We start from the raw sequence: 57,671 nt of genomic DNA on the forward strand, positions 1-57,671 counted from the left end.
CCGGTACACCCTGCTCACGCATTGCGGATTCATGCTCTTCGGAAAGTCCCTTCCCCTTCCTCACCTTCTCCATGATGTTGAAGGCAAGAGAAGGTTCGAGCCCCTGATACATCAGGTAGACCATAATGTCGTCCCGGCAGCCGATGACGTTCTTGAGGTCGCATGTGCCGCTTCTGATGAGGTCCTGGGCGTTGCCGAGCCATACGTCGGTCCCGTGTGACAGGCCTGAGATCTGTACGAGCTCACTGAATGTCGAAGGCCGAGTATCCTCAAGCATCTGCCGCACGAATCCTGTACCGAACTCCGGTACGCCGAGCGTGCCTGTCCGGCATACGATATCCTCTTCAGTGACGCCGAGCACTTCCGGTGAATTGAAGAGCGACATCGTCTCCTGATCATCCACGGGCACCGTCTTCGGATCGATGCCCGAAAGGTCCTGCAGCATGCGGATCATCGTCGGATCATCGTGTCCGAGTATGTCCAGCTTGAGCAGGTTATCGTGGATGGAATGGAAGTCGAAGTGCGTCGTCTTCCATTCCGATTCTATATCATCCGCAGGGTACTGGATCGGCGTGAAATCGAAGATGTCCATATAGTCCGGAACGACGATGATGCCCCCCGGGTGCTGTCCGGTCGTCCGCTTGACCCCGCTGCATCCGAGGACGAGCCGGTCGATCTCCGCGCCCCGCCGATGGAGGCCATTGTCGTTCAGGAAGCCTTTGACGTAGCCGAAGGCCGTCTTCTCTGCGACGGTGCCGATCGTTCCCGCACGGAAGACCTTGTCTTCACCGAAGAGTTCCTTCGTATAGTTGTGCGCGACCGGCTGGTAGTCACCGCTGAAGTTCAAGTCGATATCCGGCACCTTGTCGCCCTTGAATCCGAGGAAGGTTTCGAATGGAATGTCCTGCCCCTCCTTGATGAGGGCCGAACCGCATGTGCCGCAATCCTTATCGGGCAGGTCATAGCCCGAGCTCACACTGCCGTCCATGAAGAATTCACTCGTCCGGCATTCGGGACACACGTAGTGCGGCGGCAGCGGATTGACTTCTGTGATTTCGGTCATCGTCGCGACGAAGCTCGAACCGACGGACCCCCGTGAACCGACGAGATAGCCGTCATTAAGGGACTTCTTGACGAGCTTCTGACTGATCAGGTAGATGACTGCAAAACCGTTGCCGATGATGCTGTCGAGCTCCTTTTCAAGCCGCTCGACCACAATTTCGGGAAGGTCATCCCCGTAAAGGCTACGGGCATTGCTGTAGCTGAGTTCCCTGATTTCATCATTCGCCCCTTCAATGTTCGGGGTATAGAGCTTGTCCTGGATCGGGACGACCTCTTCTATACTGTCTGCAATGCCGTTCGGTGCGTCTATGACGACTTCCTTCCTGACATCCGCGTCCAAGAAGGCGAACCCTTCCAGCATTTCATCCGTCGTCCTGAAATGCGCATCCGGCAGACGTCCGCGTGAAAGAGGATTCCCCGGATTGCTCTTCACAAGGATGTCCCGGCAGAGCTTGTCCGATTCATCCAGATAGTGCACGTTGCCTGTGGCGACGACCGGCTTGTTCAGCTCGTCACCGAGTGTGATGATGTTTGTGATGATCTCCTCCAGGGTCTTTTCATCGCGTACAATTTCACGATCGAGCAGCCGGCTGTAGAGCGCTTTAGGGAAGATTTCAAGATAGTCGTAGAAGCCCGCGACCTTCTTCGCCTGGTCATATGACTTCTGCATCATGGTCGTGAACACTTCACCGGAATCGCACGCACTGCCGATCAGTATGCCGGACCGGTATTTTTCAAGCACCTGCTTCCTGATCCGCGGTGTCTTATAGAAGTGGTCGGTCAGTGAGGCGGAGACGATCTTGAACAGGTTCTTCAGCCCCTCCTGGTTCTGTACGAGCAGAGTGACATGCGTCGGCATGGCCCGCTTGTAGGAATCGGAGTCGGCAAGCTTTTCGTTGATGTGGCTGTGGTTGTCTATGCCGAGCTTCCTGATCTGCGACAGCATCTTGATGAAGATATAGGCCGTCGCCTCCGCATCATAGATGGCCCGGTGGTGCTGGGTCAGCTCCACATTATATTTCTTCGCGAGTATGTTCAGTCCGTGCTTTTTGAAATCCTTGTTGATTGCACGGGACAGTTCGAGCGTATCGATGACGCCGTTGGTGTAGGAACCGAGGCCTTCCTTGCTGTAGGCCGCTTCTATGAAGCCCATGTCGAAGCTCGCGTTGTGGGCGACGAATATCGCATCGCCGACCCACTCCTTGAAATCTGTGATGACTTCTGAAATCGGTGGTGCATCCACCAGCATATCATCCGTGATGCCCGTAATCTCCTTGATGGTTTCCGTCAGCGGCTCATTCGGGTTGCTGAAGCGCTCGAAACGGTCGATGATTTCGCCATCCTTCACCTTTACGCCGGCGAGTTCGATGATCTTGTCATATTTAGAGGACAGGCCTGTAGTCTCCACGTCGAAGACCACATACTCATGGGCATCGAGTACGATATCCTGGGGCTTGTAGGCGATCGGCGCACCATCATCGACAAGCAGCCCTTCCATGCCATAGATCATCTTGATGCCGTTCGCCTGTGCAGCGTAGTAGGCATCCGGATAGGCCTGTACATTGCTGTGGTCGGTGACCGCAATGGCCTTGTGGCCATAGTCGGCCGCCCGTTTGACATATTCCCCGATATTCCTGAGGCCATCCATCTGGCTCATTTCCGAATGCAGGTGGAGCTCCACACGCTTCTCTTCACTACGATCCGTCTTCTCAGGCTTATGGATGACATTAAGGTTGCGGATCATGAGCACCATATCCCTTGAAAATTCATCGTATTCCACGTTGCCTTCGATGACCACCCAGTCGTTCTTCGACAGGGCATCGAAGACGGCATCGTCATTCTTGCCATGCCGCGAGAACATCTTCGCGGCGATCGAATCGGTGTAGTCGGTGATCTTCAGCTGGAGTATCTTGCGTCCGGTCCGGAGTTCCCTGACTTCAGAATCGAAGATGACCCCTTCAACCTTGACGTTGAACTCTTCCTCCACAACCGTTTCAAGCGGGCGGATATCATTCATGTTCATGGATTTGCCGATCTGCTTGACGACCGTTTCCTGCTGTTGCTTCATCTCCGCTTCATTATCCTTCTGCTGTTCGATGAAGCCCTGTACGAGTTCCGTCTTCTCTTCTTTCAGGCGTGCCTCAAGCTTCGTCCGGCGATCGGTATCGAGCGCCTTGTCGGCATGGAATTCCACTGCACTGATCGGCATGCCGTACGTGGTGTAGGCATCGGTGAGGTTGCCGTTGATATGCTTGTTGAAATGTGCCACTTCAATTTCATTCTGTACTGAAAACGCCAAAACGCCGCCCTTGAACTGCTTGTCACAGTTGAGCAGCTGGAAGCGGATGTTCTCATTGACATTGATGTTGATGAGGGCATACTCCAGATAGTCGATGACATCCTTATCCGTGTAATGGTCTGCAGAAATGACCAACTTCGTATCTGCGATATTCGAAAAGGCATCCTCGATGCTTTTTTCCATCATGCTCCTTAAGGAGGCAGGTATCATCTGTTCGAAATGCAGGTGGAACTCCCACAGTCTTCTATCATCATCGGACACGACCTTCTTCAATGTCCCCGTGGCCAGATAGTCTTCATTTCCCCTGATGCCTGCCTGTTCGAGCAGGATGTTGAACTGGTCCTTTCCCTTCACTTGCAACACTCCTATAAAAGCGCGTAAATCCAGGATTTACGCGCCCAACTTCTTTTAATAGTTCACTTCCAGATACTGCTTCACGTCATCGATGGACAGTTCCATGGATTCTTCACTGTCCCTTGCCTTCACTTCCACTTTCCCCTCTTTGGCGGCGCGGCCGACAACGATCCTGTACGGCAGGCCGATCAGGTCGGAGTCTGCGAATTTCACACCTGCGCGCTCTTTCCTGTCATCGTACAGCACACGATAGTGCTTTCCAAGATCTTCATAGAGGGTCTCTGCGATTTCCGCTGCTTGCTTGTCCTTAGGGTTGGCGGTGATGATATGCACATCGAACGGCGTGACGGCCTTCGGCCAGATGATGCCCCGGTCGTCATGATGGCTTTCGATGATGGCGGACAGGGTGCGGGAAATGCCGACGCCATAGCAGCCCATGAGTACAGGCACGCTTCTGCCATTCTCATCGAGTACATTCAGGTTCATCGCTTCGGAATACTTGGTGCCCAGTTTAAATACCTGGCCGACTTCGATGCCCCTCATGAACTTGACCGGACCGCTGCCGTCCTGTGCCATTTCACCTTCGGTGATGAAACGGAAATCTCCGAACGCTTCAACTTCGAAATCCCGACCATGATTGACATTGATGAAATGATATCCGCTCTCGTTCGCCCCTGTCGGATAGTCCTGCATATTCCTGACCTGGTGGTCCAGGTATACCGGCAGGTCCGTCCCCACCGGTCCAAGGCTCCCTGGCGAAGCACTCAGCAGGTTCTCGATCTCTTCATCGGTGGCAAAGTCAATGTCATCGGTTCCGAAGTGGGACTTGAGCTTCACATCATTCAGCTCATGGTCTCCACGGAGCAGGATCATCACGTAGTCATTATCGACACGCATGATCATCGTCTTCGTCGTCTCCTCCAAGGTGATGTCGAGGAATTCTGCAAGGGAGCTGCATGTGGAGACAGCTGGTGTCGCCACCTTCTCGACTTCCCTGTCGCTGTTCAATTCCTCAACTTCCGGTATCGGACATCCCGCCTTCTCGATGTTTGCTGCATAGTTGCTGCCATCGGTGTAGGCGATCGTATCTTCGCCGATGTCCGCAAGCGCCATGAATTCATGGGTATGGCTGCCGCCGATTGCTCCGGAATCCGCTTCGACTGCACGGTAATTCAATCCAACGCGGCTGAAGATGTTCGAATAGGCCTTGTACATATCATGATATGTTTCATCCAGTGACGCTTCGTTGCTGTGGAAGGAGTAGGCATCCTTCATGATGAATTCACGTCCGCGCAAAAGTCCATACCGTGGACGGAGTTCATCCCGGAATTTCGTCTGGATCTGGAACAGGGTCAACGGGAGCTTCTTGTAGCTCTTCAATTCGTCGCGCAATAGCGCCGTCACGATTTCCTCATGTGTCGGACCGAGGGCGAAATCGCGCTCGTGGCGGTCCTTCATGCGCATCAGTTCACTGCCGTACGCCTCCCAGCGGCCGGACTCCTGCCATAGTTCCTTCGGATGCAGCACAGGCATATGGATCTCCACACCGTCGATGTCGTTCATCTCTTCCCTGACGATCTGTTCGATGTTGTTCAGAACGAGCTTGGTGATCGGCAGATAGGTATATATGCCACTTGCCATCTGCTTGATCATCCCCGATTTCAGCATCAGGCGGTGGCTCAGGCTGTCAGCATCCTGCGGCGTTTCACGCATTGTTGGTATAAACATTCTGGATTGTCTCATTCATTTCACTCCTAAAGGAAAAATGTCTTTATGTCGTTCCATGTTACAAGGATCATGACCATCAGCAGGAACAGCACACCAACCAGCTGGATGTTCAGTTCCACCTTCTTGTTCAAAGGTTTCCTGAAGATGCCTTCATAGAGGACGAACAGGATGCGTCCCCCGTCAAGTGCCGGAATCGGCAGCAGGTTCATGATGCCAAGGTTGACGCTCAGTATGGCGGTGAAGTTTATCAGTGTGATCAGCCCCTGGGCCGCCACCTCCTCCGTCACCTTGTATATGCCGACCGGTCCGTTCAGCATATCAAAGGAGAATGTCCCCTCAAATATGCTCAAAAACATATTGACCACCAGATCAAAAATCATGGTGCTCATCTGGACGGTCTGCTCTGCACCCCACAGTATCGGGGAGAACATACCGCGCTCCATCTCGGCTCCGATGCCGATGATGAGCCTTTCCGACGTTTCACCATCCGGGAGCTCCGTAGTTTCGACGACCGGCGTCATCTCCACTGTCCGAGATTCACCGTCATTGGCCACTTCAATATCGAGCGGCTGTTCACCCTGCTCCTGGATGATGGCAGACATATCATTCCAGTCATCCACGGTTTCACCATTGATGGTTTCGAGGCGATCCCCTTCCTGGAGACCCGCTTCCTCAGCAGGTGTATCCTCTGCAACAAAACCGACGACCGCTTCATCCGTGGGTTTCCCCTGCACATAGAACAGCACCGTGAAGAGGACGAATGCCAGGACGAAGTTCATCAGCGGTCCCGCAGCAAGCGTCATGAACCGGTGTCCGACCGACTTAGACTCGAAACGCGACTCCTTTGGCGCGATGCGCTCCAATTGCGAATTCTCGACGAAGTAGGCTTCGTGCGCCAGGTTATAGGTGACCTCCTCTCCATCATGGAGACGGGTCGCGCGGATGTACATCTCTTTCGTGATATCGGATTCGATCACTTCCACTTCCTCTATCTGGGTGAAGTTGTGCTTGTCATCGAGGATGATATGCGTGATGTCATCCTTTTCATCCACCTTGAGCTGTACACGCATGCCGGCATTCAATGGATTGACTTCCATCTCTTCGGAAGCCATCCGCACATAGCCGCCGACGGGCAACAGCCGTACGGTATAGAGCGTATCATTATATTTATGTGAAAATATCTTCGGTCCCATGCCGATGGCAAATTCGGGACACATGATACCGGCCCGTTTGGCAAAGATCAGGTGTCCGAGTTCGTGAACCGTCACCAGCACACCAAAGACAACAATAAAAGCTAAAATGCCGGTCATTTCATCACCTCATATCAGACTTGTAGAGCCGGTCGTAGTAGAGAATCGTATCGAGATCCGGGTTCTGAACTGCCTCATGGCCATACATGCGCGACTCCACAATCTCCTCGATTTCCAAAAAGGATATTTCCCCCTCAAGGAAACGGTTCACTGCGTATTCGTTCGCGGCATTCATGACAGCTGGCATCGTGCCGCCTGTACGAAGGGCATCATATGCGAGTGCAAGCATCCGGAACCGCTCAAGATCCATCGGTTTGAAATTGAGCTGGCTGAGGGCATCGAGGTCCATGGGATTATCCATCGGCAGCCTTTTCGGATGGCTGAATGCAAACTGGATGGCCGTCTTCATATCAGGCGTCCCCATCTGTGCCATGATGCTGTTGTCGACGAACTCGACCATGGAATGGATCGTACTCTCCCGGTGCAGGATTGTGGAAATCTGATCCACTTCCGCATCAAAGAGCCATTTGGCCTCGATGACTTCAAGTCCCTTGTTCATCATTGTCGCGGAATCGATCGTAATCTTGCGGCCCATCGACCAGTTGGGATGGTCGAGTGCGTGCTCGAGTGTCACATCCCGGAGTCCCTCCCTCGAGAGGTCCCTGAATGATCCCCCGCTTGCAGTCAGGATGATGCGCTTCATTTCACGCAGGTCCTCACCCCTCAGGCACTGGAATATTGCAGAATGCTCCGAATCGACGGGAATGATCGAGACGCCCTTCTCCCTGGCCCTCTCCATTACGATTTCGCCTGCGGCAACAAGCGTCTCCTTGTTTGCAAGTGCAATGTCCTTGCCCGCGTCGATTGCAGCCAGGGTCGGACCAAGGCCGACGCTGCCCATTACAGCTGTGAGCAGGATATCCGCGTCATCGGCTGCAACCGCCATGAGTCCCTCCCGGCCACATATGAACTCGATATCGGGATACCTGCCTTTCAACTCTAGGCGGTCCGAGTCCTTCATCACGCTCACAAGCTTCGGCCTGAATGATTCAAGGATCTTCTCAAGACCCTCTATATTCCTGCCGATCGAGATGCTGCCGAGTTCGAACTGCTCAGGGTTGTTCCCTATGACTGTCAGCGCCTGTGTCCCGATGGAGCCTGTTGCACCAAGTATGGAAATTTTTTTCATATGATTCACCTGTATTCTGGATTAAGTTATGATCGGTAAAATGTTCATCAGGGGCAGGACGAAGATGAAGCTGTCGAAACGGTCCAGCACACCGCCATGACCCGGCAGCAGACGCCCTGAATCCTTGACGTCAAAATGGCGCTTCAATGCGGATTCCACAAGGTCCCCGAGCTGTCCGAACATACTCAGTATCATTGTAAGCAGCAGGAACAGGAGGACATGTACGCCTTCAATCCAGCCCATCAGATAGAACAGGAGAGCCAGCAGGACGCTGCAGAATATGCCTCCAAGAAAGCCTTCCAGCGTCTTGTTTGGGCTGATCTGGGGCCATAGCTTCCTTCTCCCCAGTGCACGGCCGAAAAGATAGGCGCCTGTGTCGGTGACCCAGACGATCAGCAGACCGTACAGTATGTAGATGATCCCCTCTTCCCGCGTTTCGTAGAAATACATGAAGCCGATGCCGACATACGCCACTGCAAGTACGCAGAATCCCATATCCACGAAGGAGAACCTATTCTTGCTGATGACGGTGAAACTCAGCATGAGCAGTGCCATGACGATGATCAGGTCGACCTGGAACATCGATATATAGGGCATATAGGATTCCTGTGGCATCATGACGATGAAGAGCGCCACCATTGAGAGCATCCCCGGAATCGAGAAAATGTGGATACGGTTCATCTTGAGTATTTCATACAGTGCTGTATAGGCCAGAAGGAAGACTGTAATCAGCAGGGGCCATGAGCCCAAAACGACAATGGGTACAAATATTGATAAGGCGATGATCGCTGTTATCGTCCGCGTCTTCATGTCATTCCTCCTCTTTGTTAAGTCCCCCGAACCTTCTCTCACGTTTCCTGTACTGTGAAATCATCTGATCGAGTTCTTCTGTTGTAAATTCAGGCCATAGCGTCTCAGTGAAAAAAAGCTCACTGTATGATGACTGCCACAGCAGGAAATTGCTCAGCCTGTATTCACCGCTTGTGCGGATCAGCATTTCGGGATCGGGGATTGTGCATGTCATGAGATGGTGGTCCACCATCTCAGCCGTAATATCTTCCGGGGCGAGATTGCCGTCTTCAACATCGTGTGCCATCTTCCTAAATGCCTGGATGAGCTCATCCCGCCCGCCATAGTTGAGGGCGAAGATGAGGTTGAGTCCCGTATTGAGGGAAGTCTTGTCGACCGCCTGCTGTACGGCTTTTCTCGTATGTATCGGCAGGGCGTCCAAATTGCCTATGGTGGTTACCTTGACGTTCTTCTCTATGAGTTCCGGCAGAAACGTTCCGAGGAAATCCCCCGGCAGTTTCATCAGATAGTTCACTTCGCTTTTCGGCCGCGACCAGTTCTCCGTGGAAAAAGCATATAGAGTCAGATACTTGATGCCGAGATCTGAAGCATGCCTTGTGATGCGCTTTACATTCTGCATGCCTTCATAATGACCGTTTACCCGTGGTTTATTTTTCTGTTTGGCGTACCTGCCATTGCCATCCATGATGATGGCGATATGTTCAGGCAGCTCTTTTTCGGAACCGGTTCTCTTTTGCTTCTTCCAACCAAACATAACAATCCTCCTGAAGCATTATAATTATTAGTATACATTGATAATATCGTGTCCTCAATCACTTTATTCTACCATATAACAGAGAGAACATAAAAAAACAGGCAGGAAAATCCTGCCCTGGAATGATGATTCAGACTTCCATGATGTCGGTTTCTTTTTCGTCACACATCTTGTCGATCTGATCGATGTAGTCATTCGTCAGCTGCTGTACATCTTCTGTATAGCTTCTGAGGTCATCTTCAGTCAGTTCGCCATCTTTTTCAAGACGCTTCAATTCGTCGTTCGCATCACGTCTGATGTTGCGGACGGCAACTTTGGCATTCTCGCCTTCCTTGCGCGCATCCTTGACGAATTCCTTGCGGCGTTCCTCCGTCAGCTGTGGGACGGTGATGCGGATCATCGTGCCGTCGCTTGTAGGATTTACACCAAGATCGGCCTGCTGGATGGCCTTCAGGACATCATCGACCGAACCTTTGTCGTATGGTGTCACTGTGAGCATCCGTGCTTCAGGCACAGAGATGCCTGCGAGCTGATTGACGGGGGTCGGCGCACCGTAATAGTCCACCGTCACACGGTCGAGCATGTTGGAGTTTGCACGGCCTGTACGGATTGTAGCAAGTTCCCTGCTCAAGCTTTCCAGTGACTTCTGCATTTTTGACTTGGCATCTTTTAAGACTGATTCACTCATTTTCTTTCTCTCCCATTACTTTTTGATTTCTGTACCAATCGTTTCGCCTGATACAGCACGTTTTATATTGCCGTCTTCTGTAATCGAAAATACCACAAGCGGTATGTCATTGTCCATACAAAAGGATGAAGCGGTCGCATCCATGACCTGCAGGTTCTCCTGCAGCATTTCCATATAGGTGAGTGTATCGTACTTGTGTGCATTGCCGTCGAGTTTCGGATCGGCGGAATAGACACCATCCACGTTGTTCTTGCCCATCAGGATCACATCGGCCTCCACTTCTGCTGCACGGAGTGCCGCAGTCGTATCAGTGGAGAAGTACGGATTTCCTATACCTGCTGCGAAGATGACGATGCGGCCCTTTTCAAGATGCCTGATTGCACGTCTTCTTATATAGGGTTCAGCCACCTGCTTCATTTCTATTGAAGTGAGCACCCGGGTCTCACAGTCCATCTGCTCCAGGCTGTCCTGCAGTGCCAGGGAATTCATGACGGTGGCGAGCATGCCCATGTAATCGGCTGTGCCACGGTCCATACCGAGGTCGCTGCCGACCTTCCCGCGCCAGATGTTTCCGCCGCCGACGATGACGGCAATCTCCACACCAAGATCCTTGGCTTCTTTCACCTGTTTGGCGATATTCTTGATCACGACCGGGTTGATGCCGAAGCCATCTTCACCGGCCAAGGCCTCACCACTCAATTTCAGTACGATACGTTTGTATTTGGAAGTCTCAGGCATATGTCTCCATCCTTACATAATTTAATATTCAATCCAAAAAGCATATGGGCCACCCATGTGGCACATGATGACAAGAAGAATAAATTTTCTCATCTGAAAAAAAGACACCGAAGTGTCTTTTTATTATTTATTCACTTGACCCATCACTTCATCAGCAAAGTTTTCCTGTCTCTTTTCAAGACCTTCGCCCACTTCGAAGCGGATGAAAGTTTTCAGGGCGCCGCCTTTGGATTTCAGGAACTGTTCAACAGTCTGATCGGAATCCTTGACGAATGGCTGGTCGACGATGCAGATTTCTTCAAGATACTTGCGCATTCTGCCTTCCACCATCTTGTCGACGATCTTCTCAGGCTTGCCTTCGTTCAGCGCCTGCTGCTTGAGGACTTCCCTTTCATGCTCGAGTTCATCCTGGGATACTTCATCTTTGGAGACATATTTAGGGTTCAGGGCTGCTGCGTGCATCGCAACATCTTTCGCTGCTGCATCGTCAGTGGAACCTTCAACAAGTGTCAGCACACCGATGCGGCCGCCCATGTGGAGGTATTCGCCGAATGCATCATTGTCCGTCTTCTCAGCGAGTGCGAATCTTCTGAGGGTGAGTTTCTCCCCGATTTTAGCCACTGCTTCATTCATGACGTCTTCGACTTTCTTGCCGTTCATTTCTGAAGCATTGAGTGCTTCGATGTCGGCTGGTTTAGTATCAAGGATATGCTCCGCGATATCTTTGACGAGTTTTTGGAATTCTTCGTTGCGTGCAACAAAGTCCGTTTCGGAGTTGATTTCGACGATGACGCCGTCATTGCCTTTGGAAGCGACGTGCACGATGCCTTCAGCAGCGATGCGGTCCGCTTTCTTGGCAGCTTTGGAGATGCCTTTTTCACGGAGATAGTCTGCCGCTTTGTCGATGTCACCATCAGTTTCCTGGAGTGCCTTCTTGCAGTCCATCATTCCAGCACCAGTTTTTTCACGTAGTTCTTTAACCAATTTTGCAGAAATAGCCATTTTCCATCCTCCTGGAATCATATTTTATACAGACCGGGAACACTCCCCGGTCTTTTAAAAAAGGTGATAAGAATAAGGAACTTATCACCGTTGATTAATGCTTTATTTGCTTTCGCCCGCTTCGACAGTCTCCTCTTCGGAGCCTTCTTCCATGTCGATGTTCTGCTCAGCAGCGATCTCCTGGTCGGATACGCCCTGCTGGCCTTCCAGTACTGCATCAGCCATTTTGCTTGTCATCAGTCTGACTGCACGGATGGCGTCATCGTTTGCAGGAATGACATAGTCGATCTCGTCCGGATCACAGTTTGTATCGACCATCGCAACGATTGGAATGTTGAGTTTCTTCGCTTCCATGATCGCGTTGCGCTCTTTTCTAGGGTCGACGATGAAGAGTGCCTTCGGCATTTCCTTCATCTCACGGATACCGCCGAGGAATTTGTTCAGACGTGTGTACTCTTTACGGAGTTCCATGACTTCCTTCTTAGGAAGTACATCGAAGATGCCGTCTGCTTCCATTTTCTCGATTTCAGAGATGCGTTTGATACGCTTTGAAATTGTTTTGTAGTTCGTCAGGATACCACCGAGCCATCTCTGGTTGACATAAAGTTGACCAGCGCGCTCCGCTTCTTCCTTGATTGCGTCCTGTGCCTGCTTCTTAGTACCGACAAAAAGGACTTTTCCGCCTTCTTCAGAGATGCTTTTTACGAAGTCGTAAGCCTCTCCTACTTTTTTGACTGTCTTCTGCAGATCGATGATGTAGATGCCGTTTCTTTCCGTGAAGATGTATCTCTTCATTTTCGGATTCCAACGGCGTGTCTGGTGACCGAAGTGTACACCAGCTTCAAGCAGTTGCTTCATAGTAATTACTGCCATGATATTTCCTCCTTTGGTTTTTCCTCCAGTACAGCTTTGGAAACGACCGTAAGGCACCTGTCTCCAATTCACCATACTGTGTGTGATGGGCTATTTTCAGCCTTGAATAATATAACATATTCCAACCATTAAATCAAACCCCTGATTCGTTCCAATCAGCTTTCTTTTCTAAGTTCAGGCAGGAAGTCCTCTTTTTTGACCTTGATGAAGGTGCCTTTCATGCCGAGGGAACGCGATTCGATGACGCCCGCACTCTCCAGCTTGCGCAGTGCGTTGACGATGACGGAGCGTGTAATGCCCACGCGGTCAGCAACTTTGGAGGCGACCAGGAGGCCTTCATCCGCATCCAGCTCGTCGAAGATGTGCTCGATCGCTTCACGCTCGGAATAGGAGAGGGAACGGATTGCCATGGCGATGCTCGCCTTGTCACGTGCCTTCTGCTCTATTTCCTCCTGCTTTTCACGGAGAATCTCCATTCCTACGACAGTACCGGCATACTCTGCCAACACAAGGTCATCTTCTTCGAACTGTTTGGATATGCGGCCAAGCACGAGTGTGCCGAGGCGCTCTCCGCCGCCGAAGATCGGCAGGATGCATGTTTCGGAATCCTGGAAGGAATCTTCCGTAGGGAAGACTGTCAGTTCATCTTCGAACTCGATGTTCTCCTGGGTTTCATTAATCTTCATGATCTTTTCGACATATTCCTCAGGGAACCTTCTCGCTTCGAGCATTTCAACGATGCGGTCGTTCTCGATCTTCTGGTTGATGCCGTAGCCCAGCAGTTTTCCTTTCCGTGAAACGATGAAGACGTTGCACTCGAGCACGCCGCTCACCTTTTCCGATACTTCCTTGAAATCGACTTTCACACCTTGATGACTCTGGATCAGCTTGTTGATATCTCTTGTTTTCTGTAGTAGGTTGCTCATGGTAATTCTCCTTTTAGGTTATAAGATAAATGCACTTAGATTCTTGTCGGACTTGATGTTGTTCAGCTTCGATTCCACGTACTGCCGGGTGATCTCCACATGCGTCCCCTGCATGCCGCTCGCTTCGAACAGCAACTCCTCAAGCAGGGTCTCGAGGATCGTGTGGAGGCGCCTTGCACCGATGTCATCCGTATCACTGTTCACTTCAAAGGCGATTTCTGCTATCTCCGTGATGGCTTCCTCAGTAAAGGAAATGGTCACTTCCTCCGTCTTCAGAAGCGCTTCATACTGTTTGAGCAGTGAACTCTGCGGCTCGGACAATATTTTGACGAAGTCCTCAGCCTTGAGCTTGTCGAGTTCGACACGGATCGGGAAACGCCCTTGGAGTTCCGGGATCAGATCGCTCGGTTTGGCGACATGGAAGGCACCGGCACCGATGAAGAGGATATGCTCGGTATCTATCGGACCGTACTTGGTCTGTACCGTACTGCCTTCGACGATCGGCAGGATGTCCCTCTGGACACCTTCCCGGGAAACGTCCCCGGTATTCTGCCCGCCTTTGGCGATCTTGTCCATCTCGTCGATGAAGATGATGCCCATCGTCTCGGCAAGCGATATCGCTTCGTCGTTGACATTGTCGGTATCGACGATCTTCTCGGCCTCTTCACGCTTCAGATATTCCCTTGCCTTCCTGACCGGCATGGTGCGCTTGTGCTTCTTCTTCGGCATGAACTGCTTGAGCATATCCTGCATGCCGCCCTCATCCATGCCTGGCATCATCATGCCCATCGGATTCTGCTCCTGTTCGACTTCGATGGTGACCTCTTCATCCTCCAGCATGCCGGAGGAGAGCTTTTCCCGAAGGTTCATGCGCTTCGCCCTTACTTCGGGCGTCACTTCCTCATACTCCTCCTCTGACTGCTGGTTCATGAACATCTCGAAAGGATTGGAGTTCGTCTGCCTGCGCTTCTCACCTGGTGCAAGAAGACCTACAAGGCGTTCTTCCGCAAGCTTCCGCGCATCCTCCTCGACCATCTTCATCTTCTCTTCCTTGACCATGCGGACGCTTGCTTCCACCAGATCACGCACCATGCTTTCGACATCCCTGCCGACATATCCGACTTCAGTGAACTTCGTCGCCTCCACTTTCGAAAACGGTGCGCCTGTAAGCTTTGCCATCCTTCTGGCGATTTCCGTCTTGCCGACTCCAGTCGGTCCGATCATCAGTATATTCTTGGGCACAACTTCGTCCTTCAATGAAGACTCGAGCTGCATGCGGCGGTAGCGGTTGCGCATTGCAATCGCCACTTTCCGCTTGGCTTCCTGCTGGCCGATGATGTCATCATCGAGTTTGGCAGTGATCTCCCTGGGAGTAAGATTTTGTCTCAATTCAAACGCTCCTTTTATTCAATCGTTTCTACAATTATATGGTCATTCGTGAAGACGCAGATTTCACTCGCGATCAGCAGGCTGTCCCGCGCTATCGTCGGGGCATCCAGATTGTCGCCGTGAAGCTTCATCGCGCGGCCGGCGCTCAGTGCAAAATTGCCACCGCTGCCGATAGCGAGGATGCCGTCATCCGGTTCTATAACCTCGCCCGTGCCGCTGACCAGAAGCAGCGTCTCCTTATCCATGACGATCAGCATGGCCTCAAGCTGTCTGAGGATCTTGTCGCCCCGCCATTCCTTGGCGAGCTCGACAGCCGCCCGTGTAAGATTGCCGTTATAGGCATACAGGTTCGCTTCGAATTTTTCAAACAGTGTGAATGCATCTGCAACGCTGCCGGCAAACCCTGCAACGACCTTGTCGTCGAAAAGGCGTCTGACCTTGCGTGCGGAATGCTTCATCACCACCTGGTTGCCGAGCGTCACCTGGCCGTCTCCGGCCATTGCCATCTTGTCCTTATGCCGTATGGCAAATATCGTTGTCCCTTTTATTGCCATGATTTCACCTCTTCTGATTAGCTGGATGATGCGCGAGATAGGTCTTTCTGAGCTGTTCCTTCGACACATGCGTATACTTCTGGGTCGTCGACAGCGATTCATGGCCGAGCAGTTCCTGCACCGCCCTGAGGTCAGCACCATTGTTCAGCATATGTGTCGCAAAGCTGTGCCTGATCTTGTGCGGATGGAGGTGGAGGTCGCTTGCGCTCCTTTTGACCATCATATCGATGACATACCGGAGGCCTCTGTCGGTCAGGGGACCGTTCCTCTGGTTGATCCATAATGCCCCATTCGCCTCAATTGCCTGATCGTGCTTTTCGATGTAGGCCTTCAGGGCTTCGGAAGCATGGGTGCCAAAAGGCAGCACCCTTTCCTTGTTGCCCTTTCCGCGCACCTTGAGCAGCCCGTGGTCGAAGTCGATATGCGACAATGTGAGGCCGAGCAGTTCAGAGGCCCGCATGCCGGTCGCATAGAGCAGTTCCAGTATGGCCCTATCCCGTTCGTACATTTTAGAATCCTGATCCAGGGAGTCGAAAAGCCCGCGTATTTCATTCTCGTACAGGAAGCCCGGCAAGGGCTTATCCCGTTTCGGGTTCGGCAGGTTCGTAAAGGGGTTCGAATTGCGGATCCCTTTGTCGATCAGGTAGTTGTAGAAGCTTCTGAGCGCCGATATTTTTCTGGACACTGTGGATTTCTTCAATTGTTTCTGATAAAGCATGTTGAGATAGTTCCTGGCATCCATGTACTTGAACGTTTCAATGTCCAGCCCCTCCTGGGTGAGGAACCTGAGAAACTCATTGATATCCCGCTTATAGTTGCTGACCGTGTGGGAGGAAAGGTTGCGCTGATATATGAGCTGTTCCATGAAATTCCCCAGATGATCCATTCCACCATCTCCTTTATCAGAATCTTATCACAATTCCAAAAAATTCATCAACCAATACCTTCGTTCCGGCACTCCGACAGCCGATTCAGTATCCAATAATATATAATAACCTATTTGACTGTAATTTACACAAAATAAATCGAATGTTTTCAATATTTTGTTCTTTCTCCAACAAAAATACCCATATCAGGATATGGGTACCTGTACTACTCGGCTTTTTCTTCATAATCACAGTTTGTACATTTCACTTTGGCCGTCTTGCCCTTTTTGGTTTCCACAAGATAGTGGTCACATTTCGGACAGTTCCTGCCGATCGGACGATCCCAGGAAATGAAGTCGCATTCCGGATAGCGGTCGCATCCGTAGAATATCCGGTTCTTTTTGGATTTCCTCTCGACGACATCACCTTCACTGCACTTCGGACATTTCACGCCGATGGTTTTGACGATCGCCTTCGTATTGCGGCAGTCCGGGAAGTTCGAGCAGGCCATGAACTTTCCATAGCGCCCCATCTTGTAGACCATCGGGGAGCCGCATTTCTCGCAGTCCTCGCCTGCCGGTTCATCCTTGATTTCAATCTTTTCCATCTCTTCGTCGGCACGCTCCACCTGAGGCTCGAAATCCTTGTAGAAATCATCTATGACCGCAACCCATGATGCTTCGCCTTCGGCGATATCATCCAGGTTCTTCTCCATGGACCGTGTGAATTCCACCTCTATGATATCGGGGAAGTATTGTGTCACCGACTGGTTGACGATTTCCCCGAGTTCGGTGGGGATGAAACGTTTCTGGTCGATTTTGACATAATTTCTCTTCTGGATCGTGTCCAATGTTGGTGCATAAGTGGATGGACGGCCGATCCCCTGTTCCTCCAGGGTCTTGACGAGCCTTGCTTCCGTATACCGCGGCGGCGGCTGGGTGAAGTGCTGGTTCGGATCGATCTTGTCGGACTTGACCGTCTCGCCTTCGGCAATTTCCGGCAGACGGTTGTTCAGGTCTTCTTCCCCGTCATCACTGCCTTCGATATAAATCTGCATGAAGCCTTTGAACTTGATCGTCTGGCCATTGCTCCTGAAGATGACGCCGTTATTCGACAGTTCCATACGGACAGTGTCCAGAATGGCCGGAGCCATCATGCTGGCGATGAAGCGATCCCAGATCAGCTTGTACAACCTGTACTGGTCGCGGGAGAGGTACTGCTTCATGTTGGCCGGCGTCCGGTTCGCACTTGTCGGCCGGACTGCCTCGTGGGCATCCTGGCTGCCTTCCGCCTTTTTCGCGGAAGGCTTTGCTCCAACGAATTTATTGCCGTATTCTCCTTCTATATAGTCGACCGCTTCCTGCTGGGCAACGGGTGAAATCCTGGTGGAATCCGTCCTCATATAGGTGATCAGACCTACTGTTCCGGCCTTCTTGATGTCTATTCCTTCATAGAGCTGCTGAGCGACCATCATCGTCTTGCGCGCCTTGAAGTTCAGCTTTCTTGCCGCTTCCTGCTGGAGGGAGGAAGTCGTGAACGGTTTCGACGGATAGCGTTTCTTTTCCTTCTTCTCCACCGAGTCCACATTGAACTGGTCGCCTTCAAGCTGTGACAGCACATGATCTACATCCTCTTTTGTCTTCAGCTTGATCTTTTCGTTGGCGAGCCGGTTGAACTTCCCTTCAAAGTTGTTTTTACCGTATTTGAAAAGACCTGTAATCGTCCAGTATTCTTCAGGCTTGAATTCCCTGATTTCATTTTCACGGTCGATGACCATCTTCAGTGCTACAGATTGGACACGTCCTGCCGACAGCCCCTTCTTAACCTTCTTCCACAGCACAGGTGAAATGTTGTAGCCGACGAGCCGGTCGAGTATACGGCGTGCCTGCTGCGCATCCACGAGCTTCTGATTGATCGAGCCCGGATGCTTGAAGCTCTCCTTCACCGCATCTTTCGTAATTTCGTTGAATACCACCCTGTAGTATTCCTTGTCATCTCCTAGTGCATGGCTCAAATGCCATGCGATAGCTTCGCCTTCGCGGTCCGGGTCACTTGCCAAGAATATCTTTTTCGCTTTTTTGGCTTCTTTCTTCAAATCCTTGAGAAGAGGCCCCTTGCCGCGAATGGTGATGTATTTGGGTTCATAATTGTTTTCAGTGTCTATCCCCGTTTGACTGCGAGGCAAATCGCGTACGTGACCCATCGATGCAACGACTTTGTATCGTTTGCCGAGGTATTTTTCTATCGTCTTAGCTTTCGCAGGCGATTCTACAATAACCAGATTATCTGCCACAGGCCGATTGCCTCCTTCGTTTGTGTTTTCAAATCCAAATAATACAGTGAAGTAAAATTGTTTGTCAACTATAATAGATTTTAAATTTTCTTTTATCCATGAAAATGGACTTCAGAAATCTTCCATTATATCCTCTCCCGAGAGCACCATCTTTGCCCCCTCCCGGAGCCTTCCGTTCGTCCCCTTCGACTGGGGCGCATGGATGTTTCCAGGGATGCAGTAGGTGTGCCTGTTCTCATTGAGGGCCATATCCAGTGTGATCAGGCTGCCGCTCTTTGCTTCCGCCTCGGTGACGAGGACACCCATGGACATTCCTGCGATGATCCTGTTGCGGGCGACGAAGCGCCATTTGGCTATCTGCACATCCGGCGGGTACTCGCTGATCACAAGGCCATCGCGCTCCATCCTGTTCCGGGTGTCACGGGTGCTGCGCGGATAATGGATGTCATGCCCGAATGCGAGCACGCCAACCGTGTCGAGGCCATGTGCCATTGCCGTATTGTGCGCCATATCATCCGCACCGTAGGCCAGCCCAGAGACGACCGCCAGCCCATGGATCTCCGGTATGATGTTCTGAAGCACGATCCGCGTGTAGGCAGTCGCCTTCCTGCTGCCCACGATGCCGAGCATCCGCTTTTCAAGCAGGCTGATGTTCCCACGATAGTAGAGGACGAGCGGCGGATCATAGATCTGCTTCAATAGGGCCGGATATTCTGCATCCTCCATGGTGATGTACCCGATCCCCTTGGATTCGAGCATTCCCATCACCCTCCCTCTATCCATTCTTTCGGCCCGGGAAACCTTTTCCCGGAGTCCGCCGGCGGCTCCCATCTTCCCGCCACCGGCCAGTACCTTGTATTCGTGCGGTGTCACCCCTGCAAAACTCAACCGTAATAGATCCATCCGATCCCTCCTGTTCCATAATGATAATTATAGAAGAAATCGGCCGGGATACGGTTTACCATTCGATTAAATATAATGGAATAAAATGCAAAAAAACACGGAATCCCGTGTGGGATTCCGTGTTTTCCAATCGGTTCCATGAACCATGTGACATTTATTTTACAGTGAGGCACTTCTCGTAGAGACCATCTTCTTTTTTGATGCGGGAAATGAGTGTCTCCCCGATTTCAGATGGTGTGTCTGCAGTTTCAATGCCGCATGCGTTCATCGTCTTGATCTTTTCGTCTGCAGTACCCTTGCCGCCGGAAATGATGGCACCTGCGTGTCCCATGCGTTTTCCTGGAGGCGCAGTTACACCGCCGATGAAGCCGACAACAGGCTTGGTCATATTGTCTCTGACCCATTCTGCCGCTTCTTCTTCAGCCGTACCACCGATTTCACCGATCATGACAACCGCTTCTGTTTCAGGATCTTCATTGAATGCTTTCAGCGCATCGATGAAGTCCGTACCGTTTACAGGGTCGCCGCCGATTCCGACAGCTGTCGTCTGGCCGATGCCTGCTTCAGTCAGCTGATGTACCGCTTCATACGTCAGTGTGCCTGAACGGCTGACTACGCCGACGTGGCCTTTTTTATGAATGTAGCCCGGCATGATGCCGATCTTGCATTCATCTGCAGTAATGACACCCGGACAGTTCGGGCCGACAAGGCGTGTCTTCTTGCCTTCCAGATAGCGCTTCACCTTGACCATATCAAGTACAGGGATATGCTCGGTGATGCAGATGGCAAGATCCAGTTCTGCATCTGCACATTCCACGATCGCATCTGCAGCAAATGGTGCAGGCACGTAGATGACGGAGACGGATGCTCCGGTTTCCTTCTTCGCTTCTTCGACCGTATTGAACACAGGCACGCCTTCGACTTCCTGGCCGCCTTTGCCTGGTGTCACACCAGCCACGATCTGAGTACCATATTCGAGCATCTGTTTAGTATGGAACAGTGCCGTTGATCCAGTAATACCTTGAACTAGGACTTTAGTATCCTTATCAATAAATACACCCACAGTAGATTCCTCCGTTATTATTTATTTTCGTTGACCGCTTCGATGATCTTCTGGGCACCTTCAGCCATCGTGCTGGCTGGGATGATGTCGAAATCGGATTCCGCCAGGATTTCCTTGCCCCTGTCGACATTCGTACCCTCAAGACGCACAACGAGCGGGATTTCGAGACCGACATTCTTCACGGCTTCTACGACACCTTCAGCAATGACATCACACTTCATGATACCGCCGAAAATGTTGACGAAAATGCCTTCAACACCCTCATCTCCGAGGATGATCTTGAATGCTTCGGTTACCTTTTCGGTCGTCGCGCCGCCCCCTACATCGAGGAAGTTCGCCGGTCTGCCGCCGAAGTGGTTGATCGTATCCATTGTTGCCATCGCGAGTCCTGCACCATTGACCATGCAGCCGATGTTTCCGTCGAGCGCAACATATGAAAGATCGTATTTGGATGCCTGGATTTCCTTAGGATCTTCTTCATCCAGGTCACGGAGTTCCACAATATCCTTGTTTCTGAACAGCGCGTTTGCATCGAAGTTGACCTTCGCATCGAGTGCCAGCACACCGCCCTCGCCTGTAGTGACAAGCGGGTTGATTTCTACAATGGAACAATCCTTTTCTGTGAACACATTGTATAGGGAAAGCATGAGTTTGGCTGCTTTGCCTACGGATTCCTTCGGGATGTTGATGTTGAACGCCAGTCTTCTCGCCTGGTACGGCATGAGACCGACTACAGGGTCGATGACTTCCTTGAAGATCTTCTCAGGCGTTTCTGCAGCAACTTCCTCGATTTCCGTACCGCCTTCTTCAGAACCCATCAATACCACGCGGTCCGTCGCACGGTCGATGACGAAGCCGATGTAGTATTCATTCTGGATGTCGCAGCCTTCTTCGATCAGAAGACGCTTGACTTCCTTGCCTTCCGGGCCGGTCTGATGTGTGACGAGGACTTTGCCGAGGAGCTCCTTGGCGTATTCCCTCACTTCATCAATTGACTTGGCGATCTTGACGCCGCCCGCCTTGCCGCGGCCGCCCGCGTGGATCTGTGCTTTTACGACATATACATCAGAGTCGAGTGTCTTTGCTGCTTCCACTGCTTCCTCAGGTGTATAGGCCACACTTCCGTTGGGCACAGCTACGCCCATGGAGCGAAAGATTTCTTTCCCTTGATACTCATGGATATTCATGTTCATCCTCCTAAGCTTTTTTAAACCTTACCATTCAATTATAGAAAAGGTATTCATCAAAGTAAACTGCATAAACTAAATTCATCGCGTCAGAATCATGTTTTTCACCGGTTCGAACGTCTGCCGGTGGATTTCACAAGGACCGAGGGCGTCGAGTGCTTTGAGGTGGTCCTTTGTACCATACCCCTTATGGGAGGCAAAATCATAGCCCGGGTACTTTTTATCATATGCCTCCATGCGCATGTCCCGCTCCGTCTTGGCGATGACGCTTGCAGCGGCAATGGAGACGGAGTGCGCATCCCCCTTGATGATCGATGTTTCGGGGATGCCCGCATCGATCCTCATCGCGTCCACAAGGAGGTGTCCGGGCTTTTCACCGAGGTCCGCCACTGCGCGCTCCATGGCAAGCCTGCTCGCCTGGTATATATTGAGCGCATCTATCTCTTCGACACTTGCAAGGCCGATGCCGTAATCCGCCTCCTGCATGATGATTTCACGGAAGGCCATCCGTTTTTTGAGTGAAAGCTTTTTGGAATCATCAAGCCCCGGGAGGATGAACCCTTCAGGCAGGATGACTGCAGCAGCAACCACTTCCCCTGCAATCGGGCCGCGTCCGGCCTCATCCACACCGGCGATGACCTGTGCGGTCTGCCGCACTTCGTTTTCGTACTGGCTCATGGCTTCGAATTTCTCCCTGAGTGCCGCCTCCTTCCCAAGACGGCGCCTGTGCTTCTCGAACAGTTTCACGACTCCTTTGCGGCCGTCTGCAGCATGCGGGGAGGCAGAAAGGGCATCGAGGTCGGACAAGGCGGAGAGCTCCGCTTCTATTTCCCGCACTGTCTTCATGATTCTTCAGCCATATCGAAGGTGTATCTGCCGATCTTGCCGTTGCGGATATCATATATCAGCCGGTTGGTCACCGCTTCATAGTTGATTTCGTTGCCCCCGGCCTTGAGGCCCCTGGATCTGCCGATGGCATCGAACACCTCCACGATGCCGTCCTCCGGTGACACATCTATATTATAGAACCGGTTGAAACGCTCCAGGTCATGCGCCATGAGGAACTCCATGCCGTAGATGGCGACTTCATCCAGTGGGACGACAGTATCCTTGATGGCCCCGGTCAGCGCCAGCTTCCTGCCTGTCGTCTCATCCTCGAACTTCGGCCATAGTATGCCGGGCGTATCGAGCAGTTCCATGCGCTCGCCGGCCTTGATCCACTGCTGCTGCTTCGTCACACCGGGCGTGTTCCCCGTCTTGGCCCCCTTCTTCCTGGCGATGTTGTTGATCACCGTCGATTTACCGACATTCGGTATGCCGATGATCATGGCGCGGATGGCACGCCTGCCGATGCCCTTCTTCTCCATCCGTTCAAAGATCTCCGCCGTAGCCTTCACTGCGAGCGGTTCGATCTTCTTGATGATCTGATTGTGCCTGCCGTCGAGTGCCACGGGATACTTGCCTTCACTCTTGAACTTTGATACCCATGCTTCCGTCGCTTTCGGATCGGCCATGTCGACCTTGTTCAGCACGACGACCCGCGGTTTGTGCCGGGTGATTTCATCCATCATCGGATTGTGGCTCGAATGTGGTATGCGTGCATCGAGTATCTCGATGACCACGTCCACCTTCTTCAGATTCTCCTCGACTTCCCTTCTTGCTTTTGCCATATGTCCTGGAAACCAGTTGATGCTCATTGTACAGCGCTCCTATTCATTTATAAGTCTTGCCTGTTTGGGTTCATTATTTTATTACCTTATTATATAATACAATCAATCTTTAATAAAATGTCAGGGGGGTGGGAAAATGATTTCGATTATCATTCCTGTACTCAACGAGTCAGAGAACATCGCAGGCCTTGGAGCTGAGATCCATTCGGTCATGACTGTTCTTGATCGGGAATATGAAGTCATATTCATCGATGACGGATCGACGGACGGCACGCTCGATGAACTGAAACAAATCGCCGGAAGCACAGTCAGATACATCTCATTCTCCAGGAATTTCGGGAAGGAGGCTGCCATCATCGCAGGCCTCGAAAATGTGCATGGCGATGCTGTAATCATCATGGACGGGGACATGCAGCACCCGCCATCCATGATTTCAGAGATGATAGAACAGTTCGAGGCCGGCTTCGACCAGGTGGTCGCAAAGAGGAACCGTGCGGGGGAACCCCTTTCACGCCGCCTCCCTTCCACCCTCTTCTACCGGCTGATGAACTTCACGAGCACGGTCCGGCTTGTTGATGGGGAGGGCGACTTCAGGCTGATTTCGAGGAAGGTGGTCGACGCCATACTGCTCCTCAGCGAGAACAACAGATTTTCAAAAGGCATCTTCGAATGGGTGGGCTTCAATAAGACAGTGATCGAATTCGATCACATCGACCGCGGTTCCGGCCGCTCGACATTCAATCCCCTAAAACTTCTGGACTACGCCATCGATGGCATCAGCGCGTTCAACCACCGCCCGCTCAGGATTTGCTTCTACCTGGGCCTGGCTGTATTCGTGGTGTCCATAGCCTATATACTGTACATGTTCGTGAGCATCCTCATCAATGGTGTAGAGGTTCCGGGATATTTCACCATCATCGCAAGCCTGCTGCTGCTCGGCAGCATCCAACTGTTCTCGCTCGGGATGATCGGTGAATATGTCGGGCGCATCTATGTTGAGACGAAGAACCGGCCGAAGTATATCGTCAGGGAATCATCGGAGTCCGAAACGGAGCAGGGAGGCCAGCATGAGACAAAGCAGTACAACAAGTGAATTCATGCGGTTCGTGGCCGTGGGCCTGTTGAACACGGCAAACTACTACGCAGCCTACACCCTGCTTTTCCTGCTCGGGTTTCCCTACATCGCCGCACATGTGTCGGGATTCATCATCGCATTCGTCATCTCCTACTTCCTGAACTGTTATGTGGTCTACCGCGTGCGGCCGACGCTTTCCAAATTCCTGAAATTCCCCCTGACCCAAGTGATCAACATGGGGATGCAGACGCTGCTGCTGTATATTCTTGTGGACCGTCTGGACTGGAATGAACTGACCGCACCGCTGCCTGTACTGGTCATCACGGTACCGATCACGTACGGGATCACCAGGTGGGTGCTGAAGGACAAGGAGGGATGACATGATCGATAAACTGAAATCCAAAATATATGCGGCCCGCTACCTGATGCTCATCATCTTCCTGTCGGTCCTCTCCCACTTCTATGTATTGTGGCGCTTCATCATGCCGGATGAGCGCCGGGAAAAGGTATTCATGACCGGGGCCAACGACGGGCTGGAGCAGATGCTGCCGATGCAGCTCTACCTGTACGAGCAGTTCAGGGAGGGCACATGGTTCTATGATATGGACTTCGGTCTCGGCGGCGACTTCTATACGGATCTCGCATACTACTATTCGACGAACATCATCTACTATATCAATATCCTGTTCGTCAGGGCCGGGGAGCTTCTTGTAGGGCTGGACCCATCCACCATCGGGTTCTGGGCACAGAATGCATTCTTCATCTCGATCCTGAAATCCTTCCTCATCATCTACTTTACATACCGTTTCCTTTGCAGCATCGGAGTCAGGCCGATTCCGGCGATACTCGGCGGATTCATCTTCGCGGCTTCACCGACCTATTTCCGATTTACGGTGTTCTGGTCGTTCTTCAGCGATGTATTCATCTGGCTTCCGCTTACACTGTGGGCGATGGAACTGCTGATGCGGAAAGGGAAGCCCGGCCTCTTCATATTCGCCGTCGCGGCGACGCTGATCAACAACTTCTATTTCGCCTACTACCAGCTGATCATCGCACTCGTCTATCTCGGAATCCGCCTCCTTTTCAACCGCAGGGGCGATCTTCCCCGCGTGGAGACACTGAAACTCGCCATCCCTTCGGCGGTGCTCGGGGCCGGCATTTCAGCCGCCGCCTTCTTCCATGCTGTACGTGGATTCCTGAACAACGATGCCAGGGAATACGAAGTCGAGGTGCCGCTGTTTGAGGAGCTCGGCTGGCAGGACAACATATTCTATGAAAATTATCTCGTGATCATCCTGTTCCTCGCCATCCAGGCACTCTTTACTAGACAATTGTATGGGCGCTATTTCTACAGGCTGTTCGCGGGGCTCACCATCGTCTTCATGCTGTTCACATTATCGCCCTACATCGATACGTTCTTCAACGGCTTCCAGCAGCCGCAGAAGCGCTGGCACTATATGCTCGTCTTCTTCCATGCCGCACTCATCGCCCAGTACCTGTCGCACTTCCGTGAAATCGGCATCAGGCAGTACCTGTTGAGTCTGATACCGGTGTATGCGATTATGGTCGCCTCTATTCATCTCAAGGAAGAAATGGTCGTCTGGGTGCCACTGATACCTGTCATTCACGTGGCGGGACTCGTGCTGCTGCTCGCAAAATCGAAACGTCGGCAGGCCGCTTTCATATATGCGGCACTGATCGTCATATTCACGATGATGGTCAGCGCCTCCCATACGAACACGCAGATCTATCATGACGGCATCACCGACCGCAACCACCTGTTCTACATCAGCAGCAACCACTACGAGAGCGACCGTCAGGCATACAACATCAATGAGATCCAGTCGCTCAAGGCACCTGAACAGAAGATCGACTATAAAGTCAGGGAGCAGGACAATACACCCATGTACATGGGCTTCAGCGGGACGAGCATCTATTCGAGCATCATCGACGGCAGTATCATAGACTTCTACTACAATCAGCTGAAGGTGAACATCCGGTACGAGTCGATCAGCAGGTATTCGACCTTCCAGTCGAGGAGCAACCTGTTCTCCCTCTTCAATGTCGACTATATGATGCGGCGGGACGAGACATACGGCATCCCTTCGAAATTCAGCCCGATACTGTCTGACGGCACCTATACGGTATATGAAAATGAAGCGCCGCTCCCCTTCATCAGGTATGCTTCCGAAATATACCATCCTGACGACCTCGTGCATCCCCTGCATCGTGAACGGGCGATGCTCCAGGGGGTAGTGACCGGGTCGGCAGCTCCGACTGCATCCCTTGACCCGCCCAAAAACCGGCTGGACGAAGTGGATATTGAAACCGAAGGCGCAGTCTTCTCCGACGGCATCCTCGAAGTCGGGGAGGACGGCGGCGGATTGAACTTCAATTTTGATGCCATCACCGGCATGACTGAAGATGCTGATGCATACATCGAAATGCACGTCGAGCTGATTGAACCCGAAAAGCGCTTCACCATCAATGTGGACGGCTATCCGAATGAACGGCTGTTCGCTTCGAGCAAATACCGGACATATGCAGATGACCTGCTGTACCGCGTCGAGCTGCAGGATGATGTACCCGTCACCCTGCCCGAAGGCCGCTATGCAGTCGATGTACAGGGCGTCTACATCGAGGATTACAGCGTATTGGAGCAGGAAAGCATGCGTCAGGGCCCGGAATATACTTTTGAAGAACATGCGAATTCATATGTGGTGGAACTTGCTGAACCGAGGGACGGCATCGCCTCTGTGCCGTTCTTATATCGTGACGGCATGAATGTCTCGGGGGACGCATCAGGCGAACTCGAGTCCTTCCGCGCGAACTATCTGATGACCGGCTTCGAGACCGGGGAAGAGGACCGCATCTTCACCTTCACCTACACCCCGCCATACTACTGGCTGACTCTCGCCATCAGCCTGCTTTCTATCCTGGCAAGCCTATTCTATCTGTATTTCTTTGGCGCAGGAAGCCGCCTCATCCAAAAGGGAAATGGACAAAAAAACGCCTGACAGTCAGACTGTCAGGCGTTCTTGTGGTTCTATCGGATTTCTCTGATACGTGCAGCTTTACCGCGCAGATTACGCAGGTAGTAGAGTTTCGCACGACGTACACGACCACGGCGTGTCACTTCGATCTTCTCGATTTTCGGGGAGTGTACAGGGAATGTACGCTCAACACCTACACCGTAAGAGATCTTACGTACTGTAAACGTTTCGGAAATGCCGCCTCCGCGACGCTTGATTACTACACCTTCGAAGACCTGGATACGCTCGCGTGAGCCTTCGACGATACGTACGTGTACACGTACTGTATCCCCGGCCTTGAATTCCGGCAGATCAGTTTTAAGCTGTTCTTTTGTCAGCTCGTTGATTAGTTGTTGTGACATATTATCTTCTCCTTCTTCCAATTATCTTGCCCATCATAGCAGCGGATGATTGTGTATATGTGTCCTTGACACTCGTATAATATTACCATAATACTACCATGCTTTCAACGGTAAAATGAAAGCTTATGCATCGTCTTCCAAAAGGTCGGGCCGCCTTTCGCGGGTCCGCTTCAGGCTTTCCTCCCGGCGCCACTCCTCAATCAGCTTATGATTGCCATTGAGCAGCACTTCAGGCACTTCCATGCCCCGGTACTCGCGGGGTCTTGTATAATGCGGGTGTTCCAGCAGCCCCGTGCTGAAGGAGTCCTCCTGGTGGCTTTCCTCCCGGCTGAGCACACCAGGGATCAGCCTCACGATCGCATCGGTCATCGTCATGCTTGCCAGCTCGCCGCCGGTAAGCACATAGTCCCCGATCGAAACTTCATCCGTCACAAGCGTCCGGATGCGTTCATCATAACCCTCATAGTGGCCGCAGATGAATACGATGTCATCCTCCCGGCTCAGCTCCTCGGCCATCTTCTGGTCGAACCGGCGGCCCTGAGGGCACATCAGGATGACACGGGGCTTTTCGAGATCCATCGCCTCCATGGCATTGAAGACCGGCTCCGGTTTAAGCACCATTCCGGCCCCCCCACCATAAGGGTAGTCATCCACCTTATTATGCTTGTTTCCGGAATAGTCCCGGAAATTCACGGTATGGTAGTCGACGATGCCCTTCTCCTTCGCACGGCCGAGGATGGAGGTCGCAAGTACACCTTCATACATCTCTGGGAACAGTGTCAAATAATGGATGTTCATTCAAGCAGCCCCTCCATCGGATGGATGATGATATGCCCCTGCTCAAGATCGACATCCTTCACGACATCCTCTATATAGGGAATCATGTACTGCTTTTCACCTTTGACCACCCAGACGTCATTGGCACCCGTCTCGAATATATCTTCGACTGTGCCGATCACCTCAAGGCTGTCCTCAAGCTTCACCTCAAGACCGATGATCTCCCGGTAATGGTACTCCCCTTCTTCCAGGGGAATCTCCACTGCGTCCACTTCCTGGATGACTTCAGCACCTTTCAGATGCTCCACTTCATTGATGCTGCCGATCCCCTTGAACTTCAGCATGTGGAAGTTCTTATGGGTGCGGTAGCCTTCTATCGTATATTCAGTCCCGTCCACCTCCACAGTGCTTCCGGGTGAAAACCTTGATTCTGCGAAATCGGAATCGCTCAAAACTTTGACTTCCCCGCGGACACCGTGGAAATTGACGAGACGGCCGATACTGATCTTCATTATATGCCTCCTTACGATAATGGAATGATACAAAAAAAGGCACACCGCCCGGTGTGCCTAATCGATATCAACAAACACTTTCTTTGAACTGCCGTGGTTCGCATTCGACATGATTGTGCGCACCGCCTTGATCATGCGGCCACGCTTGCCGATTACACGGCCGACATCGTCCTCATGGACCCTGATCTTGTAGGAGACGTTGTACTTTGTCTCCTCCACTTCGATCTCAAGCGCCTCGGGATGTTCAAGCATCGGTTCAAGAATTGTTTGAAGCAGTTGTTTCATCGGGGATTATTTCCCGTGCTTTGCATTATGATAACGTTCCATAACACCTTTTTGGCTGAGGATGTTGCGTACTGTGTCACTTGGTTTTGCACCATTCTGCAACCACTCAAGCGCTTTGTCCTCATCCAGTGTCACGTTGTCATCAGTTTTGGATATCGGGTTGTATGAACCGATCTGTTCGATGATGCGGCCGTCCCTTGGGCTGCGGGAATCCGCAACGACGATACGGTAGTAAGGTTTCTTATTTGAACCCATGCGTGTCAATCTGAGTTTAACTGCCATGTTATATTTGCTCCTTCCAATTTCTCAATTTCACTTTTACTACTATAACAGAAAGGAAAAACCCTGTAAAGACCTTTTCCTTTACAGAGTTTCGATTCTAGAAAGGCAGACCCATATTTCCGAATGGATGCTTCTTCTTGCCCTTCTGGCTGGTCATCTGTTTCATCATCTTCTTCATCTCGTTGAACTGCTTGAGCAGACGGTTGACTTCCTGCAGACTCCGTCCTGACCCTCTCGCAATCCTCTTTTTGCGGCTTGCATTGATGACGGATGGATTTTCGCGTTCCTGCATCGTCATGGAGCGGATGATCGCCTGGACGTGGTCGATTTCCTTCCCGCTCATCTGCATCTTGTCGAGCCCCTTGATCTTGTTGGCGCCCGGCATCATCTTCAGCAGCTCATCGAGCGGGCCAAGATCCTTGACCTGGTCCATCTGGGCCAGGAAGTCATCTAATGTGAAGCTCTGGTCCTTGATCTTCTTCTCAAGTTCCTTCTGGTCGGTCTCGTCCACATTCGCCTGGGCCTTCTCTATGATGGAGAGGACATCGCCCATACCGAGTATGCGCTGCGCCATGCGGTCCGGGTGGAAGGCCTCAAGACCATCCATCTTCTCCGACATGCCGACGAATTTGATCGGCTTCTCGGTGACGGAGCGGATGGACAGTGCGGCACCACCGCGCGTGTCGCCATCGAGCTTCGTCAGTGTGACCCCTGTAATGTCGAGCAGGTCATTGAATGATTCTGCAACATTGACGGCGTCCTGCCCGGTCATCGCATCGACGACGAGCATGATTTCATCCGGATCCGCTATCCCCTTGATATCCTTCAGTTCATTCATGAGGTTCTCATCGATGTGCAGGCGGCCCGCCGTATCGATGATGACCGTATCCAGGTGCTCCGCCTTGGCATGTTCCATCGCCTCGGTGACGATCTGCTGCGGCTTGACCTGATCCCCAAGTGAGAACACCGGTACATCGATCTGTTTACCGACTGTCTCCAGCTGGTCGATTGCTGCCGGACGATATATATCGCCTGCAACCAGCATCGGCTTCTTGTTGAAATTCTTGCGCAGATGCAGGGCGAGTTTCCCTGCTGTCGTCGTTTTACCTGCACCCTGCAGACCGACCATCATGATGACGGTCGGCGGCTTGTTCGCCAGGTTGATCTTCTGGTTCTCGCCGCCCATCAGTTCGGTCAGCTCTTCCTTGACGATCTTGATGACCTGCTGGCCCGGCGTGAGCGACTGCATGACGTCCGACCCCAATGCCTGATCCTTCACCTGGTTGACGAACTGCTTGACGACCTTGAAGTTGACGTCTGCTTCGAGCAGTGCGAGACGGACTTCGCGCATCATCACCTTCACATCGGATTCTGTGACCTTACCCTTGCTCTTTATGCGGTCCATTGTCGCTTGGAGGCGTTCTCCCAAACCTTCAAAAGCCATAATCTTCTCCTCCTAATCGAGCGCTTCAAGCTCATCTAAAATTATTGTGATTTCTTCATCTTCATAATGGCCGAGCTTCTCCCTCAGACGTTTCATCAGGGATTGCCGCGACACGAAATTCCTGTACATTCCGAGATTCTCCTCATAATGCTCGAGGAGATCCTTCGACCGCTTTAAATTATCATAAACCGCCTGCCTTGTCACTTCAAGTTCTTCGGCGATCTCACTGAAGGCGAAATCCTCCAGATAGTAGAGTTCTATATACTTGCGCTGCTTGTCTGTCAGGAGCGTATGATAGAAGTCATAGAGATAGTTCATGCGCATCGTGCGCTCAAGACCCTCAATCACTCCTGTCACCCTCCCCATTCGTGTCCGCTTCCTCCTCGGCTTCGGAGACCATGTCGGCAAAGAGTCCGTAGACATAGTTCTCGGCACTGAATTCCTGCAGGTCATCGAGCTGCTCGCCCAGTCCGACGAACTTCACCGGGATGCCCAGTTCATTCTTTATCGCAAGGACGATCCCGCCCTTGGCCGTACCGTCGAGCTTGGTCAGGATGATGCCTGAAACATCCGTGACCTCCTTGAATGCCTTTGCTTGGCTCAGTGCGTTCTGTCCGGTCGTCGCATCGAGTACGAGCAGGGATTCATGCGGCGCACTTGGAACGACTTTCTGGATGACCTTCTTGATCTTCGACAGTTCATTCATCAGGTTGCCCTTGTTCTGGAGACGTCCGGCAGTGTCGCAGATCAGTACATCTGCGTTGCGCTTCTTCGCTGCATTGACGGCATCGAACATCACTGCAGCAGGGTCGCTTCCCTCAGCCTGGCGTATGACGTCGACACCGACGCGGTCGCCCCATATCTGCAGCTGGTTGATCGCCCCTGCACGGAATGTATCTCCGGCGGCCAGCATGACACTTTTGCCTTCCTGCCTGTACTTGTGGGCAAGCTTGCCGATGCTCGTCGTCTTACCGACTCCGTTGACACCGACGACAAGGATGACGGTGAGCTCATCTTCCTGCATGTTCACCGTTTCAGGCAGGTCGTCGTTGCGCTCATAGATTTCGACCATCTTTTCGACGATCGTCTCCCTGAGGTCGGCCGTTTCCGTAATGTTCTTGACACGGGCCTCGTGGCGGAGCTCATCAGTGAGCTCCATGACCGTATTGAAGCCGACGTCCGCCGAAATCAGCACTTCCTCCAAGGCTTCGAAGAAATCTTCATCGACTGTACGGTAGCGCGCCATCAGTTCATTGATTTCGTTCTGGAACTTCTCCCGGCTCTTTTCGAGTCCGGCCTTGAATTTATAGCCGATCTGCTCCTGTTCCCACTCCTCGAACTCCTCTATACTGATCAGGCCGTCATCGAGGGCCTCACTCTGGGACTCGAGGGATTCCTGTTCTTCAGTCTGCGGCTGGTCGGTTTTCGGCTGGAATTTATCTTTCAGTCGTTTTAAAAAGCTCACACTGTCTCTTCCTCTCTGATATTATCTTCATATTCCTTGAGATCCACGCTGATCAGCTGGCTTACGCCGCGTTCCTGCATCGTCACGCCAAACAGCCGGTCGCTCTCCTCCATCGTACCCTTGCGGTGGGTGATGACGATGAATTGTGTGTCCGTCGCCAGCTGCTTCAGGTACCGGGCATAGCGGATGACATTCGCTTCATCAAGTGCCGCCTCCACTTCATCCAGTATGATGAATGGACTCGCACGTACCTTGAGCAGGCTGAAGAGCAGGCTGATCGCTGTCAGGGCCCGCTCCCCCCCAGACAGGAGGGAGAGGGTGGACAGCTTCTTGCCGGGCGGCTGTGCATAGATTTCGACGCCTGCCCCAAGATGGTCGCCGGGTTCGGTCAGCCTGAGTTCCGCCTGCCCGCCGCCGAACATCGTCTTGAACACTTCACCGAATTGCGCATTGATCTGTTCGAATGATGACTGGAAACGGATGGCCACCGCTTCGTCCATCTCCTCGATGACTTCGAGGAGCGTGCCCCTGGCCTCGAGCAGGTCGCTCTCCTGGGACTTCAGGAACTGGTAGCGTTCATTGACACGGTCGAATTCCTCTATGGCCCCGAGGTTTACCGGGCCGAGCTCTTCGATGCTCTTCCGGTTCAGGGATATCTTCATCCGCTTCTGGTCGATGTTTGAAAAGTCCTGATATTCCTCTTTGGCCCTGTCATACGTCGTTTTATACGTTTCCGACAGATAGCCGATCTTCTGCTCGATCTGTACATCCAGCTTTTCCTTCCTGCCGGTATGCTGGCGCAGTCCTTCCTGCAGTGCATCCAGCTGCTCGAGTTGGTCAGCCTTCGTCTCCTGCAGCATATTATACTCCTTTTTCATCTCATGCTGAAGTGTCGCCGCCTCCTCAGTTGCTTCATGGAGCTGCGTGACGCGGGCTGAAAGTGCATCCTTTTCCATTTCCAGTGCATCCACATCGATGCTGCCGAGATCCTGCACAATCAGCTGCTGCTGGTTTGTGATGTCCGCCACCACATCCTCGGCCTCCTGAAGTTCCGCCGACAGGCGTTCCATCTCGTCTTCAGCATGGGAAAGGCGCTCCTTGACCGTCGCATATTCCCTTTCCATGGCGCGGCTTTCATCCGTCAGCTGGTTGAGGGTCTCCTTCTTGTCCTTTTCGGATGCGCTCATTCTGCGTATGCGTGCATCGAGGGATTCGAGAGTCTCCTCCGCCTTTCTGATGCGTGCCGCATAATCCGCTTCGCCTGTAGAAACATCCTGGCTCTCGAGCTCCGTCTCCAGCAGTGAGATGTTCTCCTGCCTCGCCTCAAGCTGATAGTCGAGGCGTCTCCGTTCATCCTCCGCCGCGTCAAGCTGCTGTGACAATTCCCTGCCGGCGGATTCGAGCTTTTCGGATTCCGCCATCTGGTCTGAGAGCTGTTCGCCGAGCACCTTGACGGAGTTTTCAATTTCAGCCGTCCGTTTGCGGTAGCTTTCAAGCTTCTGCTTCGTTTCAGCGTGTTCGCGCTGGCTTTCGATGATGGAGCTTTTGGCATTCTTGGAGCCACCGGACATGGCGCCACCGGGCATGATCGTCTCACCATCCAGTGTGACAATGCGCAGCTTATGGCGGATTTCCCTGGCCAGCACCGCCGCTTCATCGATCGTCGCCGTGACAAGCGTGGTGCCGAGCAGATGGGAGACGATGTTGTCTATATCCGCTTCATATCCGACGACTTCCGACATCACTTCCGCCTCGATCGTTGAACGGCTGATGATTTCCCGGATATCGGAATGGATGTGCCGCGGCCGGATGACATCAGCAGGCAGGAAGGTCGCGAACCCTGCCTTGGCCTCCTTCAGGCGTCCTATGGCGCGCTTGGCGCTGTCTTCATCCTGCATGACGATGTTCTGCGACTGTGCGCCGAGCGCCGTATCCAGCGCCTTGACATACCGGTTTTCTGCAGACAGCAGTTCACCGACGGCGCCGATGATGCCATCCGCCTCCCTGCGGTTCTTCAGGATGAAGCGGGCGCCCGGGTAGTAGCCGCGGTATTCATTCTGCATCGCAGTCAGCATCTCGAGCTTCGAGGACTGCTGTTCTATATACCGCCTCGCAGTATCGAGGTTCTCCTTCTCCTTATCGTACTGCGCTTCAAGCGCTTCCAGGCGTGCCCTGGCTTCCTTGTAGGCTGCCCGTGCCGAAGAGAGCTCCCCTTCAATCTTGGCGTGCTTCTCCTGGAGCTGCTTCGAGGCTTCCGCTTCCTCTGCCTGGACCTTCTTCAGGGATTGGAGGCGGTCCGATTTCTGACGGACACTCTCATCGAGCCGTTCCTTCTCGCTCTCGGCACGGCGATGTTCGTTCTCGAGCGTCGTCTTCTCGACCATCAGGTCATAATAGTGGTCCTTCAGCTGCTCTATCTCTTCACTCTGGTCCTCGACCAGTTCACTGCGTTCCTTCTCGGCCTCCTTCAGAGCCTGTCCAAGGCGTTCTGCCGTGCGTTTCAGCTCGGAGCGGTGCGTTTCCGCTTCCGCCTGTCTGGTGCGTACGCCATCGCGGCGCTGCTCTGCAGACGCCAGGCGCTGTGTGAGGTCCGCGTTCGCCTGGCCCCTGTTATTCTTGCGTTCATTATACAGGGCGATGCGACCGTTGGTCTGTTCCAGTTTTTTGGATACTTCCACAAGTTCCCGGTTCAATTCCCGGTTCCTGCGGTCGTGGGCATCCCTCTTTTCCGCCACATCGTTCATGCGGGATTCCGTCTCTGATAACTTACGGCGATCATTTTCAATATGCGCCTCCGTTTCCAACAGCGCCTTCTCCTCGGCTGCAAGCAGACGCATCAATGCATTCAGGTCGTAGACCGTCACTTCGATGTCGCTCTGGCGCATCTCCTCTTTCAGTGCAAGGTATTCCTTGGCGTTGGCACTTTCCCTCTCGAGTCTGCCGACCCTGGATTCGAGTTCATGGATGATGTCGTGGACGCGGCTGAGGTTTGCCGCCGTGTCTTCGAGACGCTTCTCCGATTCCTTCTTGCGCAGCTTGTACTTCATCACCCCTGCTGCCTCTTCGATGAGCCCGCGCCGCTGTTCGGGCTTCGCCTTCAGCACTTCATCCACTTCCCCCTGGGAAATGATGTTGTAGGCGTTCCGGCCGAGGCCGGAATCGAGGAAGAGTTCATTGATCTCCTTGAGCCGGCTCTTCTCATCATTGATGTAGTATTCACTATCACCGTTTCGATAGAGCTTCCGTGTGATATGCACTTCATCCGCTTCAATCTGGAGTGTCTTCGAACGGTTGTCGAGCACCAGTTTGACGAACGCAAAGTTCATCGGTTTCCTGCCCGATGTACCGTTGAATATGACATCCTCCATCTTGACCCCGCGGATGGAGCGCGCGGACTGTTCGCCGAGCACCCAGCGTATCGCATCGGTGATGTTGCTTTTCCCGCTGCCGTTCGGTCCCACCACGGCGGTGACCCCGGCGTCGAATTTAATGTTCACCTTATCCGCAAATGATTTGAAACCATGTGCTTCTATTGCCTTCAAATATACCATCAGCGCTTCTCCCTATTCTCCATTTCGCTCAGTGCATCCTCTGCCGCCTTCTGCTCCGATTCCTTCTTGGATCGGCCGGTGCCCCTGCCGATCATTTCGCCATCGGCAAAGACGCCCGTGACGAATGTCTTGTCATGGCTTGGTCCCGTGGCTTCGAGCAGCTGATATTCCACGCTCTTCCGCTCGGTCTTGTGCATCTTCTCCTGGAGCCCCGTCTTGTAGTCGATGACCGCATTATAGTCACTGTCCCGCACTTCCGGGAACACATGACGTTCAAGGAACTCCCGTGCTGCGTCCGTGCCCTGATCGAGGTAGAGTGCCCCGAGGAAGGCCTCAAATGTGTCGGAGACGATCGACGGCCGCTCCCTGCCGCCCGTCTTCTCTTCGCCCCTGCCAAGCAGGATCAGCGGCTGCATTTCAAGTTTTGACGCGAATACTACAAGTGAGGGTTCACATACTATATTTGCCCTGAGCTTGGTCAAGTCGCCTTCCGGCAGGCTCTGGAAGCGATTGTATATATAATCTGAAACCATCAATTCTAGTACAGCATCCCCGAGGAACTCCAGCCGTTCGTTGTTGTATATCTTGTCCATCTGAAGATCATTTATATACGAACTGTGCATGAAGGCCTGGACATACAGCCCCTCGTCGTTGATTGCTATCCCTGTCCTTTGGGTGAACGACTGGAACGCCCCGCGGAATTTCTCGAGCCCGCGCTGTGCATGCCTGTCTTTTCTGATCCGTTGTTCAATTTCTTTGAATGTCATCCTTTCCGCCTCCCATTCCATTTATTTTATATGATTCCGGTCATGAATAAAAGTTTTGACACAAAAATAAAATCCACTCCGAAAAGTGGATTTTATCATTACTTCGCTTCCAGTTTGTCGATGTAGTCCAGAGCGTCGCCGACAGTGTTGATCTTCTCGGCTTCCTCATCAGGAATCTCCATTTCGAACTCATCTTCAAGTTCCATGACAAGCTCAGCGATATCTAAGGAGTCAGCACCAAGGTCATCCTTGAAAGATGCTTCTCTCGTCACTTTTTCTTCATCGATTCCAAGTTTGTCCACGATGATGTCTTTTACTTTGTCAAAGTTATTTGCCATTATTCTTCACCTCCCTCCAATGGTACCATAGGGTCTAGCCCATGTACATACCACCATTTACATGAATCGTCTGGCCGGTGATGTAGCGTGCCGACCCCGATGCAAGGAATGCCACCGTCTCTGCAATATCATCGGTATTGCCGAAATGGTTCAGTGGAATCTGTGCAAGCATCTGGGATTTCACATCGTCGGACAGCACATCCGTCATGTCACTTTCGATGAATCCCGGAGCCACTGCATTCACTGTGATGCCTTTCGGTGCAAGTTCCCTGGCTACGGATTTCGTCATGCCGTCGATCCCAGCCTTGGAGGCGACATAGTTCGTCTGGCCCGCATTGCCGAGGGAACCGACGATGCTTGAGATGTTGATGATCCTGCCGCCCTTCTGGCGGATCATCGGACGGGCGACGTTCTGGGTGACATTGAACGTCCCCTTGAGGTTGACGTCGACCACCTGATCCCATTCCGCCTCCTTCATGCGCATCAGCAGGTTGTCCTTTGTGACACCCGCATTGTTGACGACGAGGTCGATGGAACCGTGCGTGTCCGTGATGTGCTTGACCATCGCCTTCACTTCATCGAAGTTCTGGACCTGGCACTGCACTGCTTCTGCACTGCCGCCCGCCTCCTCGATCTCAGAAACGACCGCTTCGGCCCTGTCCTTCGAGCCGGAGTAGTTCACGATGACTGTATATCCTTCTTTGCCGAGTTTCAGTGCGATACTTCTGCCGATGCCGCGTGAGGCACCTGTGACCAGTGCGATGCTACCCATTTGTAAACTCCTTTACCTGCTCCATCGTATCTATATTGGAAGTCTTGATGGAGCGGTCTATTTTTCTCACCAGACCGTTCAATACTTTCTTCGGGCCGACTTCGACCGCCTCTTCGACGCCTGCAGCAGCAGCCGCTTCGATGCATTCGACGAAGCGGACCGGGCTTGTCAGCTGATCGATCAGCTGGGCTTTGATCGTTTCCGGATCCGTCTCAGCCTTCGCGGAAACATTCTGGATGACCGGAATGACCGGTGCATTGAACGGAATGTCTTCGATGAACTTCCTGAATTCCGCCTTTGCCGGTTCCATCAGATGGGAGTGGAAAGCCCCGGAAACGTTCAGCGGCATGACCCGCCTTGCCCCCTGGGCCTTCGCCTCAGCGGCGAATTCATCAACCAGTGTACGGTCGCCGGAAACGACGATCTGATCCGGTGCATTGATGTTCGCAGGCTGGATCTTCCGCTCTTGATCGGACATGGATTCGCACAGTTCCGACAGTGCACCATATTCCATGCCGATGACGGCAGCCATGCCTCCGCCGGTGCTCTCTGACATCAGTTCCCCGCGTTTAGCAACGATGCTGACGCCGTCCTTGACGCTGATGACGCCCGCATGTACGAGTGCCGGAAGCTCGCCGAGGCTGTGCCCGAGGACGATGTCGCCCTTCAGTCCGGTGGCGGCAAGTACCGCCAGACTGTGGGCGAACAGCGCCGGTTGTGTATATTCCGTCTGGTTCAGCCGTTCATCCTCTTCGAACATGATCGACTTGAGGTCGAAGTCCACATTCATGAATACTTCATCGAGGAGCGTGCGGCCTTCCGGAGAGTTCTCATATATATCTTTTGCCATACCGGCATATTGGGCACCCTGCCCGGGAAATAGGATCAGTTTCTTCATGCTTCCCCCACTCTCTCTTTAATCTTTGTGATTGCATCGGATTCTGCCATGCGCTTTGCCTGTTTCAGTGCGGACACGATCGCCACACTGTCGCTCGACCCGTGGGCCTTGAGCACATTGCCGTTGAGGCCGAGCAGCGGCGCCCCGCCATAATGGCGGTAATCCAGAAGATCCCTGATGGACTGTACATCCTTCTTCAGGACCAGTGCCGCCAGCTTGTTCTTTGCATTCTTCAGGAAGGCGTTCTTCACTTCGCCCATCAGTGACATCGCCGTCCCCTCGATCGTCTTGAGGATGACATTGCCGGTGAATCCGTCCGTCACCGCAATGTCGATCTTGCCGGACAGTATTTCCCGCGTCTCGAAGTTGCCGGTGAAGTTCAATCCGCTCTCCTCCAGCAGTTTGTATGTCTCCTTCGTCAATTCGCTTCCCTTGTTCGCCTCACTGCCGTTGTTGACCAGGCCGATGGTCGGATTGCTCCGCCCCTCGTTCTCCCTCATATAGAGGTCTGCCATGACTGCGAATTGGTAGAGGTGCTGCGGCTTGTTCTCGGCATTTGCACCCATATCAAGCAGCATCATGCCCTTCTTTCCGGTGGTCGGCAGCAGGGTCGCGATCGCCGGCCGTTCGACGCCTTTGATGCGCCCGACGACGAACAGGCCTGCACTCATCAGTGCACCGGTGTTCCCAGCGGAAACGCAGGCATCCGCCTCACCGTCCTTCACTGCGCGGCACGCCCGGACGAGTGAACTGTCCTTCTTCCTTCTGACGGAACGGACGGGGTCATCCTCCGATTCGATCTTTTCAGTGACTTCTATGAACTCCACGCGTGGATGGTCTCCCGAGTATGCACCCTTCAGACCAAATAATAGTACTTCAAGGTCTGCGTCCGCTTCGACTGCCTGAAGTACACCCTTTTCGATTTCTTCCGGTGCGTTGTCCCCGCCCATCAGATCGACTGCAATTTTAACCATTCTCTTCACCTTCACCTGTATAATACATTTCAAAACGCCCCTTGAATACGAGGCGCTGTTCTATTTTCGATTCGACCGTAATGACGGCAATCCTGCCATCCATCTCTTCGACGACCGCCTTCGAAATCACCTTGTCCCCGAGCCTGGCCGGTCTGATGAATTCTATCTGCGCCGACTTCGTCAGTGCAAGCGGTTCATCAATGACAGCCACACACAGGGAATTCGCCTGGGCGAAAAGGTAGTGTCCGCGGGCGATCCTGTTCTTCTGGAATACGTGGCCCTCTTCAACGATGAAGAGGGAAAGTGCATGGTGGTTGAGCTCCAGGTCGATGATCTCACCAATCACTTCCTGCAGGGAGAGGCTCCTGATCTTATCCGTCTCCTCACGCGCCACATGTTTGATGCGCTCCCTCAGTTCAGGGATGTTCAACTCCAGACGGTCGAGACGGATCGTCTGTATGCTGACATCAAACATTTCGGCCAATCGTTCATCTGTCAGGAAAGGATCTGTCGACACTTTCTCGAGCAGAAGTTCCTGGCGTTCACTTTTTTTATATTTCGCCATATGTCATCCTCATTTAGTAGTTGGTACTAACATCAGTATATATAACTGCTTTGGCGATTTCAAACACTTTGTCGCATATCATGCCAAAAAATGGCGCAGCACCCGAAGGGTCATGCGCCGTCATGCTATTCGATTATCGTCGCCTTCACAATCAGACGCTTTTCAAAAAGCAGCGTTTCTGGATTGTAGTCTTCGCATGTGATCAGCGTCAGCTGCTGGGGGTGGTCCGCCTTCTGGTCCATCACTTCGACTTGTGAGGGATCCACTTCGAACATGTCGGTGATTTCGTAACTGCGCGCTCCATCCATGGTTTCAAACTCCACGACATCTCCAACTTCAGCCCGGTCAAGATGGTTGAAGCGTATGCCCGCGCCTTCGACCCTGTGGCCCGCGATCGGAATGTTCTGCATATCCACATGATCGGTACCGTCGACGAACGACAGTCCGCTCTTCAGCTTCTCTTCAGTCACCGGTCCCGAAAACACCGGCTCCTCTATGTCGGCGGAGGCGATCCTGAGGATTCCTGCCACACCTTCCATGTCATACGATGCACTCTGGTCCACGCCTGTGACGACGGATTCCAGCCTGTTCACCTCGACTGGTCTGCTGTCATCATGATAGGCGCTGATTATCCGGTCATTCAACCGGTCGATGAAGATTTCCCGGATATCCTGCCAGAAGAACAGCAGGATTCCTGCTGCAATCAGCAGGCCTCCGGAGATCCTCAGGACATGTCTCATCGGTCACCCTCCATTTTTGCACTGTATTCTATCGCGCTCATCCTGGCATGCTCAAGCACCCGGTAATCTTCGGCCAGATCCGCTACCTTGAATTGCGGAAGCCCGCTCTGGCGGACGCCGAAGTAATCTCCGGGACCACGCATTTCAAGATCCCGTTCGCTCAGTTCGAAGCCATCCGTCGTACTCGTCATGATGTCCATACGGAGTTTTGCATTCTCGGTCTTCGGGTCGCTGATCAGGACGCAGTAGCTCTGCTTGTCGCTCCGACCGACCCTCCCTCTCAGCTGATGGAGTGTCGAGAGGCCGAAGCGCTCGGCATTGAATATGACCATGAATGTGGCATTCGGCACATTGATGCCCACTTCTATGACCGTCGTCGATACGAGCACAGGCTTCTCATGCGATTCGAACCGGCGCATGCCGGCTTCCTTCTCATCGGGCTTCATGCGCCCATGTACCAGTTCGACATTCTCCTCCCCGAAGCGGTCGGTGAACATCTGGAAGATCTCCTGGACATTCTTCAGGTCGAGCGTCTCCGACTCCTCTATCAGCGGTGCCACGATGTAGGCATTGTGCCCTTTCTTCATTTCGGCCTCCAGTGCATCGAGCACTTCATCCGTCTCCTCGAAGCGGCGCCAGTATGTCTCCACCGGTTTACGCCCCTTCGGCATCTCCTTGATGATGGAAATGTCCATGTCCCCGAATGTGGTGATGGAAAGGGTCCGGGGGATCGGCGTCGCGGTCATGTAGAGTACATTCTTCCTGTACGCCCGGTCGTTCAGGCGCTTCCGCTGGTTGACGCCGAAGCGGTGCTGTTCGTCCGTGATGATGAGGGATAGCCGGTTGAAGGCGACATCGTCCTCGATCAGCGCATGGGTTCCGATGACCAGGTCGATCTCCCCCGACCGGAGCGCTGCAAGTATGCCGGCCTTCTCCTTCTTCGATGTGTTGCCGGTCAATTTGGCAATGTTCAGGAGCCCGTCGAATATTTCCAGGAAGGACTGGAAGTGCTGGTTGGCCAGCACCTCAGTCGGCACCATGAGTGCCGTCTGTTCACCTATCGTCTTCACCGCATAGCTTGCGATTCCGGCAACGATCGTCTTGCCGCTGCCGACATCCCCCTGCAGGAGACGATGCATGGAAACATTCTGCTTGAGGTCCCGGCATATCTCATTCACACTCCGCTTCTGATCGTCCGTCAGTTCGAACGGCAGCGTGTCGATGAAAGTGCGGAGTGCACCGACATCATAGTCCACGATATACCGTTCATTCCTTACACGCTCACGCCTGCGCTTCTCCATCAGCTGGAGCTGGAAGATGAAAAGCTCATAGAACTTGATCGTCCGGCGCGCCTCATTGATGTCATGGGGATTCCCTGGAAAATGGAGCCTCCAGAGTGCCTCGCGTATCGACAGCAGGCGGTATTTCCTCTTCAGGTCCTCGGGTAGGTCATAATTGAAGATGGCGTTCTCGAACACCTGGGCCACAAGCTTGCTGAACGTCTTGGAATGCATGACGCCGCCGAGGGTATACTTCACCCGGTAACCGCCCGAATCGTCATAGATGAGCCGCTGGGCATTGATTTCAAGCTTATGCCGTTGGAACTTTCCTGAAACCTTGGCCGTCTCCCCCACCTTCAGCTTATCCTTCAGATAGGGCTGATTGAAGAAGACAACCTTGACGTACATGCCGTTGATCTCCATGAAGACCGTCAGGCGGTTCTTCCCGCCCCTGAAGTAGGCGAGTGCCGGTTCCGTCTGGACGGTCCCGGCCACTGTGACCTTATCATTGTGGGCAGCTTCCCTGAGATCCATGACGGTCAGATTTTCATGTCCGCTCGGTAGGGTGAATACGACATCGTTCACATCCTTGATGTCCAGCTCAAGGAGCTTATCCCGCAGCTTCGGGCCGACTCCCTTCAAATCTTCGATGGGGGTCGGCGGTGTGATCACCTGATACATGACGGGCATTACTGTTCACCGAACAGCTCGGCCTTGATGCGCTCCCCTGTCGGTGTGCCGGCAAGTCCGCCGCGTCCGGTCTCCCTGAGTGCAGAAGGCATCGTCAGACCGATCTTGTACATCGCCTCGACCACTTCGTCTGCAGGAATCCTGGATTCGATGCCGGCCAGTGCCATGTCTGCCGCCGTCAGCGCATTGCTCGCACCGGCCGCATTCCTTTTTACACATGGCACTTCCACAAGTCCCGCCACAGGGTCACAGACGAGCCCGAGCATATTCTTGAGGGCGATCGCAAAGCCGTGGGCACTCATTTCCGGCGTACCTCCGGCCATCTCGACCAGGGCCGCAGCAGCCATTGCGCTCGCGCTTCCGACTTCTGCCTGGCATCCGCCGGCTGCACCGGAAATGCTTGCATTATTCGCCACGACAAAACCGAAGGCGCCTGAAGTGAAGAGGAACTTCACCATCTCTTCACGGGAGATGTCATGCTTTTCGCGCATTGCGAACAGGACGCCGGGTACGACGCCTGCCGACCCCGCAGTCGGTGTTGCACATATTTTCCCCATCGCTGCGTTTACTTCGTTCGTACTGACTGCATGGGCGATTGCGTACAGGGTCAGTTCACCGCTCAGTCCTTTGCCGCTGTCGATGTATTTCTTCATCTTGACGGCATCCATGCCAGTCAGTCCGGTGGTGCTCTCCACCCCGCCGATACCTTCTTCAACGGCGGATTCCATGACTTCGAGGTTCCGCTCCATGTCCTTGTAGATATCGAGGTAGGATCTGCCTGTAACCGCCACTTCCTGTTCGATCATCACATCTGAAATCGCCTTGTCCTCTGCTGCCGCCTTCTCTATCAGTTCCTGAATACTCTTAAACATGTTTGACCCCCTAGCTTTCCTTCATTTCGATTACTCTGTCCACACCATCTGCCGCGCGCACTTCCTCTATCACTGCCTCGTCGATTGCCTCATCGAGCTCTATCGTCATCAGGGCAATGTCGCCCTTCTCCTTACGGGCCACATTCATCTGACTGACGTTGATCTCATTGTTTCCGAGTATGGTCGTCACCCTGGCGATCGTACCGAATGTATCCTTGTGGAATACAAGAAGCGCGGGATAGTTTCCGGATAGGGCAATCGGATAGTCGTTGATGCTGACTACTTCGATCTTGCCGCCACCGATTGAAATGCCTTCGACCGTCAACTGTTCTCTGCCCTTCACCAGATGCAGGAGTGCAGTGTTCGGATGGGAGCGCTCCTCCTCCATTTCTATGAACTGGTACTGCATGGAGGCCTCCTTCGCAAGTGCTTCTGCAGTGATGATCCTGTCGTCATCCGTGTCGAAGCCGAGCAGGCCTCCGACGAGTGCTACATCTGTCCCGTGCCCTTTGTATGTATCTTTGAAGGATCCATACAGATATATGTCCACATGGTCCGGCTGTCCGCCGAACAGGCTGCGTGCAAGCAGTCCGATCCTTGCCGCCCCTGCCGTATGTGAAGAGGAAGGGCCGACCATCACCGGTCCGATGATATCGAATACACTTTTATACTTCATACAATCGCCTCCAATTTTAGAAAGACCCCACCGGCACATTCGGCCGATGAGGTCCCTATGACTATTCTACAGATAGTAGATAACTATACACCGGCTGCTGTCCCTCATGAACTTCAAATTCAACTTCATCATATGCCGGTTCGATTGATGAGATGATGCGCTCCACTTCCTCAGCGTCGCCTTCCTCACCAATCAATACAGTCACGATTTCAGATTCCTCATCCAGCATTGATTCTATCAGTTGCTTCAATGTTGCCTCGCGGGAATCGTCCGCTCCGATTATTTTACCATCTTTGATGCCCATATGCTGGTTTTTCTTTATTTCAATGCTGTCTATCTTCGTATCCCGCACCGCATATGTGACCTGGCCGGTCCTTACATGCTCGAGGGAGGCTTCCATCGCCTCTTTGACCTGACCGAGTGCTTCATCCGGAGAATATACGAGCAGGCTCGACAATCCTTCCGGTATGGAACGCGTCGGAATGACCACAGCCGGGATGTCAAGCATATCCCGGGCCTGCTCAGCCGCCATGATGATGTTCTTGTTGTTCGGCAGGATGATCACCTGCTTCACATCTTCACCTTCAATGGTGCGGAGTATATCCTCCGTCGATGGATTCATCGTCTGTCCTCCATTGATGATGTGCGTTGCACCGATGCTCCTGAAGAGTTCATTGATGCCTGCACCGGATGAGACGGTGATGATGGCGGTGTCATAGGATTGCTTTTCCTGCTGTCCACCTGCAGATGCATCCTTCTTCTCCTGTATTTCCCTGAACTGTTCACGCATGTTCTCGATCTTCATCTTGATCAGTTCACCATACGTCGAACCGTATGTCATCGCTTCCCCGGGAGTCTCGGTATGCACATGCACTTTGGCGATCTCATCGTCCGAGATGACCAGGAGGGAGTCCCCGAATGCGCTCATGTCCTGACGGAAGGCATCTTCGTCGAATTCCCGCTTGTCCCCTTCAAGGCGTACCATGAATTCTGTACAGAAGCCGTACTCGATGTCTTCTGCCGACATGAATTCATCGAATTCATGGGCATCATTGACGAAGGTATCCGTTCCGGCCGGCTTGGCTGCTGTTTCAAGCGCTTCGCCCTTCAATGCGGAAAGGAATCCCTTATAGACATAGACGAGTCCCTGACCGCCTGAATCGACCACGCCGACCTCCTTTAGCACAGGAAGCAGATCCGGCGTCCGCTCAAGGGAGGCTTCCGCCTCTTCGATGACCGCTTCCATGATGGAGATGATGGAAGTTTCGTTTCCGGCAGCTTGCCGAGCCCGCTCTGCAGAATCCTTGGCCACTGTCAGTATCGTTCCTTCGACGGGTTTCATCACTGCCTTGTAGGCCGTCTTCACTCCGGCCTCAAAGGCAGAGGAGAATTCTTCCGCACCGATTTCATCCTGTTCTTCGATTGCTTTGGAGAATCCCCTGAAAAGCTGGGAGAGTATGACGCCCGAATTGCCGCGCGCGCCCATCAACAGGCCTTTTGAGAAATGCCTGCCCACCGTACCGATGTGCGCGTCCTCCCTGCCTTCGACTTCATTTGCCCCTGAAGTCATGGAAAGGTTCATGTTCGTGCCCGTGTCACCATCAGGGACAGGGAAGACATTCAATGAATCCACATATTCAGCATGCTGCCGAAGGTTTTCGGCCCCGCTTAAAATCATATTCCTAAACATTTTTCCATCTATCTTATCCATCGCTTAGTAAATCCTCCCTGATCAGTCCTCGGTATTGATGATTCTGACCCCTTGGACATGTATGTTTACAGATTTTATGTTGAGTCCAAGTGTCTTTTCCAGTTTGTATTTCACAGTTGATTGCAGATTCGTCGCCACTTCTGATATCTTTATTCCATAGCCGACGATGATATAAAGGTCGATATCGATATTGCCCTCATTGTTTTCGACGATGACGCCACGTGCATAGTTCTCCTTGCCGAGCAGTTCGGCAAAGCCGTCCCGTACTTGATGCTTTGAGGCCATGCCGACCACACCGTAGCTTTCCGCCACGGCACCACCGGCGATATTTGCGATGACATCCATCGCGATATCGATGCTTCCCAATTCATTTTTAATTTCAAGAGCCATTATTTTTCCCCCTGACACATCATTTTATTATAAGCAGAAACTACATATAAATACAAGTGTATTCAATCAGTCATAATGCAGTTCACGTCGAAAACCGCTTGTAAATTTTTTTCTTATCATGTATTATATTATAGTATGCAATTAAACCTACAATCAATGTTTATGGTAATATTTATAAAAGGGAGATGACAACATGGCTAAAGAATGCTTTTTCACTGGTCGCAAAGCGGCTTCAGGCAACAACCGTTCACACGCGATGAATGCTAACAAAAGAAAATTCGGTGCGAACCTCCAGAAAGTAAGAGTAATGGTTAACGGCAAACCGCAAAAAGTTTGGGTTTCAGCACGTGCCCTCAAATCGGGCAAAGTTGAACGCGTCTAATCACCATTAACCAAAAAACCATCCGACCCTGTCGGATGGTTTTTTTTAGAATATATTGAGCAGATAGACCATGATCATTGCTGTGAAGATGGCAGGGATCATGTTCCCTACACGCATGTGCGTCACATTCAGCATATTGAGGCCGATGGCGAGCAGGATGACCCCGCCGGTGCTCGTCACCTGATCGATCATCTCATCGAGTATGAATTCCGGAATGACACGCGCAATCTGCTGTGCAGAAAGGATGATGCCTGATTCATAGAGGAATGTCGGCACACCTGAAATGATGACACCAAGACCATATGTAGTGGTCATCACGATCGCAATGAAGAAATCCATGATCGCTTTGGTGAACAGCACTTCGTTCGATCCCCTCAGTCCGGCATCAAGTCCACCTACAATAGCCATGGCGCCCACGATGAAGACGAGCGTCCCTGAAACGAAGCCCTGGGAGAGATTACCGGCATGCTTGTCGCCGAGCTTGAATTCCATCCAGTGCCCAAACCGGTTGAGCGCTTCCTCAAGCCGTATGGTCTCCCCGATGACGACCCCGACGATCAGGCTGAGCAGAGTGATGATGATGTCTTCGGTCTGCACTACCATCTGGATGCCGAGCGTCACGATGATGAGGCCCTGTATCTTCATGATCGAGTCCTTGATCGCATCCGGGATGAAGGTGAATACCAAGCCGAGCAGGCCGCCGATGATGATCGCCATGCCGTTGACAAATGCTCCTGTTAATATCATTCGACCCCCCCTTTTCTATTCATCTCTGGATTGTATCATAATTATCGGTGCATCTGTATGCACAGTTGCAGTTGCACCGAGAAATTCATTGCTGATGGTCAGCGTCGCCCCGAGTTTCAGACGCTCCTTTTCAAGATTGTACTCAAACCCTTCAAGCGTCAATGAAGTCCCTTCCACAAAGGGAATGAATGATGCATACCGCATCGTTTCCACCTTTTCGACCTCATGTGTACCGGCATCAAGACGCCGCATGACGTTCTGCGCATCGATGAGCGTAATGTCGATGCCGTCGAAAGCACCGTGCATCAGCAGGAAGATGTTGCCGAGGGTATGATCCAGCCGCCCCCCGATTGCACCATAGACATCTATCGACTGGCAGCCCCGCTCGACAAGGTCCTTCAGGCACATCTCAAGATCCGTATCATCCTTCCGGGAAGGGACGGGCGCCACTTCCATATACCGGTTTATGAATGCCCATTCCGACGCGTCCACCGAGTCGAAGTCCCCATACGTGAAATCGGGGACGATGCCTTCCTTGAGCAGCAGGTAGACGCCGCGGTCCACCCCGGCCCAGCTTTCATCCCGCCTTTCGTCCGGAAAGCCCGTGCCGTCCTCCCGGATCAGGACATTGATGTGCTTCACTGCTTCATCTTCCTGACCGCTTCCTGCCACTCCTGTGCTTTGAACAGGTGGGATCCGCTGACGAGAAGGTCCGCTCCCGCTTCCCTGCAGCGTTCTGCCGTCTCCTGGTTGATGCCGCCGTCCACTTCGATTTCATACCCGTATCCATTCTCTCGCCGCACCACATCCAGTTCCCCGACCTTGTCCAGACAAGTATCGATGAACTTCTGGCCCCCGAATCCCGGATTGACCGTCATGATCAGTATGAAGTCGATTTCAGGCAGCAGATGCCGTATATGTTCGATCGGGGTGTGGGGATTCAGCGCAATCCCCGCCTTCATGCCGCTCTGCTGGATGCGCTGCATCAGCCTGTGCGGATGGTTGGTCGCTTCTATATGGAAGGACACCATGTCGATACCGAGCCCGCTGAATTCATCGATGAACTGTTCGGGATCGAGTGTCATAAGGTGCACATCGAGCGGGATGGAAGCAGCCCGGCTGATTGCTTCTACGACCGGCATCCCATAGGAGATGTTCGGCACGAACTGTCCATCCATGATGTCCAGATGGAAGATGTCCGCTCCTGCGGCCTCCATCGCCCCTATCTCGTGTCCCAGTTTTGTAAAATCACTCGCTAGCAGTGATGGAAGTACTTTTGTCATATCAATATCTCGCCTTTCTGTTTTCGATTTCCTGATAGATGGCCAGGTAGCTGTCATAGCGTCTGGCTGCAAGTTCCTCTTCAGCCACAGCCTGCTTCACCCCGCATTTTGGTTCATTGATGTGCTGGCACTCCCTGAATTTGCATGATGCACTGAATCTGTTGAAGTCCGGGAAGCAGAACTTCAGGTTGTATTTGTCGAGTTCAGTGAATTCTATCGTACTGAACCCCGGTGTATCTGCAATCAGTCCGCCTCCGACCTCAACAAGCTCGACGTGCCGTGTCGTATGCTTGCCCCGGTTCAGTGCATTCGATATTTCTGCCGTATTCAGTTCAAGGTCCGGAACGAGGGTGTTCAGCAGCGTCGATTTTCCGACGCCCGACTGACCTGCCAGGACGCTGATCCTGTCCCTGAATATTTCCTGGAGATCTTCGTTGATATGATCCCGGTCGGTAAAATGGATATCATATATGGGCTTGTAGACCGCCTCGATCTCACTCAGGGCTGCCCCGTCCTCCAGCAGGTCCGTCTTCGTGATGACGATGACCGGCTCGATGTCATGCGCTTCGGCATAGGCAAGGAAGCGATCCAGAAGATAGTAGCTGAACTCCGGGGACTTCATGCTCATCGTAATCAGCACCTGGTCGATATTGGCGACCGGCGGACGCATAAGTGCATTTTTACGTTCATGTATCTCCCCGATATATCCTTCATCCTCATTTTCAACCTGGAAGGTGACGATATCCCCCACCAATGGTGATTCCTTCGTTTTCCTGAAGAGCCCGCGGGCTCGTGTTTTATAGATCGCACCTTCGGACTTCACATAGTAGAAGCCGCTGAGCGCTTTTATAATCCTACCTTTTAGCATACCTCACCCCGAAATAGTTTTTCTCCATTATAACAGTTACCCTCTTTATGATAAAATATGACTATCACTTTCACTAAGGAGGAATCATTGTGGCAGAATCAATTGAGGCAAATGATGTACAAAACGTTACGCAGGATGAAAACAATGTGCTCATCGATGTAAGGGAACGTGATGAACTGGAGGAGACGGGCTTCGTACCCGGCGCCGAGCATTATCCGATGTCCAGCATCGACAGCGCCCTCCCAAGCCTTGATAAGGACAAGAAGTACTATGTAATGTGCCGCTCCGGCAAAAGGAGTGCACAGGTGCAGAACTACCTCCTCGACAACGGCTACGATGCAGTGAACGTGGAAGGCGGCATACTGGGCTATGACGGTCCGATCAACCACCTGTAGCATTAGAAAAGGGCGCCCCAGGGGCGCCCTTTTCTAGTGATTTTCCAGATGACCCATGATGATCTCCTTCAGTACAGGGTCGAAATTGACCGATGGTGTAAGGGTCATGGCCGACTCCGGCAGCACTTCAAGGAGCGCTTCCCTCATCTTCCCTGTCAGGAAGCCGTCCTCCAGGGCGATCGGGACGATGATGAAGTCATCTGACATGTCTAGCTGCCCGATCAGCCGATCTACAGCCAGGGCTCCATAGAGCGCAGCCGGATAGGTCAGCATGTCGATATCAAGCTGTGAAACCAGCCTTTCCAGTTCATCATCGGCTTCCGGATGGTCGGCATTGCCATGCGCCATCAAAATGACCGTCCCCCTGCTGCGTGGCGCCTCGGCCACCCGCCGCTCTACAAGGCGGGCCATATAGGGGTGTGTTCCCATTGGAGGCGCGAGTGTCCAGCTCATGTCTTCATATCTTTCTTCAATATGTCGAAGTGCTTCTGGTATGTCCCTGGAATAGTGCGAGGCGGAGAAGAAGAGGACCGGTATGATGTTGAATTTGCGCTCACCTTCTTCCGCCAGCCCGTCCACCACCCGGTACACGCTCCGTTCCGCACTTTCTATGAACGCCACGCTGTACTGTCCGTGTGGGGCCATCAGGGCATTCAGACGTTTTTCCAGCACTGCATTGCGCGCCTCCTTCTTTGAACCATGCATGACGATGACGTCGTGAGCCATTCTATCCCTCCTCAACTGAATTATAGCAGTTATCCTTTCATTTTCCATGCTGCAATTCCGTACATAGAGGGTATGGGACAGGGAGGTGATGCCGAGTGACAATTTCGAACCCCCTGCTCATATTCTTTCTGGGCATACTTGCGTACCTTGGTGCCAAGCTGATCGACTTCTTCATCGCAAAAGTATACGAGTACATGTGGAGTGCGCACGTCAAGGACTGGTTCGTACGCGGACTCAACAGCGGCAGTCGGGTGATCGCATGGATCGAAGCTTCCCCGCTCTTCAATTCCATCTTCCGCTCCATATTCATGAAGGATATAGAATACGGGGAATATGAAGGGAAGGAACGATACTTCAGTGTAAGGGACAAGGTGATCACAGAACTTGAGACGATGATGGAGCCCGGGCGCTACTACACCTTCAGCGAGCTGTTCGCCCTTTTGAAGCCGGTGATCCCCGAGCTGTTCGACGAATCGGACAAGAAGGACCGGACCGCCGTACTGGAAGGGGCCATCAAACAGTTGGAACTCGACCCCAAAACGCATTTCAGCCAGACCATCATCGAGAATAAACGGTATTTCCATATCCCCGGCAGCCAGGAAGGCGGCAGCCTGCAGCCGATCGTCGAAAAAGTGAGGCGGCATATCCCAAAAGTGATGGAGCCGGAAGAGGAATACACCTTCTCAGCACTGCTCGATGCACTGGCTGAGGCCGTCCCCGAACTGCATGATCCGGATCAGGACCGCCTACGTGTCGGCGTCCTGCAGAGTGTGATCAACCGCCTGGACCAGACGCCCATCCCCGGCTTTGAAGTGGCCGTGTCCTCAGACAGCACCAAACGCTTCAAATACACCGATCCCGGATCATGATCACACATAAAAAGCCCTTCCACAGCATTGCTGTGGAAGGGCTTCGTCTTGATGTCCTATTTGCGGTCGACCTTCTCCGCGACATTCTCGATGATGAATCCGCTCTTGATGTAGCCCGGGATGCTGTTGAGATCCACTGTAAGATCCTGTTCAGGCACATCGTAAGTGATTTTGCCGGCGAAGTATTTCATCGTCTCTTCCATGATGATGATGGTCATCCACTCACCTGCACAGCGGTGGTTGGTATAGTAGTCCCCGCCACCCTGCGGAATGAGGTCGAATGGACTGCCGTCCCAATCCAGGAAGCGTTCCGGATAGAATTCGTCTGCATTCTCGAATACATCGTCCCGGTGCATCGTGCCGTAGATGTCCAGCACCAGCATCGTGTCCTTCTCGATGTCATGGCCGTCAAACTGGATATCCGTTTTGGCCTTTCCAGGGAGGAACGGAACAAATGGATAGAAACGTCTGACTTCCTGGGAGAACATATAGGCGTAATCCGGGTCATTATTGATCTTTTCTTTTGAAATTGGATGTTCGTGCATTGCAAGCAGACCGAATGACACGAAACGGTTGATTGCGATCAATGGACGGAATGTATTCATGAGGTCGATTGCACAGAGTCTGGAATCCATAGGATTGCCCTTGTAGTCTTCCCAATGGGCAAACTCGTAGAGTGCCGTCCCCTCCGGAGGGAATATTTTGCCTTTGCGCGTCTGGATGATCTGGTCTTCGAGCCAGTCCTCAACACGGCGGCGTGCGGCTACAGAGGCTTTATATCCTTTGTAGGCAGTACCCAGCCCTTTGAAGGAGTCGATCATGATGTCCATGTCAGTCGCGATTTCTTCGATTTTCTCTTCCGGGGCCTGTACACCCGCCCACTTGGTGCCGACTTTGGTCAACAGGATGATGGATTCCCTGTAGATGTTGATCTGGTCCATCTGTTCCATCCTGTGGGTATTCATGTACCAGTGATTGCGCGTCAGTTCCCTGAGATGCTTCAGGTTGCCTTCCGTCATGAGGGACATGAAGAGTGCCTTTCTGTCGACGTGCTTCTTTCCTGTCGTCGTATGGATGGCGCCTTTACCAAACAGTGTGTTCACCAGACGTTTTGGAAGCGTCCCTGAACGTTCTGTCTTGTCATTGTCATAAAATAGCTCGGCGGCCTTCTTACCGCTGATGACGATGGCGCGTTTTCCGCCAAGCACCCTTGTTTCAAAGATATTATCTGATCCAAGGCGCCGTCTCTGGTTCGTTGTATAGAGATAGCCCTCTTTCATGACTTTCAGAGTGTTATCGAGACCCTTGTGCTTCTTGATTGTGCTCATAAATTTTCCTCCAATTTCAGTATTCCTATCTCATTATATATAAATCATTGCAACTATGCCAACAATTACTCATATGGAATCTCTTCTTCACGCACGGTTTCCCCTTCGATTTCAATGCGGTAGGATGCCGTCCCGCCTTCCTGGATGATGAGATTCAGCGTATACTCGGTATCCTCTGTAATCTCGAGGGTATCAAACACCTCATCCATTGAATTGTCCTTGTCATCGACATAGATTTCGACAGTTTTTGCCTCGACTTCTTCTTCGCTGCCTTCACCTTCTGCCTCATCCCCATTCTCTTCCTCGGTCGGCTCTTCTTCGGCATCCGTTTCAGATTCATAGGGGATGGTGATCTCTTTGGCAAACTGCTTTTCGTCCGGCGGCTCTTCTCCTAGGGAGACGATCATACGGATTGTGGATCCCGGCACGAAGTTTCCGTAGCTCGGATCCTGGCTGATGACATGGCCGCTCTCCACTCCACCGCTGTAGGCCTCCTGTATCACTTCGACATTAAAGCCCTGTTCAGTGAGCTCGCTTTCTGCCGTCTCGTAGGGCTGGCCCGTATAGTCCAGTACCTCCACGGTTTCAAGCCCCTGGGAGACTTCAAGCCTCAGTGCTTCCACCGCCGGATCCACTTCATCCCCGGCCTCGATGGACTGCGATAGAACGGTCCCCGGCTCGGAATCATCATAAACTTCATCAATCTCCACAGAACTGAACCCGATGGCGTCGATTGTGCTTCTCACACTGTTGTATTGGTCACCGGTGAAATCCTCCATCACGTATGGCTCTTCACCCATGCTGACGGTGAAATCCACTGCAGTGCCCCTTTCGGCCTCGCTGCCGGATGCCGGGGCGGTCTCGATGATCCTCCCGGATTCAATGGTGCTGCTGTAGACTTCGGTGACGTCCCCCTGTACGAGCGCATTCTCCTCGAGCAGCGGGCCGGCCTCCTCCATCGTCATCTCCTGCATATCCGGCACTTCCGCCGTCCTATTGCTTTGCCACATCATGAACCCGGCTGCCAGCAGGGCTGCCATGACAAGAAACAGTGGAATCAACCACAGCAGTACGCGCCGCTTTTTCCTGCCAGGGGGCGCCTCATCATCTACTTCGGCCGGAGCGGCGGAGACCGCTGCGGTTTCGACCGTCTTTTCCCGGTCTTCCCGGACAGGGACCTTCCCTATGGGCCGGCCTTCCTTGAAATCATTCAAGTCGCGGAGGAGATCATCCACCTGGCGATATCGGTCATATGGATCCTTCCTGGTGCACCTGTAGACGATATTGGCAAGGTCTTCCGGGATCTGACGCTCTGATGAGATGTCTGGAAACGGTTCTGATATATGTTTCAGGGCGACCGACACAGGCGTCTCCCCGTCGAACGGCAGCGTGCCTGTCAATAGTTCATAGAGCACGATGCCGAATGAATATATATCGGTCCGTTCGTCCGTCTTCTGGCCTTTGGCCTGCTCCGGGGAGATGTACTGCACGGAGCCCATCACCTGGTTGGTTTCCGTCATTTTGGTATCGCTGAGTGCCTTGGCGATGCCGAAATCGGTGATTTTAATCTGCTGCGCTTCATTCATCAGTATGTTCTGGGGTTTGATGTCCCTGTGTATGATGCCGGCATTGTGTGCATGCCTCATCCCCCTAAGGGTCATTTCACTGATCCTGATGGCTTCCGGGATTTCAACCGGGTGGTTGTCCCGGATGAATTCCTTGAGTGTCGGGCCATGGACGACTTCAGTCACGAGCAGATGGTATTCCTCCGATTCGTCGACATCCAGCACACTGACGATATTCGGATGGGCGAGGTGGATGGTGCTTTCCACTTCCCGCTGAAAACGCGCCTTCGATTTTTCACGGTTATGGTGGTCCACTTTGATCAGCTTGACGACCACTTCCCGATCGAGGATGATGTCCCGGGCCAGATAGACGGAGCTCATTCCGCCGCCCAGATACTTCATCACTTCGTAGCGATCAGAGACGATCCGGCCGATCACTCCCCTTCACTCGCCTTCAGATCAGCAAGCACCAGACTGATGTTGTCGGTGGATCCGCTCTTCAACGCCTGATCCACAAGCTGGGATGCCTTTTCTTCAAGCGACCTCCCGCCCCGGGTGATGATGGCGTGCAGTTCACTGTCGTCGGGATCGTCCGTCAGTCCGTCGGAGGCAAGCAGAAGGTAGTCATACTGCCTGTTCCTCAGTCTGAAGACATCCGCCTGGATCAGACGGTCCGTGCCCATCGCCTTTGTAATGATGTTGCGCTTCGGGTGCACTTTGGCCTCCGCTTCTGTGATTTCCCCTGCGTCGACCAGCATATTGACGAAGGAATGATCCTTCGTCACCTGTTCCATCGTCCGGTCATTCATGGCATAGGCTCTGGAGTCTCCGACGTTGAGTATGATGATCGTCTCTTCGATCACAGCAGCCAGCACAAGCGTCGTGCCCATGCCCTGGTATTCCGGTTTTTCCTGTTGGTAGTCGAACATCCGCCTGTTGACGTCCATTACCAGACGGCGCAGAAATTCCACGCCATCTTCAACATTCAGCAGGTTTTCATTTTCCCAAGCGGCCCCAACTTCATCATGTACAAACCGGCTCGCCACATCCCCGTACCGGTGGCCGCCCATGCCATCCGATACGAGCATCAGCATCTGCCCCGTGCCATTTTTGAATATACCTGTAACATCTTCGTTGAGATCCCTGTAATCCCCCCGAATACTCCGATCGATGACTTTCAAGACTACTCCCCCGTCTCCTGTTTGGATTCTTTTGCCCTGAGCTGTCCACATGCAGCATCGATGTCGGTGCCCTGCTCCCTTCTGAGGGTGGCATTCACACCGCATTCGTTAAGCGTTTCAAGAAAATCGAATATATCGTCCTTGCTCGTCCTGACATAGTTCCGTTCCGGGACATGGTTGACCGGAATCAGGTTGACATGGCACTTGAGGTCCTTGATCAGTTCACTCAGCGCCCGCGCATGTTCCGGCTGGTCATTGACGCCGCCGAACAGGCCGTACTCGAAAGTGACCCTGCGATTCGTCTGCTGCTGGTAATACTTGAGCGAGTCCATCAGCTTGTCGATGTCATAGGCTTTATTGATCGGCATCAGACGCGTACGTGTCTCATTGTCCGCTGCATGCAGGCTCACCGCAAAGTTGATCTGTATATCCTCATCCGCAAAATCATAGATCCTCGGCACGATGCCGCTCGTGGACACTGTAATGTGGCGTGCACCGATGTTCAGACCATCATCATGATTGATGATCCTGATGAACTGCATCATCTGGACGTAGTTTTCGAAAGGTTCCCCGATGCCCATGATGACGATGCTGCTGACACGCTCATCCGTTTCATCGAGCGCCTTCTGTATCTGTACGACCTGGGAGACGATTTCCCCCGCTTCGAGGTTCCGCTTCAACCCGCCAAGTGTAGAGGCGCAGAAGCTGCAGCCGATCTGGCAGCCCACCTGGGTCGTCACACATACCGAGTTGCCGTAGTCATGGCGCATCAGTACCGTCTCGATCGTATAGCCGTCACGCAGGCGGAAGAGGAATTTCATAGTTCCGTCTTCACTTTCCTGCCTGACCACGGTTTCAAGCGGATCCATGCTGTAGTTTTCAGCGAGGGACTCCCGCATCGCCTTCGGCAGGTTCAGCATATCATCGAAATGGTCGGCCCGGTGTGTATAGAGCCACTCGAAGATCTGGCCGCCGCGGTACTTCTCCTCTCCCCATCCGATGGCGAGTTCTTCAAGATCCGAAAGGGATAGCGAGTAGATGGAGGGCTGGTCGAAATCGGGCTGCCTGTTGTTCTTTATCGGTTTTTTTGGTGGTCTTTGAATCATTGTTTTTCCTTCTTTCTGAACCTGGCTATGAAGAACCCGTCGGTTCCTGCCTCCTGCGGCAGTATCTGCCGGTATGGGCCTTCAAAATCGAAGGCCTTGAGGGTGAACGGATCAAACTCGATATCTTCATTCTCTTTCATGAATGTGTAGGCGACATTTTCATTC

The 57,671-nt window shown here is 52.6% G+C and carries 57 protein-coding genes (2 of these 57 cut by a window edge); 6 read left to right on the forward strand and 51 right to left on the reverse strand.

The window, feature by feature from the left end; genetic code table 11:
* The 20 genes from LLU09_RS03405 to ylqF form a co-directional block, all read right to left on the reverse strand.
* On the reverse strand, positions 1–3,715 hold the 5' portion of the coding sequence (locus tag LLU09_RS03405; RefSeq protein WP_228310466.1) for a PolC-type DNA polymerase III. 569 nt of this gene lie to the left of the window's left edge; the window shows 3,715 of its 4,284 coding nt (coding positions 1–3,715); its start codon is at positions 3,713–3,715; its stop codon lies beyond the left edge, outside the window.
* A 54-nt stretch (positions 3,716–3,769) separates the two neighbouring features.
* Positions 3,770–5,458: a proline--tRNA ligase gene (locus tag LLU09_RS03410; protein ID WP_228310467.1), complete on the reverse strand. Its 1,689-nt coding sequence runs from the start codon at positions 5,456–5,458 to the stop codon at positions 3,770–3,772.
* A gap of 11 nt (positions 5,459–5,469) precedes the next feature.
* Positions 5,470–6,753 (reverse strand): RIP metalloprotease RseP, encoded by a 1,284-nt coding sequence (rseP, locus tag LLU09_RS03415; protein WP_228310468.1) that lies wholly within the window; start codon positions 6,751–6,753, stop codon positions 5,470–5,472.
* Positions 6,754–6,757: 4 nt separating this feature from the next.
* Complete coding sequence (gene dxr, locus LLU09_RS03420) at positions 6,758–7,882, reverse strand: 1-deoxy-D-xylulose-5-phosphate reductoisomerase (protein ID WP_228310469.1); 1,125 nt, start codon at positions 7,880–7,882, stop codon at positions 6,758–6,760.
* A gap of 21 nt (positions 7,883–7,903) precedes the next feature.
* Positions 7,904–8,692: a phosphatidate cytidylyltransferase gene (locus LLU09_RS03425; protein ID WP_228310470.1), complete on the reverse strand. Its 789-nt coding sequence runs from the start codon at positions 8,690–8,692 to the stop codon at positions 7,904–7,906.
* A 1-nt stretch (position 8,693) separates the two neighbouring features.
* Positions 8,694–9,446, reverse strand: a complete 753-nt coding sequence (locus LLU09_RS03430; protein WP_228310471.1) for an undecaprenyl pyrophosphate synthase — start codon at positions 9,444–9,446, stop codon at positions 8,694–8,696.
* A 130-nt stretch (positions 9,447–9,576) separates the two neighbouring features.
* On the reverse strand, positions 9,577–10,134 hold the full coding sequence (frr, locus tag LLU09_RS03435) for a ribosome recycling factor (RefSeq protein WP_228310472.1): 558 nt from the start codon (positions 10,132–10,134) through the stop codon (positions 9,577–9,579).
* 15 nt (positions 10,135–10,149) lie between these two features.
* Entirely contained in the window at positions 10,150–10,872 is a 723-nt protein-coding gene (pyrH, locus tag LLU09_RS03440) for a UMP kinase (protein WP_040105635.1), read from the reverse strand.
* Positions 10,873–10,995: 123 nt separating this feature from the next.
* Positions 10,996–11,874 carry a translation elongation factor Ts gene (gene tsf / locus LLU09_RS03445; protein WP_228310473.1) on the reverse strand — a complete coding sequence of 293 codons (879 nt, stop codon included), beginning with the start codon at positions 11,872–11,874 and terminating at the stop codon, positions 10,996–10,998.
* 102 nt (positions 11,875–11,976) lie between these two features.
* The gene (gene rpsB, locus LLU09_RS03450) at positions 11,977–12,747 is read right to left on the reverse strand and encodes a 30S ribosomal protein S2 (protein ID WP_040105637.1); all 771 of its coding nucleotides are present in this window, start codon (positions 12,745–12,747) and stop codon (positions 11,977–11,979) included.
* 155 nt (positions 12,748–12,902) lie between these two features.
* Complete coding sequence (gene codY / locus LLU09_RS03455) at positions 12,903–13,673, reverse strand: GTP-sensing pleiotropic transcriptional regulator CodY (protein WP_228310474.1); 771 nt, start codon at positions 13,671–13,673, stop codon at positions 12,903–12,905.
* Positions 13,674–13,691: 18 nt separating this feature from the next.
* Entirely contained in the window at positions 13,692–15,062 is a 1,371-nt protein-coding gene (gene hslU / locus LLU09_RS03460; protein WP_228310475.1) for an ATP-dependent protease ATPase subunit HslU, read from the reverse strand.
* Between the two features lie 14 nt (positions 15,063–15,076).
* Positions 15,077–15,616 carry an ATP-dependent protease subunit HslV gene (hslV, locus tag LLU09_RS03465; RefSeq protein WP_040105640.1) on the reverse strand — a complete coding sequence of 180 codons (540 nt, stop codon included), beginning with the start codon at positions 15,614–15,616 and terminating at the stop codon, positions 15,077–15,079.
* A 4-nt stretch (positions 15,617–15,620) separates the two neighbouring features.
* Complete coding sequence (gene xerC, locus LLU09_RS03470) at positions 15,621–16,502, reverse strand: tyrosine recombinase XerC (protein WP_228310476.1); 882 nt, start codon at positions 16,500–16,502, stop codon at positions 15,621–15,623.
* 206 nt (positions 16,503–16,708) lie between these two features.
* On the reverse strand, positions 16,709–18,775 hold the full coding sequence (topA, locus tag LLU09_RS03475) for a type I DNA topoisomerase (protein WP_228310477.1): 2,067 nt from the start codon (positions 18,773–18,775) through the stop codon (positions 16,709–16,711).
* Positions 18,776–18,886: 111 nt separating this feature from the next.
* The gene (dprA, locus tag LLU09_RS03480) at positions 18,887–19,678 is read right to left on the reverse strand and encodes a DNA-processing protein DprA (protein ID WP_228310478.1); all 792 of its coding nucleotides are present in this window, start codon (positions 19,676–19,678) and stop codon (positions 18,887–18,889) included.
* A gap of 154 nt (positions 19,679–19,832) precedes the next feature.
* Positions 19,833–20,741 (reverse strand): succinate--CoA ligase subunit alpha, encoded by a 909-nt coding sequence (gene sucD / locus LLU09_RS03485; RefSeq protein ID WP_031548582.1) that lies wholly within the window; start codon positions 20,739–20,741, stop codon positions 19,833–19,835.
* Between the two features lie 17 nt (positions 20,742–20,758).
* A complete protein-coding gene (gene sucC / locus LLU09_RS03490) occupies positions 20,759–21,928 on the reverse strand; it encodes an ADP-forming succinate--CoA ligase subunit beta (protein WP_094905799.1) in 1,170 nt (389 codons plus the stop codon).
* 81 nt (positions 21,929–22,009) lie between these two features.
* Positions 22,010–22,774, reverse strand: a complete 765-nt coding sequence (locus LLU09_RS03495) for a ribonuclease HII (protein ID WP_228310479.1) — start codon at positions 22,772–22,774, stop codon at positions 22,010–22,012.
* A complete protein-coding gene (gene ylqF / locus LLU09_RS03500; RefSeq protein ID WP_228310480.1) occupies positions 22,771–23,625 on the reverse strand; it encodes a ribosome biogenesis GTPase YlqF in 855 nt (284 codons plus the stop codon). The genes LLU09_RS03495 and ylqF overlap by 4 nt, the downstream gene beginning before the upstream one ends.
* A gap of 109 nt (positions 23,626–23,734) precedes the next feature.
* Between ylqF and LLU09_RS03505 the strand changes: the two genes are divergently transcribed.
* From LLU09_RS03505 to LLU09_RS03515, 3 genes are read left to right on the forward strand one after another with little or no spacing between them, the layout of a single operon-like run.
* Positions 23,735–24,691, forward strand: coding sequence for a glycosyltransferase family 2 protein (locus LLU09_RS03505; RefSeq protein ID WP_228310481.1), 957 nt, complete (start codon positions 23,735–23,737; stop codon positions 24,689–24,691).
* Complete coding sequence (locus tag LLU09_RS03510; protein ID WP_228310482.1) at positions 24,666–25,052, forward strand: GtrA family protein; 387 nt, start codon at positions 24,666–24,668, stop codon at positions 25,050–25,052. The genes LLU09_RS03505 and LLU09_RS03510 overlap by 26 nt, the downstream gene beginning before the upstream one ends.
* A gap of 1 nt (position 25,053) precedes the next feature.
* A complete protein-coding gene (locus LLU09_RS03515) occupies positions 25,054–27,690 on the forward strand; it encodes a YfhO family protein (protein WP_228310483.1) in 2,637 nt (878 codons plus the stop codon).
* A 29-nt stretch (positions 27,691–27,719) separates the two neighbouring features.
* Here LLU09_RS03515 and rplS read toward each other — a convergent pair whose 3' ends face one another.
* The 21 genes from rplS to LLU09_RS03620 form a co-directional block, all read right to left on the reverse strand.
* Positions 27,720–28,067 carry a 50S ribosomal protein L19 gene (gene rplS, locus LLU09_RS03520; RefSeq protein WP_094905805.1) on the reverse strand — a complete coding sequence of 116 codons (348 nt, stop codon included), beginning with the start codon at positions 28,065–28,067 and terminating at the stop codon, positions 27,720–27,722.
* Between the two features lie 123 nt (positions 28,068–28,190).
* On the reverse strand, positions 28,191–28,865 hold the full coding sequence (gene trmD, locus LLU09_RS03525; RefSeq protein WP_228310484.1) for a tRNA (guanosine(37)-N1)-methyltransferase TrmD: 675 nt from the start codon (positions 28,863–28,865) through the stop codon (positions 28,191–28,193).
* On the reverse strand, positions 28,862–29,356 hold the full coding sequence (rimM, locus tag LLU09_RS03530; RefSeq protein ID WP_175286867.1) for a ribosome maturation factor RimM: 495 nt from the start codon (positions 29,354–29,356) through the stop codon (positions 28,862–28,864). The genes trmD and rimM overlap by 4 nt, the downstream gene beginning before the upstream one ends.
* 57 nt (positions 29,357–29,413) lie before the next feature.
* Positions 29,414–29,641 (reverse strand): KH domain-containing protein, encoded by a 228-nt coding sequence (locus LLU09_RS03535; protein ID WP_040105653.1) that lies wholly within the window; start codon positions 29,639–29,641, stop codon positions 29,414–29,416.
* Positions 29,642–29,647: 6 nt separating this feature from the next.
* Entirely contained in the window at positions 29,648–29,923 is a 276-nt protein-coding gene (gene rpsP / locus LLU09_RS03540; protein WP_175286866.1) for a 30S ribosomal protein S16, read from the reverse strand.
* 97 nt (positions 29,924–30,020) lie between these two features.
* On the reverse strand, positions 30,021–31,367 hold the full coding sequence (gene ffh / locus LLU09_RS03545; protein ID WP_228310485.1) for a signal recognition particle protein: 1,347 nt from the start codon (positions 31,365–31,367) through the stop codon (positions 30,021–30,023).
* A gap of 12 nt (positions 31,368–31,379) precedes the next feature.
* A complete protein-coding gene (locus LLU09_RS03550; protein ID WP_228311117.1) occupies positions 31,380–31,691 on the reverse strand; it encodes a putative DNA-binding protein in 312 nt (103 codons plus the stop codon).
* Positions 31,692–31,707: 16 nt separating this feature from the next.
* A complete protein-coding gene (ftsY, locus tag LLU09_RS03555; RefSeq protein WP_228310486.1) occupies positions 31,708–32,832 on the reverse strand; it encodes a signal recognition particle-docking protein FtsY in 1,125 nt (374 codons plus the stop codon).
* Positions 32,829–36,383, reverse strand: a complete 3,555-nt coding sequence (smc, locus tag LLU09_RS03560; RefSeq protein WP_228310487.1) for a chromosome segregation protein SMC — start codon at positions 36,381–36,383, stop codon at positions 32,829–32,831. Before smc ends, ftsY begins: the two co-directional genes overlap by 4 nt.
* A complete protein-coding gene (gene rnc / locus LLU09_RS03565; RefSeq protein WP_228310488.1) occupies positions 36,383–37,150 on the reverse strand; it encodes a ribonuclease III in 768 nt (255 codons plus the stop codon). The genes smc and rnc overlap by 1 nt, the downstream gene beginning before the upstream one ends.
* A 98-nt stretch (positions 37,151–37,248) precedes the next feature.
* Positions 37,249–37,488 carry an acyl carrier protein gene (locus LLU09_RS03570; protein WP_040105658.1) on the reverse strand — a complete coding sequence of 80 codons (240 nt, stop codon included), beginning with the start codon at positions 37,486–37,488 and terminating at the stop codon, positions 37,249–37,251.
* A gap of 34 nt (positions 37,489–37,522) precedes the next feature.
* Positions 37,523–38,260 carry a 3-oxoacyl-[acyl-carrier-protein] reductase gene (gene fabG, locus LLU09_RS03575; RefSeq protein ID WP_228310489.1) on the reverse strand — a complete coding sequence of 246 codons (738 nt, stop codon included), beginning with the start codon at positions 38,258–38,260 and terminating at the stop codon, positions 37,523–37,525.
* The gene (gene fabD, locus LLU09_RS03580; protein WP_228310490.1) at positions 38,253–39,158 is read right to left on the reverse strand and encodes an ACP S-malonyltransferase; all 906 of its coding nucleotides are present in this window, start codon (positions 39,156–39,158) and stop codon (positions 38,253–38,255) included. Before fabD ends, fabG begins: the two co-directional genes overlap by 8 nt.
* Complete coding sequence (gene plsX / locus LLU09_RS03585) at positions 39,155–40,132, reverse strand: phosphate acyltransferase PlsX (protein ID WP_228310491.1); 978 nt, start codon at positions 40,130–40,132, stop codon at positions 39,155–39,157. Before plsX ends, fabD begins: the two co-directional genes overlap by 4 nt.
* Positions 40,125–40,697 (reverse strand): transcription factor FapR, encoded by a 573-nt coding sequence (gene fapR, locus LLU09_RS03590; protein WP_040105662.1) that lies wholly within the window; start codon positions 40,695–40,697, stop codon positions 40,125–40,127. Before fapR ends, plsX begins: the two co-directional genes overlap by 8 nt.
* 125 nt (positions 40,698–40,822) lie before the next feature.
* The gene (locus LLU09_RS03595; RefSeq protein ID WP_228310492.1) at positions 40,823–41,437 is read right to left on the reverse strand and encodes a sortase; all 615 of its coding nucleotides are present in this window, start codon (positions 41,435–41,437) and stop codon (positions 40,823–40,825) included.
* The gene (recG, locus tag LLU09_RS03600; RefSeq protein ID WP_228310493.1) at positions 41,434–43,398 is read right to left on the reverse strand and encodes an ATP-dependent DNA helicase RecG; all 1,965 of its coding nucleotides are present in this window, start codon (positions 43,396–43,398) and stop codon (positions 41,434–41,436) included. Before recG ends, LLU09_RS03595 begins: the two co-directional genes overlap by 4 nt.
* Before the next feature lie 8 nt (positions 43,399–43,406).
* Positions 43,407–44,279, reverse strand: coding sequence for an L-serine ammonia-lyase, iron-sulfur-dependent, subunit alpha (gene sdaAA / locus LLU09_RS03605; RefSeq protein WP_040105664.1), 873 nt, complete (start codon positions 44,277–44,279; stop codon positions 43,407–43,409).
* 10 nt (positions 44,280–44,289) lie between these two features.
* Positions 44,290–44,955, reverse strand: coding sequence for an L-serine ammonia-lyase, iron-sulfur-dependent subunit beta (gene sdaAB, locus LLU09_RS03610; RefSeq protein WP_228310494.1), 666 nt, complete (start codon positions 44,953–44,955; stop codon positions 44,290–44,292).
* Positions 44,956–45,016: 61 nt separating this feature from the next.
* Complete coding sequence (locus LLU09_RS03615) at positions 45,017–46,666, reverse strand: DAK2 domain-containing protein (protein ID WP_228310495.1); 1,650 nt, start codon at positions 46,664–46,666, stop codon at positions 45,017–45,019.
* A 21-nt stretch (positions 46,667–46,687) separates the two neighbouring features.
* The gene (locus tag LLU09_RS03620; RefSeq protein ID WP_228310496.1) at positions 46,688–47,056 is read right to left on the reverse strand and encodes an Asp23/Gls24 family envelope stress response protein; all 369 of its coding nucleotides are present in this window, start codon (positions 47,054–47,056) and stop codon (positions 46,688–46,690) included.
* A gap of 193 nt (positions 47,057–47,249) precedes the next feature.
* On the opposite strand from LLU09_RS03620, the gene rpmB reads away from it, so the two are divergent.
* Positions 47,250–47,438 carry a 50S ribosomal protein L28 gene (gene rpmB / locus LLU09_RS03625; protein WP_228310497.1) on the forward strand — a complete coding sequence of 63 codons (189 nt, stop codon included), beginning with the start codon at positions 47,250–47,252 and terminating at the stop codon, positions 47,436–47,438.
* Positions 47,439–47,483: 45 nt separating this feature from the next.
* Here rpmB and LLU09_RS03630 read toward each other — a convergent pair whose 3' ends face one another.
* Genes LLU09_RS03630 through rsgA form a run of 4 tightly spaced genes read right to left on the reverse strand, consistent with a single transcriptional unit; the run spans position 47,484 to position 50,336 of the window.
* Positions 47,484–48,185, reverse strand: coding sequence for a DUF554 domain-containing protein (locus LLU09_RS03630; RefSeq protein WP_228310498.1), 702 nt, complete (start codon positions 48,183–48,185; stop codon positions 47,484–47,486).
* Between the two features lie 15 nt (positions 48,186–48,200).
* Positions 48,201–48,827, reverse strand: a complete 627-nt coding sequence (locus LLU09_RS03635) for a thiamine diphosphokinase (RefSeq protein WP_228310499.1) — start codon at positions 48,825–48,827, stop codon at positions 48,201–48,203.
* The gene (gene rpe / locus LLU09_RS03640; RefSeq protein ID WP_228310500.1) at positions 48,824–49,468 is read right to left on the reverse strand and encodes a ribulose-phosphate 3-epimerase; all 645 of its coding nucleotides are present in this window, start codon (positions 49,466–49,468) and stop codon (positions 48,824–48,826) included. The genes LLU09_RS03635 and rpe overlap by 4 nt, the downstream gene beginning before the upstream one ends.
* A 1-nt stretch (position 49,469) precedes the next feature.
* Positions 49,470–50,336: a ribosome small subunit-dependent GTPase A gene (gene rsgA / locus LLU09_RS03645; protein WP_228310501.1), complete on the reverse strand. Its 867-nt coding sequence runs from the start codon at positions 50,334–50,336 to the stop codon at positions 49,470–49,472.
* 89 nt (positions 50,337–50,425) lie between these two features.
* Between rsgA and LLU09_RS03650 the strand changes: the two genes are divergently transcribed.
* Positions 50,426–50,731, forward strand: a complete 306-nt coding sequence (locus tag LLU09_RS03650; protein ID WP_228310502.1) for a rhodanese-like domain-containing protein — start codon at positions 50,426–50,428, stop codon at positions 50,729–50,731.
* Between the two features lie 33 nt (positions 50,732–50,764).
* Here the strand turns inward: LLU09_RS03650 and LLU09_RS03655 are convergent, their stop codons facing one another.
* Positions 50,765–51,457, reverse strand: a complete 693-nt coding sequence (locus tag LLU09_RS03655; protein WP_228310503.1) for a sirohydrochlorin chelatase — start codon at positions 51,455–51,457, stop codon at positions 50,765–50,767.
* A 95-nt stretch (positions 51,458–51,552) separates the two neighbouring features.
* Between LLU09_RS03655 and LLU09_RS03660 the strand changes: the two genes are divergently transcribed.
* Positions 51,553–52,326 (forward strand): hypothetical protein, encoded by a 774-nt coding sequence (locus LLU09_RS03660; RefSeq protein ID WP_228310504.1) that lies wholly within the window; start codon positions 51,553–51,555, stop codon positions 52,324–52,326.
* Between the two features lie 56 nt (positions 52,327–52,382).
* Here LLU09_RS03660 and LLU09_RS03665 read toward each other — a convergent pair whose 3' ends face one another.
* The 5 genes from LLU09_RS03665 to rsmB all read right to left on the reverse strand — a co-directional run.
* Positions 52,383–53,654 (reverse strand): cytochrome P450, encoded by a 1,272-nt coding sequence (locus tag LLU09_RS03665; protein WP_228310505.1) that lies wholly within the window; start codon positions 53,652–53,654, stop codon positions 52,383–52,385.
* A gap of 65 nt (positions 53,655–53,719) precedes the next feature.
* On the reverse strand, positions 53,720–55,657 hold the full coding sequence (gene pknB, locus LLU09_RS03670) for a Stk1 family PASTA domain-containing Ser/Thr kinase (RefSeq protein ID WP_228310506.1): 1,938 nt from the start codon (positions 55,655–55,657) through the stop codon (positions 53,720–53,722).
* Complete coding sequence (locus LLU09_RS03675; RefSeq protein ID WP_228310507.1) at positions 55,654–56,400, reverse strand: Stp1/IreP family PP2C-type Ser/Thr phosphatase; 747 nt, start codon at positions 56,398–56,400, stop codon at positions 55,654–55,656. The genes pknB and LLU09_RS03675 overlap by 4 nt, the downstream gene beginning before the upstream one ends.
* Positions 56,401–56,402: 2 nt before the next feature.
* Positions 56,403–57,506, reverse strand: a complete 1,104-nt coding sequence (gene rlmN / locus LLU09_RS03680; RefSeq protein WP_228310508.1) for a dual-specificity RNA methyltransferase RlmN — start codon at positions 57,504–57,506, stop codon at positions 56,403–56,405.
* Positions 57,503–57,671 carry the end of a 16S rRNA (cytosine(967)-C(5))-methyltransferase RsmB gene (rsmB, locus tag LLU09_RS03685; protein ID WP_228310509.1) on the reverse strand. Its footprint extends 1,133 nt past the window's final position, so only the last 169 of its 1,302 coding nucleotides appear in the window; its start codon lies beyond the right edge, outside the window; it ends in the stop codon at positions 57,503–57,505. The genes rlmN and rsmB overlap by 4 nt, the downstream gene beginning before the upstream one ends.

The organism is Salinicoccus sp. RF5 (assembly GCF_020786625.1).
In the GTDB taxonomy this organism is placed as follows: Bacteria; Bacillota; Bacilli; order Staphylococcales; family Salinicoccaceae; genus Salinicoccus.

Excerpts from the sequence above, each read along its gene's own strand:
- LLU09_RS03410 (WP_228310467.1), bottom strand. The coding sequence starts at position 5,458 with ATGAGACAATCCAGAATGTTTATACCAACAATGCGTGAAACGCCGCAG.
- rseP (WP_228310468.1), bottom strand. The coding sequence starts at position 6,753 with ATGACCGGCATTTTAGCTTTTATTGTTGTCTTTGGTGTGCTGGTGACG.
- dxr (WP_228310469.1), bottom strand. The coding sequence starts at position 7,882 with ATGAAAAAAATTTCCATACTTGGTGCAACAGGCTCCATCGGGACACAG.
- LLU09_RS03425 (WP_228310470.1), bottom strand. The coding sequence starts at position 8,692 with ATGAAGACGCGGACGATAACAGCGATCATCGCCTTATCAATATTTGTA.
- LLU09_RS03430 (WP_228310471.1), bottom strand. The coding sequence starts at position 9,446 with ATGTTTGGTTGGAAGAAGCAAAAGAGAACCGGTTCCGAAAAAGAGCTG.
- frr (WP_228310472.1), bottom strand. The coding sequence starts at position 10,134 with ATGAGTGAATCAGTCTTAAAAGATGCCAAGTCAAAAATGCAGAAGTCA.
- pyrH (WP_040105635.1), bottom strand. The coding sequence starts at position 10,872 with ATGCCTGAGACTTCCAAATACAAACGTATCGTACTGAAATTGAGTGGT.
- tsf (WP_228310473.1), bottom strand. The coding sequence starts at position 11,874 with ATGGCTATTTCTGCAAAATTGGTTAAAGAACTACGTGAAAAAACTGGT.
- rpsB (WP_040105637.1), bottom strand. The coding sequence starts at position 12,747 with ATGGCAGTAATTACTATGAAGCAACTGCTTGAAGCTGGTGTACACTTC.
- codY (WP_228310474.1), bottom strand. The coding sequence starts at position 13,673 with ATGAGCAACCTACTACAGAAAACAAGAGATATCAACAAGCTGATCCAG.
- hslV (WP_040105640.1), bottom strand. The coding sequence starts at position 15,616 with ATGGCAATAAAAGGGACAACGATATTTGCCATACGGCATAAGGACAAG.
- xerC (WP_228310476.1), bottom strand. The coding sequence starts at position 16,502 with ATGGATCATCTGGGGAATTTCATGGAACAGCTCATATATCAGCGCAAC.
- dprA (WP_228310478.1), bottom strand. The coding sequence starts at position 19,678 with ATGGATCTATTACGGTTGAGTTTTGCAGGGGTGACACCGCACGAATAC.
- sucC (WP_094905799.1), bottom strand. The coding sequence starts at position 21,928 with ATGAATATCCATGAGTATCAAGGGAAAGAAATCTTTCGCTCCATGGGC.
- LLU09_RS03495 (WP_228310479.1), bottom strand. The coding sequence starts at position 22,774 with ATGAAGACAGTGCGGGAAATAGAAGCGGAGCTCTCCGCCTTGTCCGAC.
- ylqF (WP_228310480.1), bottom strand. The coding sequence starts at position 23,625 with ATGAGCATCAACTGGTTTCCAGGACATATGGCAAAAGCAAGAAGGGAA.
- LLU09_RS03505 (WP_228310481.1), top strand. The coding sequence starts at position 23,735 with ATGATTTCGATTATCATTCCTGTACTCAACGAGTCAGAGAACATCGCA.
- LLU09_RS03510 (WP_228310482.1), top strand. The coding sequence starts at position 24,666 with ATGAGACAAAGCAGTACAACAAGTGAATTCATGCGGTTCGTGGCCGTG.
- LLU09_RS03515 (WP_228310483.1), top strand. The coding sequence starts at position 25,054 with ATGATCGATAAACTGAAATCCAAAATATATGCGGCCCGCTACCTGATG.
- rplS (WP_094905805.1), bottom strand. The coding sequence starts at position 28,067 with ATGTCACAACAACTAATCAACGAGCTGACAAAAGAACAGCTTAAAACT.
- trmD (WP_228310484.1), bottom strand. The coding sequence starts at position 28,865 with ATGAACATCCATTATTTGACACTGTTCCCAGAGATGTATGAAGGTGTA.
- rimM (WP_175286867.1), bottom strand. The coding sequence starts at position 29,356 with ATGAAGATCAGTATCGGCCGTCTCGTCAATTTCCACGGTGTCCGCGGG.
- LLU09_RS03535 (WP_040105653.1), bottom strand. The coding sequence starts at position 29,641 with ATGAAACAACTGCTTCAAACAATTCTTGAACCGATGCTTGAACATCCC.
- rpsP (WP_175286866.1), bottom strand. The coding sequence starts at position 29,923 with ATGGCAGTTAAACTCAGATTGACACGCATGGGTTCAAATAAGAAACCT.
- ffh (WP_228310485.1), bottom strand. The coding sequence starts at position 31,367 with ATGGCTTTTGAAGGTTTGGGAGAACGCCTCCAAGCGACAATGGACCGC.
- LLU09_RS03550 (WP_228311117.1), bottom strand. The coding sequence starts at position 31,691 with ATGCGCATGAACTATCTCTATGACTTCTATCATACGCTCCTGACAGAC.
- smc (WP_228310487.1), bottom strand. The coding sequence starts at position 36,383 with ATGGTATATTTGAAGGCAATAGAAGCACATGGTTTCAAATCATTTGCG.
- rnc (WP_228310488.1), bottom strand. The coding sequence starts at position 37,150 with ATGACATTCAAAGAAATTGAACAACGGATCAGAAAAGACAGGCATGCA.
- LLU09_RS03570 (WP_040105658.1), bottom strand. The coding sequence starts at position 37,488 with ATGGCAAATAACTTTGACAAAGTAAAAGACATCATCGTGGACAAACTT.
- fabG (WP_228310489.1), bottom strand. The coding sequence starts at position 38,260 with ATGGGTAGCATCGCACTGGTCACAGGTGCCTCACGCGGCATCGGCAGA.
- fabD (WP_228310490.1), bottom strand. The coding sequence starts at position 39,158 with ATGAAGAAACTGATCCTATTTCCCGGGCAGGGTGCCCAATATGCCGGT.
- plsX (WP_228310491.1), bottom strand. The coding sequence starts at position 40,132 with ATGGTTAAAATTGCAGTCGATCTGATGGGCGGGGACAACGCACCGGAA.
- fapR (WP_040105662.1), bottom strand. The coding sequence starts at position 40,697 with ATGGCGAAATATAAAAAAAGTGAACGCCAGGAACTTCTGCTCGAGAAA.
- LLU09_RS03595 (WP_228310492.1), bottom strand. The coding sequence starts at position 41,437 with ATGAGACATGTCCTGAGGATCTCCGGAGGCCTGCTGATTGCAGCAGGA.
- recG (WP_228310493.1), bottom strand. The coding sequence starts at position 43,398 with ATGTATCAGGTGATCACACCGCCGACCCCCATCGAAGATTTGAAGGGA.
- sdaAA (WP_040105664.1), bottom strand. The coding sequence starts at position 44,279 with ATGTTTAAGAGTATTCAGGAACTGATAGAGAAGGCGGCAGCAGAGGAC.
- sdaAB (WP_228310494.1), bottom strand. The coding sequence starts at position 44,955 with ATGAAGTATAAAAGTGTATTCGATATCATCGGACCGGTGATGGTCGGC.
- LLU09_RS03615 (WP_228310495.1), bottom strand. The coding sequence starts at position 46,666 with ATGGATAAGATAGATGGAAAAATGTTTAGGAATATGATTTTAAGCGGG.
- LLU09_RS03620 (WP_228310496.1), bottom strand. The coding sequence starts at position 47,056 with ATGGCTCTTGAAATTAAAAATGAATTGGGAAGCATCGATATCGCGATG.
- rpmB (WP_228310497.1), top strand. The coding sequence starts at position 47,250 with ATGGCTAAAGAATGCTTTTTCACTGGTCGCAAAGCGGCTTCAGGCAAC.
- LLU09_RS03630 (WP_228310498.1), bottom strand. The coding sequence starts at position 48,185 with ATGATATTAACAGGAGCATTTGTCAACGGCATGGCGATCATCATCGGC.
- rpe (WP_228310500.1), bottom strand. The coding sequence starts at position 49,468 with ATGACAAAAGTACTTCCATCACTGCTAGCGAGTGATTTTACAAAACTG.
- rsgA (WP_228310501.1), bottom strand. The coding sequence starts at position 50,336 with ATGCTAAAAGGTAGGATTATAAAAGCGCTCAGCGGCTTCTACTATGTG.
- LLU09_RS03655 (WP_228310503.1), bottom strand. The coding sequence starts at position 51,457 with ATGGCTCACGACGTCATCGTCATGCATGGTTCAAAGAAGGAGGCGCGC.
- LLU09_RS03665 (WP_228310505.1), bottom strand. The coding sequence starts at position 53,654 with ATGAGCACAATCAAGAAGCACAAGGGTCTCGATAACACTCTGAAAGTC.
- rlmN (WP_228310508.1), bottom strand. The coding sequence starts at position 57,506 with ATGATTCAAAGACCACCAAAAAAACCGATAAAGAACAACAGGCAGCCC.